Source organism: Methylobacterium bullatum (genome assembly GCF_014845095.1).
GTDB classification, from domain to species: Bacteria; Pseudomonadota; Alphaproteobacteria; order Rhizobiales; family Beijerinckiaceae; genus Methylobacterium; species Methylobacterium bullatum.
Map to the genome: position 1 here is coordinate 1 of NZ_NKUG01000077.1, position 55,888 is coordinate 55,888.

Annotated in this window: 53 protein-coding genes; 24 read left to right on the forward strand and 29 right to left on the reverse strand. The window is 68.2% G+C overall.

The features are described from left to right. On the forward strand, positions 1-1,992 hold a 1,992-nt coding region (gene pbpC / locus MBTS_RS11880), incomplete at its 5' end, for a penicillin-binding protein 1C (protein WP_192215749.1). Positions 1,993-2,010: 18 nt separating this feature from the next. Here the strand turns inward: pbpC and MBTS_RS11885 are convergent. Next, positions 2,011-2,721: a L,D-transpeptidase family protein gene (locus tag MBTS_RS11885; protein ID WP_192215750.1), complete on the reverse strand. Its 711-nt coding sequence runs from the start codon at positions 2,719-2,721 to the stop codon at positions 2,011-2,013. 284 nt (positions 2,722-3,005) lie between these two features. Between MBTS_RS11885 and MBTS_RS11890 the strand changes: the two genes are divergently transcribed. Beyond that, a complete protein-coding gene (locus tag MBTS_RS11890) occupies positions 3,006-3,722 on the forward strand; it encodes a hypothetical protein (RefSeq protein ID WP_187273524.1) in 717 nt (238 codons plus the stop codon). Positions 3,723-3,729: 7 nt separating this feature from the next. On the opposite strand, the gene MBTS_RS11895 is transcribed toward MBTS_RS11890, so the two are convergent. The 6 genes from MBTS_RS11895 to MBTS_RS11920 form a co-directional block, all read right to left on the reverse strand. Beyond that, the gene (locus MBTS_RS11895) at positions 3,730-4,704 is read right to left on the reverse strand and encodes a sulfonate ABC transporter substrate-binding protein (RefSeq protein ID WP_192215751.1); all 975 of its coding nucleotides are present in this window, start codon (positions 4,702-4,704) and stop codon (positions 3,730-3,732) included. 252 nt (positions 4,705-4,956) lie between these two features. Continuing rightward, the gene (ssuD, locus tag MBTS_RS11900) at positions 4,957-6,120 is read right to left on the reverse strand and encodes an FMNH2-dependent alkanesulfonate monooxygenase (protein ID WP_056143646.1); all 1,164 of its coding nucleotides are present in this window, start codon (positions 6,118-6,120) and stop codon (positions 4,957-4,959) included. Between the two features lie 46 nt (positions 6,121-6,166). Then, complete coding sequence (locus MBTS_RS11905) at positions 6,167-7,012, reverse strand: ATP-binding cassette domain-containing protein (protein ID WP_192215752.1); 846 nt, start codon at positions 7,010-7,012, stop codon at positions 6,167-6,169. 51 nt (positions 7,013-7,063) lie between these two features. Next, positions 7,064-7,852 (reverse strand): aliphatic sulfonate ABC transporter permease SsuC, encoded by a 789-nt coding sequence (ssuC, locus tag MBTS_RS11910; protein WP_018046040.1) that lies wholly within the window; start codon positions 7,850-7,852, stop codon positions 7,064-7,066. 96 nt (positions 7,853-7,948) lie between these two features. Beyond that, the gene (msuE, locus tag MBTS_RS11915; protein ID WP_192215753.1) at positions 7,949-8,572 is read right to left on the reverse strand and encodes an FMN reductase; all 624 of its coding nucleotides are present in this window, start codon (positions 8,570-8,572) and stop codon (positions 7,949-7,951) included. 319 nt (positions 8,573-8,891) lie between these two features. Then, positions 8,892-9,965: an HD-GYP domain-containing protein gene (locus MBTS_RS11920; RefSeq protein WP_308445004.1), complete on the reverse strand. Its 1,074-nt coding sequence runs from the start codon at positions 9,963-9,965 to the stop codon at positions 8,892-8,894. Positions 9,966-10,311: 346 nt separating this feature from the next. Between MBTS_RS11920 and MBTS_RS11925 the strand changes: the two genes are divergently transcribed. From MBTS_RS11925 to MBTS_RS11950, 6 genes are all read left to right on the forward strand, one after another. Beyond that, positions 10,312-10,863, forward strand: coding sequence for a SiaB family protein kinase (locus MBTS_RS11925; protein ID WP_018046037.1), 552 nt, complete (start codon positions 10,312-10,314; stop codon positions 10,861-10,863). Between the two features lie 13 nt (positions 10,864-10,876). After that, the gene (locus tag MBTS_RS11930) at positions 10,877-11,272 is read left to right on the forward strand and encodes a DUF1987 domain-containing protein (protein WP_056143656.1); all 396 of its coding nucleotides are present in this window, start codon (positions 10,877-10,879) and stop codon (positions 11,270-11,272) included. A 5-nt stretch (positions 11,273-11,277) separates the two neighbouring features. Then, positions 11,278-12,135: a GGDEF domain-containing protein gene (locus MBTS_RS11935; RefSeq protein WP_192215754.1), complete on the forward strand. Its 858-nt coding sequence runs from the start codon at positions 11,278-11,280 to the stop codon at positions 12,133-12,135. Continuing rightward, entirely contained in the window at positions 12,132-13,823 is a 1,692-nt protein-coding gene (locus MBTS_RS11940; protein ID WP_192215755.1) for a SpoIIE family protein phosphatase, read from the forward strand. Before MBTS_RS11935 ends, MBTS_RS11940 begins: the two co-directional genes overlap by 4 nt. A gap of 213 nt (positions 13,824-14,036) precedes the next feature. Further along, positions 14,037-14,300: a hypothetical protein gene (locus tag MBTS_RS11945; RefSeq protein WP_043765043.1), complete on the forward strand. Its 264-nt coding sequence runs from the start codon at positions 14,037-14,039 to the stop codon at positions 14,298-14,300. Positions 14,301-14,325: 25 nt separating this feature from the next. Then, a complete protein-coding gene (locus MBTS_RS11950; protein WP_147830528.1) occupies positions 14,326-15,264 on the forward strand; it encodes an ABC transporter ATP-binding protein in 939 nt (312 codons plus the stop codon). 45 nt (positions 15,265-15,309) lie between these two features. On the opposite strand, the gene MBTS_RS11955 is transcribed toward MBTS_RS11950, so the two are convergent. From MBTS_RS11955 to MBTS_RS12015, 13 genes are all read right to left on the reverse strand, one after another. Then, positions 15,310-18,765 carry an SbcC/MukB-like Walker B domain-containing protein gene (locus tag MBTS_RS11955; RefSeq protein WP_192215756.1) on the reverse strand — a complete coding sequence of 1,152 codons (3,456 nt, stop codon included), beginning with the start codon at positions 18,763-18,765 and terminating at the stop codon, positions 15,310-15,312. Positions 18,766-18,976: 211 nt separating this feature from the next. Continuing rightward, a complete protein-coding gene (locus MBTS_RS11960) occupies positions 18,977-19,612 on the reverse strand; it encodes a DUF4194 domain-containing protein (RefSeq protein ID WP_147830532.1) in 636 nt (211 codons plus the stop codon). A gap of 91 nt (positions 19,613-19,703) precedes the next feature. Beyond that, on the reverse strand, positions 19,704-19,970 hold the full coding sequence (locus MBTS_RS11965) for a hypothetical protein (protein ID WP_018046029.1): 267 nt from the start codon (positions 19,968-19,970) through the stop codon (positions 19,704-19,706). A gap of 151 nt (positions 19,971-20,121) precedes the next feature. Then, entirely contained in the window at positions 20,122-21,534 is a 1,413-nt protein-coding gene (locus tag MBTS_RS11970; protein ID WP_147830534.1) for a Wadjet anti-phage system protein JetA family protein, read from the reverse strand. A gap of 137 nt (positions 21,535-21,671) precedes the next feature. Then, entirely contained in the window at positions 21,672-21,965 is a 294-nt protein-coding gene (locus MBTS_RS11975; protein WP_056161150.1) for a hypothetical protein, read from the reverse strand. 38 nt (positions 21,966-22,003) lie between these two features. Further along, a complete protein-coding gene (ptsN, locus tag MBTS_RS11980; RefSeq protein WP_027171308.1) occupies positions 22,004-22,471 on the reverse strand; it encodes a PTS IIA-like nitrogen regulatory protein PtsN in 468 nt (155 codons plus the stop codon). 123 nt (positions 22,472-22,594) lie between these two features. Next, positions 22,595-23,206: a ribosome hibernation-promoting factor, HPF/YfiA family gene (hpf, locus tag MBTS_RS11985; protein ID WP_026176326.1), complete on the reverse strand. Its 612-nt coding sequence runs from the start codon at positions 23,204-23,206 to the stop codon at positions 22,595-22,597. 156 nt (positions 23,207-23,362) lie between these two features. After that, the gene (gene rpoN / locus MBTS_RS11990; protein ID WP_026176325.1) at positions 23,363-24,910 is read right to left on the reverse strand and encodes an RNA polymerase factor sigma-54; all 1,548 of its coding nucleotides are present in this window, start codon (positions 24,908-24,910) and stop codon (positions 23,363-23,365) included. Between the two features lie 505 nt (positions 24,911-25,415). Next, a complete protein-coding gene (gene lptB, locus MBTS_RS11995; RefSeq protein ID WP_373321342.1) occupies positions 25,416-26,213 on the reverse strand; it encodes an LPS export ABC transporter ATP-binding protein in 798 nt (265 codons plus the stop codon). Positions 26,214-26,305: 92 nt separating this feature from the next. Beyond that, a complete protein-coding gene (locus MBTS_RS12000) occupies positions 26,306-27,046 on the reverse strand; it encodes an LptA/OstA family protein (protein ID WP_192215757.1) in 741 nt (246 codons plus the stop codon). Next, positions 27,043-27,807 (reverse strand): hypothetical protein, encoded by a 765-nt coding sequence (locus tag MBTS_RS12005; protein WP_018046021.1) that lies wholly within the window; start codon positions 27,805-27,807, stop codon positions 27,043-27,045. The genes MBTS_RS12000 and MBTS_RS12005 overlap by 4 nt, the downstream gene beginning before the upstream one ends. A 282-nt stretch (positions 27,808-28,089) precedes the next feature. Beyond that, a complete protein-coding gene (locus MBTS_RS12010; protein ID WP_056143683.1) occupies positions 28,090-28,716 on the reverse strand; it encodes a ribonuclease D in 627 nt (208 codons plus the stop codon). Between the two features lie 107 nt (positions 28,717-28,823). Further along, entirely contained in the window at positions 28,824-29,204 is a 381-nt protein-coding gene (locus MBTS_RS12015) for a ComEA family DNA-binding protein (protein ID WP_056143689.1), read from the reverse strand. Positions 29,205-29,530: 326 nt separating this feature from the next. Between MBTS_RS12015 and rpmF the strand changes: the two genes are divergently transcribed. Beyond that, entirely contained in the window at positions 29,531-29,719 is a 189-nt protein-coding gene (gene rpmF, locus MBTS_RS12020; protein ID WP_018046018.1) for a 50S ribosomal protein L32, read from the forward strand. 97 nt (positions 29,720-29,816) lie between these two features. Here the strand turns inward: rpmF and MBTS_RS12025 are convergent, their stop codons facing one another. Further along, entirely contained in the window at positions 29,817-30,092 is a 276-nt protein-coding gene (locus tag MBTS_RS12025) for a hypothetical protein (protein WP_056143693.1), read from the reverse strand. A 114-nt stretch (positions 30,093-30,206) separates the two neighbouring features. Further along, positions 30,207-30,821 (reverse strand): polyhydroxyalkanoate synthesis repressor PhaR, encoded by a 615-nt coding sequence (gene phaR, locus MBTS_RS12030; RefSeq protein WP_056143801.1) that lies wholly within the window; start codon positions 30,819-30,821, stop codon positions 30,207-30,209. A gap of 326 nt (positions 30,822-31,147) precedes the next feature. On the opposite strand from phaR, the gene MBTS_RS12035 reads away from it, so the two are divergent. Next, positions 31,148-32,329, forward strand: a complete 1,182-nt coding sequence (locus MBTS_RS12035) for an acetyl-CoA C-acetyltransferase (RefSeq protein ID WP_056143698.1) — start codon at positions 31,148-31,150, stop codon at positions 32,327-32,329. Between the two features lie 226 nt (positions 32,330-32,555). After that, positions 32,556-33,284, forward strand: coding sequence for an acetoacetyl-CoA reductase (phbB, locus tag MBTS_RS12040; RefSeq protein ID WP_026176322.1), 729 nt, complete (start codon positions 32,556-32,558; stop codon positions 33,282-33,284). A gap of 96 nt (positions 33,285-33,380) precedes the next feature. Here the strand turns inward: phbB and MBTS_RS12045 are convergent, their stop codons facing one another. Further along, the gene (locus MBTS_RS12045; RefSeq protein WP_056249164.1) at positions 33,381-34,289 is read right to left on the reverse strand and encodes a peptidylprolyl isomerase; all 909 of its coding nucleotides are present in this window, start codon (positions 34,287-34,289) and stop codon (positions 33,381-33,383) included. Positions 34,290-34,521: 232 nt separating this feature from the next. Here MBTS_RS12045 and MBTS_RS12050 point away from each other — a divergent pair, with 232 nt between their 5' ends. The 5 genes from MBTS_RS12050 to MBTS_RS12070 all read left to right on the forward strand — a co-directional run bounded on the left by MBTS_RS12050 (position 34,522) and on the right by MBTS_RS12070 (position 40,739). Then, on the forward strand, positions 34,522-34,866 hold the full coding sequence (locus tag MBTS_RS12050; RefSeq protein ID WP_147830536.1) for a hypothetical protein: 345 nt from the start codon (positions 34,522-34,524) through the stop codon (positions 34,864-34,866). 118 nt (positions 34,867-34,984) lie between these two features. After that, positions 34,985-35,746, forward strand: a complete 762-nt coding sequence (locus MBTS_RS12055; protein WP_147830538.1) for an aspartate dehydrogenase — start codon at positions 34,985-34,987, stop codon at positions 35,744-35,746. A 158-nt stretch (positions 35,747-35,904) separates the two neighbouring features. Further along, positions 35,905-38,802, forward strand: a complete 2,898-nt coding sequence (secA, locus tag MBTS_RS12060; RefSeq protein ID WP_056143710.1) for a preprotein translocase subunit SecA — start codon at positions 35,905-35,907, stop codon at positions 38,800-38,802. Between the two features lie 58 nt (positions 38,803-38,860). Further along, positions 38,861-39,700, forward strand: a complete 840-nt coding sequence (locus MBTS_RS12065) for an aldo/keto reductase (RefSeq protein WP_147830540.1) — start codon at positions 38,861-38,863, stop codon at positions 39,698-39,700. Between the two features lie 160 nt (positions 39,701-39,860). Beyond that, positions 39,861-40,739 carry a cell wall hydrolase gene (locus MBTS_RS12070; protein WP_147830542.1) on the forward strand — a complete coding sequence of 293 codons (879 nt, stop codon included), beginning with the start codon at positions 39,861-39,863 and terminating at the stop codon, positions 40,737-40,739. 10 nt (positions 40,740-40,749) lie between these two features. On the opposite strand, the gene MBTS_RS12075 is transcribed toward MBTS_RS12070, so the two are convergent. Both MBTS_RS12075 and ispG read right to left on the reverse strand, forming a co-directional pair. Then, positions 40,750-42,702 carry a potassium transporter Kup gene (locus MBTS_RS12075; protein ID WP_056143720.1) on the reverse strand — a complete coding sequence of 651 codons (1,953 nt, stop codon included), beginning with the start codon at positions 42,700-42,702 and terminating at the stop codon, positions 40,750-40,752. A gap of 328 nt (positions 42,703-43,030) precedes the next feature. Then, positions 43,031-44,344: a flavodoxin-dependent (E)-4-hydroxy-3-methylbut-2-enyl-diphosphate synthase gene (gene ispG, locus MBTS_RS12080; protein WP_187273356.1), complete on the reverse strand. Its 1,314-nt coding sequence runs from the start codon at positions 44,342-44,344 to the stop codon at positions 43,031-43,033. Between the two features lie 430 nt (positions 44,345-44,774). Between ispG and MBTS_RS12085 the strand changes: the two genes are divergently transcribed. The 3 genes from MBTS_RS12085 (at position 44,775) to MBTS_RS12095 (ending at position 47,437) form a co-directional block, all read left to right on the forward strand. After that, positions 44,775-45,884, forward strand: a complete 1,110-nt coding sequence (locus MBTS_RS12085; protein WP_238254225.1) for a patatin-like phospholipase family protein — start codon at positions 44,775-44,777, stop codon at positions 45,882-45,884. Positions 45,885-45,932: 48 nt separating this feature from the next. Next, a complete protein-coding gene (locus MBTS_RS12090) occupies positions 45,933-46,574 on the forward strand; it encodes a sigma-70 family RNA polymerase sigma factor (protein WP_056160596.1) in 642 nt (213 codons plus the stop codon). 92 nt (positions 46,575-46,666) lie between these two features. Then, positions 46,667-47,437 carry an anti-sigma factor family protein gene (locus tag MBTS_RS12095; protein ID WP_043765038.1) on the forward strand — a complete coding sequence of 257 codons (771 nt, stop codon included), beginning with the start codon at positions 46,667-46,669 and terminating at the stop codon, positions 47,435-47,437. A 39-nt stretch (positions 47,438-47,476) separates the two neighbouring features. On the opposite strand, the gene MBTS_RS12100 is transcribed toward MBTS_RS12095, so the two are convergent. Beyond that, positions 47,477-48,490, reverse strand: coding sequence for a bifunctional riboflavin kinase/FAD synthetase (locus tag MBTS_RS12100; protein WP_147830543.1), 1,014 nt, complete (start codon positions 48,488-48,490; stop codon positions 47,477-47,479). Between the two features lie 277 nt (positions 48,491-48,767). Here MBTS_RS12100 and MBTS_RS12105 point away from each other — a divergent pair, with 277 nt between their 5' ends. Both MBTS_RS12105 and MBTS_RS12110 read left to right on the forward strand, forming a co-directional pair. Beyond that, entirely contained in the window at positions 48,768-49,151 is a 384-nt protein-coding gene (locus tag MBTS_RS12105) for a response regulator (protein ID WP_018046001.1), read from the forward strand. A gap of 55 nt (positions 49,152-49,206) precedes the next feature. Continuing rightward, positions 49,207-49,746, forward strand: coding sequence for a protein phosphatase CheZ (locus MBTS_RS12110; RefSeq protein ID WP_018046000.1), 540 nt, complete (start codon positions 49,207-49,209; stop codon positions 49,744-49,746). A gap of 58 nt (positions 49,747-49,804) precedes the next feature. Here the strand turns inward: MBTS_RS12110 and MBTS_RS12115 are convergent, their stop codons facing one another. Beyond that, on the reverse strand, positions 49,805-50,719 hold the full coding sequence (locus MBTS_RS12115) for a TIGR01459 family HAD-type hydrolase (RefSeq protein WP_147830545.1): 915 nt from the start codon (positions 50,717-50,719) through the stop codon (positions 49,805-49,807). 117 nt (positions 50,720-50,836) lie between these two features. Beyond that, complete coding sequence (locus tag MBTS_RS12120; protein WP_192215758.1) at positions 50,837-52,339, reverse strand: EAL domain-containing protein; 1,503 nt, start codon at positions 52,337-52,339, stop codon at positions 50,837-50,839. Positions 52,340-52,622: 283 nt separating this feature from the next. Here MBTS_RS12120 and MBTS_RS12125 point away from each other — a divergent pair, with 283 nt between their 5' ends. The 3 genes from MBTS_RS12125 (at position 52,623) to MBTS_RS12135 (ending at position 55,550) form a co-directional block, all read left to right on the forward strand. Beyond that, the gene (locus MBTS_RS12125) at positions 52,623-52,844 is read left to right on the forward strand and encodes a heavy-metal-associated domain-containing protein (protein ID WP_018045997.1); all 222 of its coding nucleotides are present in this window, start codon (positions 52,623-52,625) and stop codon (positions 52,842-52,844) included. A 233-nt stretch (positions 52,845-53,077) separates the two neighbouring features. After that, positions 53,078-54,751: a formate--tetrahydrofolate ligase gene (locus MBTS_RS12130; RefSeq protein WP_018045996.1), complete on the forward strand. Its 1,674-nt coding sequence runs from the start codon at positions 53,078-53,080 to the stop codon at positions 54,749-54,751. Between the two features lie 112 nt (positions 54,752-54,863). Beyond that, a complete protein-coding gene (locus tag MBTS_RS12135) occupies positions 54,864-55,550 on the forward strand; it encodes a spermine/spermidine synthase domain-containing protein (RefSeq protein WP_056143741.1) in 687 nt (228 codons plus the stop codon). A 15-nt stretch (positions 55,551-55,565) separates the two neighbouring features. Here MBTS_RS12135 and MBTS_RS12140 read toward each other — a convergent pair whose 3' ends face one another. Beyond that, a complete protein-coding gene (locus tag MBTS_RS12140) occupies positions 55,566-55,835 on the reverse strand; it encodes a hypothetical protein (protein ID WP_147832730.1) in 270 nt (89 codons plus the stop codon). Positions 55,836-55,888 lie beyond the last annotated feature (53 nt).

Below are 55,888 nucleotides of genomic sequence, written 5' to 3' on the forward strand. Positions count from 1 at the left end.
CTCCCGCCCCTCGACCTGACCCAGGCGAGCCTCCGCTCCACCGTCATCCTCGATCGGGACCGCCATCTCCTGCGCCCCTTCGCCACCGCCGATGGGCGCTGGCGGCTGCCGGTGACGGGGGCGGATGTCGATCCGCGCATGCTCGCCATGCTGAAGGCCTACGAGGACCGGCGCTTTGCCGACCATCCCGGCATCGACCCCGCCGCGACCCTGCGTGCCGCGTGGCAATGGCTCCGGCACGGCAGAATCGTCTCCGGGGGCTCCACCCTGTCGATGCAGGTGGCTCGCCTCGTGGAGCCGCGGCCCGAACGCTCGCTCAGCGCCAAGCTCCGGCAGATGGTGCGGGCGGTCCAGCTGGAACGCCGGTTGGGGAAGGACGGCGTTCTCGACCTCTACCTCGCGCTCGCGCCCTATGGCGGCCCGGTGGAGGGCTTGCGGGCGGCGAGCTTCGCCTATTTCGGGCGCGAGCCCGCCCGGCTCTCCTTCGCCGAATCCGCCCTCCTCGTCGGCCTGCCCCAGGCGCCCGAGGTGCGCCGGCCGGATCGTTACCCCGCCCGCGCGCGTCAGGCGCGCGACAGGGTCCTCGACATCGCCGCCGCGCGCGGGGTCATCACGTCCGCCGAGGCGAAAACCGCCAAGGCCGAACCGGTGCCGGACCAGCGAAAGCCCTTCCCGATGCTGGCGGCCCATGCGGCGGAAGCGGCTCTGGCGGCCGATCCCGACGCGCGGGTCCAGCGCCTCTCGCTCGACGGGCGATTGCAGGCGAGCCTCGAACGGCTGGCCGCCGAGCGCGCCGCCGCCATGGGGCCGGGCATCTCTGCGGCGATCCTCGCCATCGACAACCGCACCGGCGCGGTGATCGCGCAGGTGGGGAGCGCCGGCTATCTCGATGCCAGCCGCTCCGGCGCCATCGACATGACGGGGGCGATCCGTTCGCCCGGCTCGGCCCTCAAGCCGTTCATCTACGCGCTGGCCTTCGAGAACGGCATCGCCCATCCCGAGACCCTCCTCGACGACCGGCCGGTGCGCTTCGCCGGCTCCTACGCGCCGGAGAATTTCGATCTCAGCTACCAGGGCACCGTCACGGCGCGGCGCGCGCTCCAGCTTTCTCTGAACGTGCCGGCGGTGGACCTGCTGGAGGCGGTGGGCGCCGCCCGCTTCATCGCCCGCCTGCGCGGCGCGGGCGCGCGGATCGACCTGCCGCGCGACACGGCACCCGGCCTGCCGGTGGCTCTGGGCGGCCTCGGCATCACCCTCACCGACCTCGCCCGGCTGTTCTCCGGCCTCGCCCGGGGTGGCTCGGTGCCCGACCTGATCCGCCGCCTCGACGGGCCGGCCGCATCGCCCCCGCCGGAGTTGCGCGTCACCGAGCCGGTGTCCGCCTGGTACGTCGCCGATACCCTGCGCGGGGCGCCCCCGCCGGAGAACGCGCTGCCGAACCGGATCGCGTTCAAGACCGGCACCTCCTACGGTTATCGCGATGCCCTGGCGGTGGGGTTCGACCGGCGCGTCACCATCGCGGTCTGGGTCGGGCGGCCGGACGGCAACGCCGTGCCGGGTCTCGTCGGCCGCGTGGTCGCGGCGCCGATCCTGTTCGACGCGTTCTCGCGCTTCGGCGGCGAGCCCGATTCCGTGCCGATGCCCCGCGACGCCCTGGTGACCACCACCGCCGGCCTGCCGCCGCCCCTGCGCCACATCCGCAAGGACGTGCCCAAGACCCTCTCGGCGGCTCTGGGCTCGGCCCTCAAGATCGCCTACCCGCCGGATGGGGCGCGGATCGATCTCGGCCTCGCCGAGCCAGGCCCCGCGCCGAGCCTCGCCCTCAAGGCGCTGGGCGGGGTGCCGCCCCTCACCTGGATGGTCAATAGCCTGCCGGTGGCCGAGAGCGCCCGGCGCCAGTCGGAATGGGCACCGGACGGCGCGGGCTTCGCCAGGATTTCGGTGATGGACGCGTCGGGGGCCAGCGACAGCGTGGTGGTGAGGCTGGAGTGAGGGGCCGGCCCCTTTTCCCTAACCGGGCAGGACGACAACCTTCGTCTTCACCGGCGTCCGCGAATACAGGTGGATCATGTCCTGGCTGAGCAGGCCGACACATCCGCTCGTAATGCCCGAGCCGATCGAGTCGGGCTCGCTCGAGGCGTAGATCGTGTAGAGCGTGTAGGCGCCGTTCTGGTAGAGGTGGAGCGTGCGGGCGCCGAGAGGGTTGTCGAGGCCGCCCGGCATGCCGCGGGCGTATTTGGCCACCTCGGGCTGGCGCTGGATCATCTCCTTGGGCGGTGTCCAGGTCGCCCATTCGGACTTGCGGCCGACATAGGCGTCACCGCTCCACAGGAACCCGGCACGGCCGACATTGGCGCCGTAGCGGGTGGCGGCCCCATCCTCCTCGATGCGGTAGACATAGAAGTTGCCGGGGTCGACGATGATCGTGCCGGGCGCTTCCTTGGTTTCGTAGCGCACCGTCCGGCGATAGTATTTCGGGTCGACCTTCCTGATGTCGGTGGCCGGGATCGGGAATTTCTCGTCCGGCATCGGACCGTAGATCTTCGCCGCCTCGGCGAGGATCAGGCCGTCGGTCGTCGCGCAACCGGCGAGCCCCAGCGCGCCGAACCCGGCGGCCGAGCCGGCCAGGAACGAACGGCGGCTGAGACGCCCCGTCCTGCCACCGAGCCGGGCACTCTCGTCCATCCCGCCGGCAGCGGCCTTCCCAGCGTCCATCGTCATGATTCCGGACTTTCCTGTCCTGTGGCCCGACGGCACAACGCTCCGGCGAACGAGCTGCCTGCCAAGCTGAGTTAACCGACCCCCGACTTGACTGGCAAGCTCGGCACTTCCTCTCTATCCATCCTCTCGAAGCAAGGGGTGGCTCCTGCAACGGCGGCGATCCTCGCGTGCGGCACGTCACGCCCAAGGCGCGCGAATTCGTATGTCCTCCGGCTCGGCCAAGCTTCCGAGCGGCCGAGTGATTCGACGGACGAAGGGGCGGCGGACATGAATGAGGATCGGACATGAGCGGCAGCATGGTCCCGGCGACCGATCCCCTCGCCGTCGCGGAAGCGGCCCTGGCCGACGTCGCTTCATCCCTCGAACCGGCGAGCGCACAACGCCTGCCGCTGGCCCTCAAGCTCGCCTATACGGCCTTCATGGCGGTGCTCGTGCCCGTCTACTGGAGCTGGTACGGGCCGACCAACTTCCTCTATTTCTGCGACGTCGCCCTGCTGCTCACCCTGGTGGGCATCTGGCGGGAGAGCCCGCTCCTCGTCTCCATGCCGACGGTGGGCATCCTGGCGCCGCAGATCCTGTGGGTGGCGGATTTCGTCGCCGAACTCGTGGGCGTGCCGCTCACCGGCATGACCGCCTACATGTTCAAGGCCGAGAACCCGCTGTTCCTGCGCGGGCTCTCGCTGTTCCACGGCTGGCTGCCGTTCCTGCTCGTCTACCTGGTCTGGCGCCTCGGCTACGACCGGCGCGCCTGGGCGGCGTGGTCCGGCCTCGCCATCGCCGTGTTGCTGGTGTGCTTCTTCCTGATGCCCGGGCCGCGCCCCGATGCCGGGCTCACGCCCGTGAACATCAACTACGTCTGGGGCATGAGCGACGCCGTCGCACAGACGATGATGCCGGCCTGGGCCTGGTTCACGAGCCTTCTCGTCGTCATCCCCCTCGTCCTGTGCGGGACGACCCATCTCGTCCTGCGCTGGCTCATGCCGGCGCCGGCCAGGCGGTAGAGCCCCATTAGCTCCCGGATTTCCGCACGGCGTCGGAGACGGTGATGGGCTTGGGCAGCAGACCGAGGCGGTGGAACGTATCGGCCACCTTCTGCTGATCGGCGATCACGGCCGCGTCCAGCGGAGTCACGCCGTAGGTCAGGCGCTTGAGGGCCACGGTGAGGACCGGCGCCGGGATGCCGATGGCGGGGGCCAGTTCGGCGGCCACCGCGTCGGTGTTGTCCTTGGCCCAGGCGTCGATCTCGCCGATCGCGGCGAGGGTGGTATCGAGCGCCTCCTTGTTCGCGTCGGAGAACCGGCGCGTCGACAGGTAGAACTGCCGGTTCGGCACGATGTCGGTGCCGTTGACGAGGGTCCGCGCGCCGGTGGTCCGCTCGCCCGAGGCGAGGAAGGGGTCCCAGATCACCCAGGCATCGACGGCGCCGCGCGAGAAGGCCGCGACCGCGTCGCCGGGCGCGAGGAAGACCGGCGTCACCGCCTCGTAGGGCACGCCGGCCTTGGCCAGGGCCTCGACCAGGAAGTAATGGACGTTCGAGCCCTTGTTCAAGGCGATCTTCTTGCCGCGCAGATCGGCGACGGTCTTGATCGGGCTGTCCTTGGCGACGAGGATCGCCTCGCCCAACGGAGCCGCCGGCTCGTGGGCGACGTAGAGGAAATCCGGGTTGTTGGCCTGCCCGAAGATCGGCGGCGCCTCCCCGGCCGAGCCGAGATCGATGGCCCCGGCATTCAACGCCTCCAGCAGCGGTGGCCCCGAGGGAAACTCGGCCCAACTCACCCGGTAGCCGAGCGGCGCCAGCTTCTTCTCCAGCAGGCCCTTGCCCTTGAGCAGGACCAGCGTGCCGTATTTCTGGTAGCCGATGCGGATGACCTTGTCCTCGGCGCGCGCCAGCAGCGTACCGAGGATCAGGAACGCGAGGGCGGTGAGGAAGGCGAGGGTCGTCTGCCGAGGCGGGGAGAGGGTGCGCGCGGTGGAACGGGGCATGGAATGTCCTCGTACAGCGTTTGGAACAGGTGTCCGGTGAGAGCGCCGCCTCTCCCCGCGGGCGGGGAGAACACCGGATGCACCTTGTCGTGCATCCGGTGAGTGCAGGCGAAGCCGGAACGAGGGTGAGGGGGACTCACCGGAAAAACCTCCTTCGGCGTCAGCCCCTTACCGTCGGCTGCCGCCTCGCCGCGAAGTCGACGGAGTCGTCGCGGCCCTGTCCCCGCGAGCGGGGAGAGGCGATGCTCTCCCTCAATGCGCCGCGATGCGGCGGCTGGGGACGATGTCGTTGGCGATGACTTCGCCGAACGGGCCGTTGTTGCGGGCGTTGCTCGGGGGAACGCCGGTGGTGGCGCGAAGCGGCAGCTTCGGGAAGACGAGTTCGGCGAAGCGGTAGGCTTCTTCCAGATGCGGGTAGCCGGAGAGGATGAAGCGATCGATCCCGAGATCGATGTATTCCTTCATCCGGTCCGCCACCTGATCGGCCGAGCCGACGAGCGCCGTGCCGGCGCCGCCGCGCACGAGGCCGACGCCGGCCCAGAGGTTGGGCGAGACTTCGAGCTTCGAGCGGTCGCCGCCATGCAGCGCCATCATCCGGCTCTGGCCCACGGAATCCTGGCGCTTGAGAGTGGCCTGCGCCCGCGCGATGGTCTCGTCGTCGAGGCGCGAGATCAGGCTCTCGGCCGCCGCCCAGGCCTCGCCCTCGGTCTCGCGGACGATGACGTGGAGGCGGATGCCGTAGGAGAAGGTCTTGCCCTTGCGGTCGGCGGCTTCCTTCGCCTTAGCGATCTTCTCGGCGACGCCCGCCGGAGGCTCGCCCCAGGTCAGGTAGACTTCGCAATGCTCGGCCGCGACTTCGATGCCGGCCGGCGAGGAGCCGCCGAAATACAGCGGCGGATAGGGCTTCTGGACCGGCGGGAAGATGAGCCGGCCATCCTCCACCTTGAGATGCTTGCCTTCGTAATTTACCGTCTCGCCGGACATCAGCCCGCGCCAGACATGCAGGAACTCGTCGGTGACGACGTAGCGCTCGTCATGATCGAGGAAGACGCCGTCGCCGCGCAGCTCCACCGGATCGCCGCCGGTGACGACGTTGATGAGGAGGCGCCCGTCCGAAATCCGGTCCAGGGTCGCGGCCATGCGCGCGGCCATGGACGGCTCCTGCAGGCCGGGACGCACCGCCACGAGGAAGCGCAGGCGCTTCGTCAGGGCGGCGAGAGCCGAGGCGATGACCCAGGAATCCTCGCAGGAACGGCCGGTGGGCAGCAGCACGCCGTAATAGCCGAGTTCATCGGCGGCCTGCGCGATCTGGCGGAGATAGGCCAGCGACACGTCGCGGGCGCCTTCCTGCGCGCCGAGGTAGCGGCCGTCGCCATGGGTGGGAAGGAACCAGAGGACGTCGGTCTCTGCGGTCATGGGATGCTCCTGATGTTGTGCCGGTGGAATCGCGCTCGTCCGGGGATCAGACCGGGGCACGGTCCTTCAGCAGATGGTCGAGGATACGGCCTTCCAGCCGCGCGAGTTCGGGGTCGCCGCGCCGGCGCGGGCGGGGCACGTCCACGGTCAGGTCGAGGGCGACGCGGCCCTCCTCCACCACGAGGATGCGGTCGGCCATGGCCGCCGCCTCGGCGACGTCGTGGGTGACGAGGATGGCGGTGAAGCCCTGGTTGCGCCAGATCCGCTCGATCATGTCCTGCATGTCGATGCGCGTCAGGGCGTCCAGCGCGCCGAGGGGCTCGTCCAGGGCGAGCAGGCCCGGCCGGCTGACGAGGGCGCGCGCCAGGGCGACGCGCTGGCGCTGGCCGCCGGATAGGGTCGCCGGCCAGTTGCCGGCCTTGTCGGTGAGGCCGACCTCGGCCAGCACGGCCGCCGCCCGCTCGCGCCGTTCCTGGCGCCGCCCGGCCCCGCCGAGCCCTACGGCGACGTTGTCGACGACCCTGGCCCAGGGCAGCAGGCGCGGCTCCTGGAACATGATGCGCTTCGTGGCCGAGCGCGCACCGGGGTTCTCCAGGTCGATACGCCCGGCGCTCGGCTGTTCGAGCCCGAGGATCAGGCGCAGCAAGGTGCTCTTGCCGCAGCCCGAGCGGCCGACGATGGCCACGAACTGGCCCGCCGGGATGTGCAGGTCGAGCCCCTCGATCACCTGATGGCCGTCGAAGGATTTCGACAGGCCGCGCAGGGTGACGGCGACCCCCGTGCCCGTGACGGGCGCGGGGCGCGTGGCCTGGCGGGCCTGGGGCGCGACGGGAACCTCGCGGGGCGGCGCGAGGGCGGCGTCGGGCGCGCGCAGCAGGGTGGAGGCGGTCATGGACGTCGTCCGTGGGGTTGATCGAAGAACGGGGGCATGTCGCGATGCCCCTCAGATGTTCCGGTAGGCCGGGTTCCAGGCGAGGAACGAACGCTCCAGCAGCCGGGTCAGGGTGTCGGCGATCTTGCCGAGGAGGGCGTAGATGACGATGGCCAGCACCACCACGTCCACCAGCATGAACTCGCGCGCCTGCATCGCCATGTAGCCGAGGCCGGACGAGGCCGAGATCGTCTCGGCGACGATGAGCGTGAGCCACATAATGCCGAGCGCGTAGCGCAGGCCGACGAAGATCGATGGCAGCGCCCCGGGCAGCACCACCCGCAGGAACAGGGTGGTGGGCGACATGCCGTAGACCCGGCCCATCTCCACCAGTTGCGGATCCACCGAGCGGATGCCGTGCAGGGTATTGGCGTAGATCGGGAAGAACACGCCGATGGCCACGAGGAAGAGCTTGGCCTCCTCGTCGATGCCGAACCACAGGATCACCAGGGGGATCAGCGACAGGTGCGGGATGTTGCGCACCATCTGCAAGGTCGTGTCGGTGAGCTTCTCTGAAAGCTGCGACAGGCCGTTGGCGAGGCCGAGGGCGAAGCCGATGCTGCCGCCGATGAGGAAGCCGACGGCCGCCCGCAGGAAGCTGATCCAGAGGTTGGTCCAGAGTTCACCGGTCTTGCTCGCCTGCCAGCCCGCGGCGATCACGTCCGAGGGGGCGGGCATGAAACGGGTGGAGACGAGGCCGGTGGAGGCCGCGGCCTGCCAGCCGGCGATGATCGCCACCGGCACGAGCCAGGGCGTCAGGCGGCCGAGGATGTCGGAACCGAGGGTTGTCTGCCGTGACATGTGTCCAGCCCTTGCTGACTGAGGCTCTGTAGGAGGCGCCGATCTCGGCGCCGTCGGGTGCATCGCCCGGCCGGCGCCCCCGGTCGTCCGAGCGGGCTATCGGTTCGGAGCGGCGAAGGCGGTGGCCGGCGCGGCCTCGAACGAAGCCGAGGGCTTCGCCCGTGCGCCGAGCAGCGCGGCGAGCTGGGCCGCAGCATCGGAAACGCGGCCCCGCACGCCCTCGTCGACGAGGACGCCGTCGGAGAAGTCCGCGTCGCTGCCATAGACCGAGGTCGGGACGGTCTGCGCGCTGAAGAAGCCGAAGAGGGGCCGCAGGGAATGCTCGACGACGAGGGCGTGCCGCGCGCCCCCGCCGGTGGCCGAGAGCACGACGGGCTTGCCCGCCAGGGCCGCCGGATCGACGAAGTCGAACAGGTGCTTGAACAGGCCGGTATAGGCGCCCTTGTAGACCGGCGTTCCGACGATGAGCGCGTCCGCGTTCTCGATCGCCTCCAGGATGCGCCGAGCGGGCAGCGAGAGCTGGTCGCGCGACCAGGCCGCGCCGAGGCCGGTCCCGGCATCGACCACGTCGAACAGGCGGATGTCGGCGCGCAGCCGCGCGCCGGTCGCCTCGGCCACGGCTTCGACCAGCGCCCGCGTCTTCGAGGGACGCTGCAGGTTGGCGCTGAAGCCGACGATGCGCGGAAGCGGGCCTGAGAAAGAGCTGCCTTGAAGGGACATCGAGCGCCTACCGATCGGGTACGGGAATGCGCCGGGGACTTTGATCCGAACGCGCCGTCCAGTCATGGCGGGCCGTCCGGTCATGGAATGCCCCTCGGCATCGTTACCGAAATGTGATGGCAGCGGCGATCCGGGTCAACGAAACGTGCTTTTAAAAGAACGAGGCATGGGAGATCGGTCTTCGGCAAGATGTCCCCGTAGGAGATGAAACTTTCGACTTGGCAATTTCATGCAGAATCACGGCCCATCGACGGGTCCGCCCTGGAAGAACGCTCCACCTGAACCGGACAGGGTTCGGCAAACCGAACGCCGCGAGGCGCTAGACCAATGCGTCGCCATGGCTCGATTGCAGGACGATGGGCTGGAAGGCCCGCAGGAGCGGCATGTCGAGCTTGCCCGTCATGCCGAGCATGATCGCATGGGCCTCGGCATGCGGGAGCGGATTGCGATAGGCCCGCCGCTCGGTGAGGGCCGAGTGGATGTCGCAGATCGTCACGAGGCGGACGAGATCCGGAATCGCATCGCCGGTGAGGCCGGCCGGGTAGCCGCTGCCGTCGAGCATCTCGTGATGATGCCGGACCACGTCGAGCATGGCGGCATCGAACCCCTCCTGCCTGGCGAGCATGTCGGCACCGGCGGCGGCATGGGTGCGCATGGTCGCCATCTCGGCCGAGGTCAGCGCACCGGGCTTGTTGAGGATGGCCAGAGGAATCTTCGATTTGCCGATATCGTGCAGCAACGCGGCTTTCGCGAGGCGCTTCCGGTCGGCCCGGGGAATTTTGAGGTGGAAGCCGAAGGCCGCGGCAAAGCCGGCGACGCTGAGGGAGTGCTGGTAGAGGAGTTCGTCGTAGCGTCCGATCACCTCGAGCCACGCGCGGATGCCACCCTCGGAAACGGCCTCCAGAATGACGTCGGTTCCCGCATCGGCCTCCTCCGAGGAGATCGGCCGATCGGCTTGCGCCGCATGGAACAGGTCCGCCACCACGGAGCAGGCGCGGTGCGCCCTGCCTTCCAATGCGGCGGTCTCGCCGGCGTGACGCGTGCGCAGCTTCTCGCCGGCATCGATGAGGCTGAACAGGAGGGAGAGAATGGTCGGGCGCGGGGTATCGGCCGCCGTGACGCGCAGGGCCGGATTCGCCCTGTCCGGGATGTGGGCGGGCGCATTCGTGAGAACGAGGCAGGGCACGCGCATCGCCAGGAGACGGACCACCCAGGCCGCCGCTACGCCGTCACGGGGATCCAGATCGATGACGGCGACGACGGGCAGGATGGCGGGAGCCGACTGGTCCCCGAGAACGCTGCGGCAGGGCATGATGGTGGTGATGGCGCGCGCCAGCAGTCTCACCCGGTCCGGTCGATCCGATACGATGAGGACGGACTTGTCTTGTGTCACGATCCGATCCGCTTCAGACCGGCAAGGTCTGGGTTCGTGCCCAAACACAGGCGCGCTCGCGAGTTTTACAGAAACAAATCCCTATAAATTGTTTCTTTTCGCAGAACGAACCCGATGCCGTCCGATCTATCATCGACACCTTGGACCGAGATAGTTCTCCTGTCGGAACCATGGCGCGGGGTCGTCCAATCCTGTCGTCCTGGTTAACCGGATGGAATGGAATTTGCTCGCACTCCGCCAGATTGCGAGGCGGTAACTCTCTGTAGAGGCCTTTGGGTTAGTGCTGTCGGGCAGTGAAGGTGGGCGCTCACCGTGCGGCACCTTCCGCCATCGGGAGGAGGATGCTGTGCTCGCGCGGGACTTCAAATCCTTCTTCGAGACATCGAAGCGTAACGGTATCATCCTGTCGTTCGGCGGCGACATCTCGGAGAACGTGCTGTTTTCCCTCGGCGAAGTCCTGAAGCTTCGGATGATCCAGGGTGAGACGGACGCGACCATCGCCAAGCGGGTGTTCTCGATCTTCGTCGAGCAGGCCCAGAACATCATTCGTTACTCGGCCGACAAGCTCCCCGGGGACAAGGCGTCCTGCGGCATGATCAGTGCGGGGATGATCGTGGTCGGCGTCGAGAACGCGCGCTTCTTCGTCGTGTGCGGCAACGAGGTTCCCAAGGCCGATGCCGCCGTTCTGCATGAGCGATTGGACCACATTGCCGGCATGTCCAGCGAAGAACTCAAGCGTTTCTACCGCGAGAAACTGCGCCAGCCCCCCGACGAGGGCAGCCTCGGAGGGAGCATCGGCCTGATCGAGATCGCTCGCCGGTCGAGTGCTCCCGTCGAGTTCGATTTTCACGATCTCGGCGACGAGCGCAGTCTGTTCTGCCTCAAAGCCTATATCTGACGGCGCCCCGGCGATGGACCGCATTCAAATTCCGGCGACCGCCCGATCCCCCGAGGTGGATTTCGACTTCGGAGCCGGCCGTTTCAGGCTGAGCGGCGAATCGTATCCGGAGGATGCCGCGGCCTTCTTCGGCCCCCTGCTCCAGTCCCTGCGGTCCTACCTCGCCCTGTCGGGTCCGGAACCGATCGTGTTCGAGGTCGCCCTCGTCTATTTCAACAGTTCCAGCGCCAAGGGACTGATGAACCTGTTCATGCCCCTCGAGGCCGCAGCCGGCGAAGGCCGTGGCGTCACCATCCGCTGGCTCTACGCCGAGGGCGACGAGACCATCGCCGAGGCCGGGGAGGATTTCGCCTCCGACTTTTCCCATGCACGTTTCGATCTCGTCGAGACCTCGCAGGCGGGGAACTGACACGGATGAAGGCCAAGCCCGGGGTCGTTCCGCCAACCGACCATCCCCCCGTCGTCGGCGACGCGTTCAGTCTGTACGATACCGAGGAAGCGGTCCTGGGGAAGACCGATGGGATGCTGGCGGGGCTCGCGCAGGTCGCGGGCGGCGTCCAGCAACTCGCCGAAGCCTACCGGCGCAGTTATCGCGAGCAGCGCCGCCTCGTGAGGATGAGCGACCGGATGCAGCTCGACCTGCAGAAGGCGAATCACCGCCTCGCCGAGCAGCAACGCGACCTACAGGCCCTCAACGAGGCGCTGTCCGGCGAGATCGAGCATCGGACCCGGCTCGAAGCGAAGCTGAGGCATCTGGCCGATACCGACGACCTCACCGGCGCGGTGAGCCGTCGCCGTTTCATGGAGATCAGCCAGCGTGAATGGCTGCGATACGAGCGCGACCGGATTCCCGCCTGCCTCCTCATGGCGGATCTCGACCGGTTCAAGCGCCTCAACGACGAGTTCGGCCACGCCGCCGGAGACGCTGCCCTCGCCAGCTTCGTCGAGACCTGCCGGAGGCGCCTGCGCAAGGTGGACGTGATCGGCCGCATGGGCGGCGAGGAATTCGCGATTCTGCTCACCGAGATCGGGGCCGATGCCGGGCTCACGGTGGCCGAAGACATCTGCCGCCTCGTCGGGGAAACCGGCGTGGCGTGGCCCGGAGGACCGCTGGCGCTCTCCGTCAGCATCGGCATCGCCGCCATCGAGGGAACCGAGACCTTCGAGCAGACTCTGGGCCGGGCCGATGCTGCGCTCTATGCGGCCAAACATGCCGGACGGGGCTGTGTCCGCCCGTCCCGCGGCCCGTCCGCGGACGGACCGCCGCCATGACGTTCGATCCTGCGGCCGAGGGGGCAACGCCCGCCGTCGCCTCCCCCACCCGCAAGCGCTCCTTGAGGGGAGGCGGTCCCCTGCGCGGCGACGACTTCCTGGAACTGGCCGGTTTCACCGACGTATCGACATCCGCGCCCGGTACGATGCGGCCGGGCGCCCTGCGCGGTTCGGCCCGCGGGCGCGACCTCGACAGTCTGGCGCACACCCTGTTCCTGCGGATCTACCCGGTGATCGCCATCGTGGTGCTGGCGACGCAGGTCGGCATCGCCTGGGTGAACTACAACGACAGTCTCAGGCTCTATACCGAACGGGCGAACCTTCTCGTCGCCCTCACCGCCCAGGCCATCGCCCGACCCGATTGGAGCGAGCGGCCGGACGTCTACACGACCCAGGTCCAGGCCCTGACCCTCGATCCGGCGTTCCGCTTCGTCCGTGCCTGGAACGCGGAGGGCGGCCTGGTGATGTCCATCGGCGAGATGCCGGGGGGACGCGGCATCGAGCTCATCCGGGCCTCCACCGCCATCACCCTGGCGGGCCAGGCGAAGCCCGTGGGAAGCCTGACGCTGGGACTTTCCACCGAAGCCCTGCGCGCCAATGCGGAGAAGCAGGCGCTCCTGGCGGTCGGGGCAAGCCTGGTGCTGATGCTCGCCTTCGTGCTGACCCTGCATGCCAACGTGCGCAAGCACGTCCTCGCCCCCCTGAAGCGCCTGCTGCTCGCCATGCGCGAGGTCGAGCACAAGCGCTGGTCGACGGTGGCGTTCGACGGCGCCATACGGGCCAGCAACGAGATCGACGTGATCTCCTCGGCCTTCAACCGCATGGTGGAGGGCCTGCGCGCCGGCGACGAGGCGAAGCAGCTCCTCTCCGACCTCGAACTCGCCCATGCCAAGCTCGCCGACGCCAACCACCAGGTCATGGAGAGCATCGGCTACGCCCGTCGCATCCAGACCTCCGTCCTGCCCGACCGGATGGCGCTGGCCGGTGCGGGCCTCGATGTCGCCGTGCTGTGGGAGCCGCTGCATCAGGTCGGCGGCGACTATTTCTGGCTGGAACGCCTCGGTGACGTCAGCATCATCGTCGTGGCCGATTGCACCGGCCACGGCGTACCGGGCGCGTTCATCACGCTCATCGTCGCCACCGCCCTCGACCGCGTGCTGCACGAGCGCGGCCTTCGCTCGCCGGCCGAGATCCTGACGGTCCTCGACGAGATGGTCCGCGCCCAGCTGCGCCAGGACGGGCGCGGTTCGGATTCCGATGACGGGCTCGATTGCGGCCTGTGCATCTGGGACCCGGAGGCACGGCGCCTGACCTTCGCCGGCGCCGGCCTGTCGCTCACCACCGTCACGGATGCGGGGGTGACCCGGATCAGGGGGGCCAAGCGGGGACTCGGTTATCCGCGCCAGGGGAGCGAGAGCTTCAGCACCGGGAACGTCATCCTGGATGTGGCGCCGGGCGACACCTTCTACCTGATGACCGACGGCATCACCGACCAGATGGGTATTCACGGTACGCAGCGGCGATTGCTCGGGTATCGCGGTGTCGCGGATATCCTCCTGCGCACCCGCGGGGAGGAACTCGGCCGGCAGATCGGGACACTGGAAACCGAGCTCGCCGCCTATCGCGGCTCCGAGACACCCCGGGACGACATGACCCTGGTCGCGTTCCGCCCTAAACGACAGACGTGACCCACCACTCCGTGACCGAAACGATCGTCGCCCGGTGCGCTGGCACACGCTAAGCCCCACGACAATTCGGCACTATCCACGCCTGCCATTCGAGAGATCGCATCGCAACGCCTCAACCTTGCCGTCATGATGGACGAAGAGAGCTGGTATTCGGGGCGCGGTCTTCGTTTGCCTCTGCTGCGTTTCTACACATTCGAAAAGTCGAGATCGATCATGACACGCTTCCTTGCCGCGTCCGTCTGTCTGGGCCTGCTTGTCGCCATGCCCGTCCAGGCGCAGCCCTCCACCACGGCGCAGCAGCCGGCCCCCAAGCGCATGACCACCGCCATGGGTGTGACGAAGCCGCCGACCTCCACCTTCAACCGGGCCTCGACCGAAGGCGACATGCTCAAGGCGCAGAAGGTCTCCGCCGCCCGCGACAAGGCCTGGGACCGGAAGATGCGGACAACGATGGGTTCGATCTGCCTCGGCTGCTGAGATCCGAGCCCGCGAGGCTCGGTCGATGATCCGGTTCGAGGGCGTCTACCGTCGCTTTGCCGGCGCGGATCGACCGGCCGTCGATGGGATCGACCTCGACATCGCGGAAGGCACGACCTGCGTCCTCATCGGCCCTTCCGGCTGTGGCAAATCCACCACCCTGCGCATGGTCAACCGGCTCGTGGAACCGGATGCCGGGCGCATTCTCCTCGACGGACGCGACGTGGCGGGGGTCGATCCGGTGCGGCTGCGCCGCGGCATCGGCTATGTCCTGCAGGGCATCGGCCTGTTCCCCCACCGGACCGTCGCCGAGAACGTCGCCACCGTGCCAAAGCTGTCGGGCTGGTCCCGCGCCCGGATCGCGGATCGCGTGGACGAGATGCTCGCCCTCGTCGGCCTCGATCCGCGGGACTACCGCGACCGGAGGCCGGACGAACTCTCCGGCGGTCAGCGCCAGCGTGTCGGCGTCGCCCGCGCTCTGGCGGCGGACCCAGCCGTCCTCCTCATGGACGAACCCTTCGGAGCCGTGGATCCGGTAGCGCGTAGCCGGCTACAAAGCGAGATCGGCGAGATACTTCGCCGGCTCAATAAGACCGTCATCATCGTCACCCACGATATCGACGAGGCGATGCGGATGGGGGATCACGTCGTGCTGATGCGCGAGGGCCGGATCGTCCAGGCCGACACGCCAGACCGCCTCCTGGTCGCTCCCGCCGACGCCTTCGTGGAGAGCTTCGTCGGCGAGGACCGTGCTCTGCGGCGTCTCGCGCTGACGCAAGCGGGTGTCGTCGCGGTTCCCGGTGAGGCCGCGGATGCGCCGTCCGTCACGGCCGAGACATCGCTGAAGGACGCCCTGGCGCTGCTTCTCTCCACTGGCGCCGATCACCTAGCGGTGACGGGGAACGGTGCCCCCGCCATTCTGACTCTCACCGCGATCCGGGAAGCCGCATCGCGGCGGACCTGATCGCGCGTTCGTCAAGGCCGAGCGCATTGAGGGAGGATACCCCCCTCACTCCGCCGCGTCGGAGACCCGGAACGTCTCGATTCCCTGCCGCTCCGGGTTGATGGCCGCCAGCGCGCGCTTGGCCGTCTCCAGCGGATGCTCGGCTTCGATCCGCACCGAGGTCAGGTCCGGGCTCTTATAGACGGTGACGATGGTGTCCATCACCTCGGTGAGCGTGGTGCGCTTGTCTTCCGGGGCGGCGATGAGGAGTTGCAGCCCCCAGGCCTGATAGAGGTCCACCAGGGCCTGCGAGTTGCGCACGTCGAGTTTGGAGAAGGCCTCGTCGAGGAGGCAGAGGCCCAGACCGGGATTCTCGTCGCCGGGCCGGTCGCCGGGGTAATAGGCCGAGGCGAGCGAGGCGGCGATGGCCACGTAGAACGGCGCCTGCGCCTCGCCGCCCGAGCCGCGCAGGGCCCGGTTCGACATGGTGGTGCGGTTGCCCGCCTTGTCGCGCATGCCGATCTCGTAGACGAAATAGTTGCGGTAATCGGCGAGCCGCGCCGCGCTCTCGTCCCCGGCGATCAGGGCGGTGATCTCCTCGATGGCGGCGGCGAGCGGCCCCGAAGGCGCTTCCTCGCCTTCCCCCGGCAGAATCGCCTGCGCCGCGTCGGCCGAGCGAGCCACCTCTGTGGCGAGGGCATGCACGGCGGCGTAGCGGCGGTCGACGGTCGCCTCGAACGCGTAGGTCTGGCCGGTGAAGGTCTGGGTGGAGAGGCGTTCGTTCAGGGCGTCGAGGCGGGTGCGGACCCGCTCGAACTTGTCGGCGAGGCGCGTCAGCAGGTCCTCAGTCATGAGGCGGCGCATCTCGCCCTCTGCCCGCACCGCCTGGTCGCGATAGCGCCGCAACTCGTGGCCCGCCACCTCGTCATGGGCGCGGGCGACCCAAGAGAAACCGAAGGAGGCCGGGGCGTCGCCGTTGCCGAGCGGGTTCTCGATCCGCCATTGCACGCAATATTCGGCGAGATCGCGCTCGGCGGCACGGCCTTGCGTGCGCGCCGTCTCCATCGCCTCGCGGGCGGCGCCGCGCGCCGCATTGGCCAAAGCCGCCAGTTCCTTGGATTCGAGACCTGCGGCGTCGGCCCGGGCCTTCGCCACCGCCAGCGGATCGAACCCGGCCGGCCGGACGAGTCGGATGCGGACGGAATCACCGGCGATCCAGCGCGCATGGGCGCTGCGCCTCGCCTGGAGCGCGCCCCGTATCGCCTCCCGCGCGGTGGCGACCTTCGCCTTCAGCCCCGCTTCCTCGCCGAGCAGCGCGTCGCGCTTGGGCTCCAGAACCTGAACCAGTTCCGTGAGATAGGCCGAGCGCTCCTTGGCGAGTTCCTTGATCTCGGCCTCCAGCGCGCCGGTATCCGCCTTCTCCACGGCCTCACGCTCGGTGGTGAGGCTGCGCCGGCGCCCTTCCATGGCGTCGGCCTCCTGGCGCAGGGAGACGATGTCGAGATTCGCTTCCGCGAGGCGGACCCGCAGCATGGCGGCGATGCGGGCGGCCTCGCGCAGCACGCCCGCCTCACCGCGCAGGCGCCGCGCCTCGGCCACCGCGCGCTCCAGGTTCTGCCGTCCCTCCGCCGTGGGGCCGCGGCTGCCCCGCGTCATCATCAATTGGACCGGCCGCACCACGGAATAGGCCATGCCCGAGGTGGAGCGGCCGCTCGGCGCCACGGCGCGGCTCATATGGGCGAGGGCCGCGTCGTTCGGGGCGAGATCGTAGCCCCCGAGACGCGCGGCGAGGAAGGCCTGGGCGTGAGGATCGCGGGTCTCGATCAGCGAGATCGGCCCCTCGTCGTCGCGCCCGCCCCGGCGCCGCGCGGTGTCGGTGGTCTTGACCAGCAGGCAGCGGTAGAACTGGCTCTTGCGGGCTTCGAGATGGGCGAAGGCTTCGTTGAGCCTGTCCGGCTCCACCACCAGGGCCTCGCGGGCGCCGCCGAGCAGGCCCTCCAGGGCCGGCCCCCATTTCGGATCGGTGATCTCGGCGAGCTCGCAGATCGGCGTGGCCTCGATCCCCAGCCGGGCCAGCTCGTCGCGAAAGCCCGCCGTGTCGGAGGAGAGGCGGGCGCCGCCCGTCCGCCCGGTGCCGATCTCGGCCGAGAGGGCCTGCGCCTCCTTCTCCTGGGCCCGGGCGCGCAGGGCCATATCCTCGGCGGCGGTGTCGAGGGGGGTGGCGATGTCGGGCAGGGCCGCGAGCATCTCGATCAACCCGCCGAGGGGGCCGTCGAGGCGCAGGGATTCCTCCGGGGGCGCCTCACGGCGCAGGCCGGAGCGCGAGCACGCGGCCACGATCCGGGCGGCGTCGGGATCGATCCGCTGAATCTCGGAGAACAGGGTGTTGAGCTTGCCCGCCTCCTGCACCATCCCAACGAGGTCGGCGACGCGGGCGGAGAGGTCGCGCTTGTCGCGCGCCAGCATGGCGAGGCCGGCATTGGAGGCGGCGAGCCGCCCCTCCCCCTGGCTCCCGGCGAGCATCGCCTTCTTGCCGGCGATTTCCCCGTCGATCTCGCGCACGAACCCCTGGCTGGTGGCCACACTCTCGCGGGCGATGCGCAGGCGCTCGGCTACCTCGCCGAGCCTGGAGCGGGCGGTCGCGTAATCGAGGATGCGCCGGCGCAGATCGGCGCCAGCGGCGCGCAGATCGTCGAGGGTGGCCGAGAGGCTGGCCTCGGCCCAGGTCTCGTAGCGCTTCAGGATGCGCCCGAGATGCGTGAGCCGGCGCTCCAACTCCTCGATCGTCTCCAGCAGGCGGCGCCAGTTCTCCACCGACTGGCGGATGCGGGCGACGTCCAGGGGCTCCGGTTCGAGCACGAAGGAGCGCACGAAGGCGGAGGAATCGAAGATCGGCTTGAACGCCACGGCGTTGGAGAAGGTGCGCAGGAAATGCCGTGGCTCCGGACTCGACGCCCCCTCGCGCATCAGCGCCAGCAATTCGGCGGTGAAGCGCTCGCCCGACGAGCGGAATTCCTCGAACCGGTCGGCCTGGATGCGCAGGTTCTTGGCGATCTCCGGCCAGGGCGCGACGAAGCTGCCCTCCGCGGTCTCGCGGACGTAATCGGCGATCTCGAAGCGATGGCCGACCGCGATGAAGCGCGACAGCGTGGTCTCGCGGCTGTCCTCGGCACGGGCCGCCAAAGCGAGGCCCACCGAGACGACGCGGCCGGTGGTCTCGTTCTCGAAGACCAGAACGATCAGGGTCTCGCAGGCCTCGCGGGTCGGGCGTCCGCCCTCGGCCGGGTCGCTGATCCAGCCGAGGCAGTAATCGCGGACCGTGCGGGCGCTGCGCCCCGAGGCGGAGGCGTTGAGGGCGAGGCGGCTGGCATTGTTGCCGGCCAGCACCGTTCCAACGGCATCGAAGATCGTCGATTTGCCGGCGCCCGTCGGCCCCACCAGGGCAGCCGCCCCCCGGATGCGGATCTGCTCGCGCCGGATCAGGTACCAGTTGGAGAGGACGATGTCGGTGAGGCGGTACACCGGTCGGGCGGCTCCCTGCGGGGCGTGTCGGTCGCCCGGCATGGACGCCGTCGGCTCGCGATGCAAGTCGGGTCGCAGCGTCACCTCCTATAGGGGCGGGACGGTCCGTCCCCGCGCACCGGAATGTTTTCATGTGAAATCTTTTATTAAGCAGCCCCGATCCCGACCGAAGGCCGACATCGGCGCGTTCGCCGGCCCCGGTGACCCGCTTTCAGCCGTCGTCGTCGAGGCGCGCCGCGGCCCAGGCGCGGACCTGTTCCATCCAGGCATCGGGCGAGAGCACGGCGATGCCCGGTAGAAGCATCAGCGGCGTGATCTTCTCGGCCTTGTCGCGCTCCCCCAGGCGCAGGGCGCCCTTGCGGGCGAAGAGGCGGAGGATTTCGGTGAGGCGCGCCTCCTCCGGCGCCTCGCTCCGGGCGGCGGTGCGGATCGATTCGGCGATGTCGTCGGTGGTGCATTCGACCACGCCGTCGGTGGTGACGCGGTGCGCGCGCAGCCCCTCCTCGTAGGCGAGACGCAGGGCGAGAAGGACGAGGGTCTCGTCCTTGCGCAGGCGTTCGGCCTGGCCGTCGTGGCGCACACCGTCCGGGGGCACGCGCAGGAACACCATCTGGTCGCGGGGCGAAACCTCGACCCCGTATCCGAGGCAGGCGAAGTAGCTCTTGAAGAAGGGCGCGTAGTGCCGGGCAAGCTCGTAGGAGCGCCCGATGCCGGGGGTGTCGGAATAGATGCATTGGCTCTTGAGCAGCACCTGGAGCGCCCGCGTCAGATCCTCCCCGGAGGGCGCGCGCGTCCCCGGAGGCGGAGGCTCGTCGCCGTCGACGATGGCGCGGAAGGCCTCGATCATCCCGACAATCCATGAAGCGTTGAGGCGGAACACCCGTCCCGCCGTGGCGCCTCGTTACCCGGATCGCGGTCCTTTCACAAAGGCCCGGCGTTCATGCCGCCTGCTGGGTCGCCTTGAACAGCGAGAGGCATTGGGTGTCGCGGTGCATGCTCAGGATCGAGGCGCGGTCGATGGACGGATTCTCGGCGAGCACGCGCTGGACCTCCGCCACGACCCGGTCGTAGCGGGAGGGGTCGAAGTTCCGTTCCAGCGGACTGACGGCGATATAGGTCTCGACCACGAGCACGCGCTCGGATCTCTCCTTGCCCACCTCGACCGCGATCCAGGCGGACTTGATCAAGCATTTCCCGGATGTCATCGGCGTATCTCCCGGTATTCCCGCATCTTCGGCGGGCCTTCGGCAAGCATGATCCCCCTTCCAACGTCTGCCAAGTCCGGAAACATCAATGTGATCAGGCGGCGGTCCAAGATCGTCACCGATTGTGACCCGATGCGGAGTTCGTCCCCGCTCAGGCGCCGCGTGGGCGAACCGATGCCGGGCGGAACGCCGGGTTTCGGCGCTCCACCAGGAAGTCCGGGCAGTCGAGCCAGCCGTTGGAGACGCGGCCCGCGACCCGCGAGAGGCGGTAGCGCGTGGTCAGGATGCCGTCGAACAGCACGTCGATCTCGCGCAGGCGCTGGAACACCACGAACTCGTCCACATCCGCCACCACGATCTCGGAACCCCGGACGGCGGGGCTCGCCCCGAGCTTGCGCTCGACGAAGGCGATGACGCGCTCCGGCGTCACCATCACCCGCTGGCGGAAGGCGTCCTTGGCCAGGATGAAGGCCTCGATGGCAGGGTCGAGATGGATCTCCGGCAGCGGCTCGGACAGGATCGCCGCGCGCCGCATGCGGGGGGTGTAGAGATGCGGCTCGCCGATGGGCGGACGCAGGAGCGAGACCTCGGCGAAGGGACCGGTCTCCGACCATTCGGCGGCGCCCACCGCCCGCAACGCCGCGGCGGTACGCTCGATCCGGTCGGAATCGCGATGGTCGGTGTAGCGCAGGGCCGCCGCGATCCGGCGCTCAAGGCGTGCCACGATGTCGGCCACGGCGTCGAGATGCCGGTCGAGCCCCTCGAAGATCGAGAGGATTTCGGCGAGATCCGCCCGTACCGCCCGCTCGGCCAGGGACAGGTCCTGTGCCCTCCCTTCGCGCAGCCCCGCTTCGGCGAGAGCCCGCAGGGTGAGGTCGTCGCGCAGGGCGCGGCCCGCCTCGCGGACGATGCCGGAGCGGAAGCGGAACGGGTTCAGGCGCGTGTGCAGGGTGCGGTAGTCGCTGACGAGATGGCGCGCGACGAACTCCTCGAAATAGAGGCGGAACGCGACGCCCTGGTCTTCCTCGCGCAGGATCCGCTCCTCGATCTTGCGCATCGAGCCGGCGAGGCTGCGCAGATGTCCGAGGAAGGCGCGCGAGGCCTTGGCCGCATTGACCAGGGCCTCCGAACGTTCGGCCGGGTTGGCCACCGCGCTCTCCAGGCTACCCAGTACCTCCAGTACCGCGCCGCCATAGGAGCGGGTCTCGCCTCGGTCGAGACGGGCGAGTTCCTCGATGACGAGGCGGGCATCCGGATCGAAATCGACCACCGGCACGTAGCGCTCGCGCCGTTCCACCAGCCAGCCGGCGTCGAGAAGCCGCCGGTAGACCGCCGAGCGTCGCTCCACCGGATCGACCGGCGTGGCCTCGTCGTCGGCGATCTCGCCCTGGGACCAGTCGGCGGAGAAATCACCGATGGAGGCGAGCAGCTCGCTCTTGCGCAGGGGTTCGGTGGTCTCGGCGAACACCCTGGCATGCAGATGCAGCAGCAGCGCCGCGTTGAAGGCCCGGCTCGGCGAGGCGAGCGGCTTGAACAGATCGTCGGGGAGGCGGGTGAACAGCATGGCGGCGCTGGTGAGGACAGCCAGTGCAACAGGCCGGAGTCAATCGACCGGCCGTAACGGCCTGTGTGCCGAGCGCACCCTACCCTTGCAGCATCGGCCCGTCTGAAAACCAGGTTCCGGCCATTCGGGCCGACGTACTACAGCCCGCGGCAGCGCGTCCGGATGATGCCGGAGAAATCCTTCTCCGAGGTCTGCACCTCGGCGAGCTTGGCGGCGCGCTCGGCCCCCGACAGGCAGCGACCGTAGACGCTGGCGACCCGGCGCATGGTCTCCACGTGGCGGCGCCAGACCCGGCAGCGGTTGGCATCGTCGCCATCCGCCTGCTCGAGCTGGTCGATGGCCTGACGCTGCATCGAGTTGGCCACGAGCACGTCGCGGGCGCAGGTCACGTCGGCCCGCGCCGGCGTGAGCGACAGGACGAGCCCCGCCATCGCGGCCGCCGCCCACTTCGCCTTCACGTCCATCGGGATCATGCCGCCTCGGATTTCGTAGGCTGCGTCAGGAGCGCGTAGAGTGCGCTGGCGTCCCTCGCGGCCCGGATCCGGTCGAGAACGCCCGGTTCGCGCAGGAGCCGCGCCACCTGGGCCAGCGCCTTGAGATGCTCCGCGCCCGCGCCCTCCGGGGCGAGGAGGAGAAAGGCGATGTCGATCGGCTGACCGTCGAGGGATTCGAAATCCACCGGCTTCTCCAGCCGTGCCACGAGGCCGAACAGCCGGTCGAGGCCCGGAAGCTTGCCATGGGGAATGGCGACGCCGTCGCCGATGCCCGTGGAGCCGAGGCGCTCGCGCTGCAGGAGAGTCTCGAACACCTCACGCTCGTCCAGAGCGGGAAGCTGGCGCACCGCATGGGTGCTCAATTCCTGGAGGATCTGCTTCTTCGCGCGAGCGCGCAGAGAGGTCACCACGGAATCCGGACTCAGGAATTCCAGAATCGGCATAAAGGACCATCGCCCCATCGGCGGCGACCCACCGGCCCCCGCTCGTCTACATTAGCGCTGCGGATGCGTGGTCCCCACGCATCCCGAGGCGGCCGATGGTCGGCACGCGGCCGGCAGAGCGCGTTAAGCTGCCGCCTCCGGCGGATCCACCCAACCGATCGCTCCGTCACTGCGGCGGTATACGACGTTGATGCGGCCGGTACCAGCGTGAACGAACACGATGACCGGTGCCCCCGTGAGATCGAGGGCGGTGACCGCCTCGCTCACCGAGTGGCGCTTGAGCGCCCTGGTGCTCTCGGCGACCACGGGCGGATGCGCCTCCTCGTCCTCGGCGAGATCGTCGTCGATCACATCCTCTTCCGCGTCGCTCGGCGCGGCGAAGACGGCGTAGGCCGCCTGGACGGTGGCGCCCTCATGCAGGGCGGCGCCATGATCCTTGAGCCGGTGCTTGTAGCGCCTCAGGCGCTTCTCGAGCTTGTCCGCCGTCTGCTCGAAGCTCGAATGCGCGTCGTGCGAAGCGGCGGACGCTTCGAGCGTCAGGCCCGAGACGAGGTGAAGCACACAATCGGTACGGTAGGCCGTCCCATCCCGTCGAAGCGTCACATGGCCGGAACAGGTGCCGTTCATGTGGCTGTCGAGATATTTCGACAAGGTGGCGGCCATTCGCTCTTCGACACGCCCGCGAAGGGCTTCGCCGAGGTCCAGGCCGTGGCCTGTGACGCGCAATGACCCCATGTATCCTCCGGTTTTGTTGCGTTCGGGAGGCAAGTAAAGGAGCCCCGGGAGGAGAAGTCAACGGAATGGCGAACCGGCATTGCACGGGAGGTGACAGGCGGGAGAGCCTGAAGCTTGCCCCGGCGGGCAGACGTCATCCGCAGAACGCGGCAGCCCTCAGCGGGCGTAGGCGAAATGCTCGCGGCGGCGCTCGATGGACGAGGGGATGCGCAGGGATTCCCGATATTTCGCCACGGTGCGGCGGGCGATGTCGATGCCCTCGTCGCGGAGCTTCTGCACCAGGGCGTCGTCCGAGAGCACGTCGCCGGTCGCCTCGCCGTCCACGAGCTGCTTGATGCGGTGGCGCACCGCCTCGGAGGAATGCGAAGCCGTGCCCGCCGCCCCCGGAATGGCGGCGGTGAAGAAGTATTTCATCTCCAGGGTGCCCCGGCTGGTGCCGATGGATTTGTTGGAGGTGACCCGCGACACGGTGGATTCGTGCATGCCGATGGCCTCGGCGACCGTCTTGAGGTTGAGGGGGCGCAGATGCGCCACGCCGTTCACGAAGAAGGCGTCCTGCTGGCGGACGATCTCCGAGGCGACCTTGAGGATGGTGCGCGCCCGCTGCTCCAGGCTGCGGGTGAGCCAGTTGGCGGTCTGCAGGCATTCGGACAGGAACGCCTTGTCGCCCTCGGCCGCCGCCCCGCGCGAGACGCGGGCATAGTAGCTCTGGTTCACCAGAACGCGCGGCAGCGCCTCGGCATTGAGCTCCACCAGCCAGGAGCCGTCGGAGGCCGCCCGGACGAACACGTCGGGGATCAGCACCTCCACGGCGCGCGAGCCGAAGGCCCGCCCGGGCTTCGGGTCGAGGCGGCGCAGTTCGGCCAGCATGTCGACGAGATCCTCGTCGTCGACGCCGCAGAGCCGGCGCAGGCTCGGGAAGTCGCGCTTGGCCACGAGGTCGAGGCGGGAGACCAGGGCCTGCATCGCCGGATCGAACCGGTCACGCTCGCGCAGCTGCAGGCTCAGACATTCGGCGAGATCGCGGGCGGCGATACCCGGCGGGTCGAAGGTCTGGATCAGCTTGAGCACCCGCGCCACGGAATCGAGGCTGGCGCCGAGGCGCTCGGCCACCTCGTCGATGGACTCGCGCATGTAGCCGGCATCGTCCACCGCATCGATGAGGAAGCCGGCGATCAGCCTGTCGCCGGCATCGCGGGTGGCGAGGTCGAGTTGCGCGCTGAGATGCTCGCGCAGGGAGACTTCCGAGGTCAGGGTCGCCTCGAAATCCGGCGCCTCGCCGTCGAAGCTGCCGCCGGTATTGCCGTAGGGCGCCGGAGTCAGGGTGAGCATGTCGCCCGAGGCAGCCTCGCGGGCATGGCTCGGATTCTCATCGGAGAAGACGTTGTCGAGACGGGTGTCGAGGACGCTTTCCATCTCGGCGCTGCTGGCCGTGAGTTCGGTCGACATCCAGTTGTCGGGCTCGGCCGAGTCGAACTCGCCATCCCCGTCGCCCGCGGCCTCCGGGGCCACCTCGCCGTTCGCGCGTTCACCGTCCGGCTCGCCCTCGACGCGCTCCAGGAGCGGATTGCGCTCCAGTTCGGCATCCACATAGGTGGCGAGATCGATCTGGGAGAGCTGAAGGAGCTTGATCGCCTGGAGAAGCTGTGGCGTCATCACCAGGGCTTGGCCCTGACGCATTTCCAGTCGCTGCAGCAAGCTCATGGTGTTGCCCCGACGCCTTCAGGTGAGCCCAGCCGAAGGCGCGCACAGAACCCTACGCCGCTCGGCATGAATGTTGCTTCTTTTTATCTTCGCCTAGGTCTATCGCCATCTTGCGTCGCCGTCAAAGCGCGATGCGCGCGATTTCCACCGCGATGCTGCGGCGCACCATCGGGCTCGGCGCAGCCGGGGTTGGACGGATGCAGCTCATGCTCGCGCAACTGTCTCGTACCAAAGAGAAATTAAATTCCTCCTCCGCTGGCATGCGCGGACGACCAGCCTAAAGACATGCACAAAACGCATGCATCTTTTGGTCGCCATGTAATGTGGCGAGAAATTGGGCAGCAGAGGATGTGGGCAGCACGGGCGGGCGCGTGATTCGCGGATGCGGATCGGGCCGGTGGCCTAAACAGGTTTCGCAGAAGTGGCCTCCGGTTCTGCGATAAAAACCTGCGAGACATCAAAGAGCTAAGCAGCGTGAAGCGTTGGCGCGCCAACGCGAACCTGCTTAGAGCCGAAACCCCTCGCCGAGATAGAGGCGCCGTGCATCCTCGTTGGCGACGATCTCCTCCGGCGTGCCCTCGGTGAGGATACGGCCGGAATGGGCGATATAGGCGCGGTCGATGAGGCCGAGGGTCTCCCGGACGTTGTGATCGGTGATGAGCACGCCGATGCCGCGCTGCTTCAGGTGCTTCACCAGATCTTGGATGTCGCCCACCGCGATGGGGTCGATGCCGGCGAAGGGTTCGTCGAGGAGCATGAAGCTCGGCGATGTCGCCAGGGCACGGGCGATCTCGCAGCGACGCCGCTCGCCGCCCGACAGCGCGATCGAAGGCGCCTTGCGCAGACGCGCGATGTCGAATTCCTCAAGCAGCGAATCGAGCTTGCGCTCGCGCTCCTTGCGGCTGGGCTCCACCACTTCGAGCACGGCGCGGATGTTGTCCTCCACGGACAGGCCGCGGAAGATCGAGGCTTCCTGCGGCAGGTAGCCGATGCCGAGGCGCGCACGCTGATACATCGGCAGGTGGGTGATCGGCAGTCCATCGAGACTGATCGAGCCGCGATCCGCCGAGACGAGGCCGGTGATCATGTAGAAGATCGTGGTCTTGCCCGCGCCGTTGGGGCCGAGCAGGCCCACGGCCTCGCCGTTGCGCACGGTCAATCCGGCCTCGTGCACCACCGTGCGCGCGCCGTAGCTCTTGCGCAGCCCTTCCACGTGGAGAATGCCCGGACCGCCGCCACTCTCGGACAGGCCAGCCTCACCGCCCGCCGCCCGCCCCTTGCCGCGGCGAAAGAGGCGCGACAGGAGGGAGGGCGCGCGCACGGCTCCTGCAGGAGCCGCATCGGCGATCCGGGAGCTGATCGGGTCTGGCGCAGGGGCCACCGGCAGGGCGGAGGTCAATTGGCCTGCGCTCTCGGCTTTGCGGCCGGCTTCTCCGCGCCGGCCTCGGAAGGTTTCGGCGCGGGCTTGCCCGCGGCACTCGCCGGCTGGGCGCACCCCTTGGCCCCACCCTTGGCGGCCTCTTCCTTCTGCGGCACGAACATCGCCGAGACGCGGCCGCCGGCCACCGGGTCCATGTTCGCCCGGCCGGTATTCATGTCGTAGACGAGGCGACTGCCCCGGGTGACGTTCTGGCACTGGCTCAACACGACGTTGCCGGTGAGCACGATGCGCTTGGCCTCCTGGTCGAACACGGCGTTGTCGCCGGTGGCGACCTGGTCGTTCTGCACCACGGTGACGGGGCCGGCGCATTCCACCTTCTGGATGCCGTTCTCCGCCATGCCGGCCGGCGATTTGGCACCATCGGCGGCAGGCGCGGGCGCCCCCGGCTTGGCATCCTTGCCGCGCTTGTAATGCACCGTCATCCTCGAGCAGCGGATGGTGCTGTCGCCCTGCACAGCCACGACGTTGCCGGCGAAGATCGCCTTGTTCTCGCGGTCGAACACGTCGAGCCGGTCCGCGTCGATCTTGACCGGTTCCTTGCCCCCGCTGGCGCCGAAAGTGCTCCCCGGCGCGGTCGGCTTGGTCGCCTTCGCGGCGGGCGCCGGAGACGTGCCGGACGGAATCTGCGCCATCGCGCTCCCTGCCGCGAGGAGGCTGCAGAGGGCGAGGGTGGAGATCAGCGCGGAACGGCTCATCGGCGTGCCTCCCCATCCTGCGGCTCGGCGGCGGAGGTGAGGATGCGCGGCGATTTCACATCGGGCTTGATCTCGGATCCGGCGTTCTCGGCTTTGTCCGATCCGTGGAACACCGCATGGACATTGCCGACGAAGGAGATGACGCGACCGTTATCGACCATGTCGAGACCGTCGGAGGCCACCGTCCCTGTGGGAAGCGTCACGGCGACGGCCTGGTCGGACTTCACCGTCCCGGCCTTGAAGTCGATGGCGGCGGTCAGGAGGCGGATGTCCTCGCCCTTGTCGGTCCACAACTTGATGTCGCGTTCGAGGGACAGGGTCTCGCGTGCCGAATCGAACAGACCCGAGGCGGCCTCCATATGGGCGAGCCCGCCCGAATCGTCGGTGACGAGATGGCCCTTCATGGCCTGGAGTTCGATCAGCGTGGGCTTGCGCACGTCCTGGAAGGCGGCCGTGGCGATGACCTCGTAGCCCCGGTTGTCCTTCCGGAAACCGGAGAGGCGCGGGTTCTCCATCTTCACCTTGGTCCCCGACAGGGTGACCGGCCCCATGGTGACGGCCGGCAGGGCGCTGCCGAACGGGTTGAACAGCGTCACCACGGCGAGGGCGACGACCGCGGCTCCGGCCGAGAGGGGAATGAGACGACGCAGGTAGCGCACCTGCGTGCTGTGGTTGCGAGCCCGCGCATGGGCACGGTGACGGCGCGCATCCGCGCCCGATCCCGTCGTCCCTGTCGCGTCGATGGCGTCGACCCCGTGCATGGTGATGATCCGAGCCGCTCCGCCTGACCGATCCGATGGGACACCGGCAGGTTGCGCCCCGCAACATGCCACGTCTCGCCCATGATGTACTGAACCGTGGGAACCCGCTTACCCCATGGTCCAGCGCCGGATGCGCGCGGCCGATGGCGAAGTTGTGGCCGTACCGGAACCTTATGACCGGAGCATTGAGGAATCATCAACCGGACGGGATCGCAGCGACACGATCGATGTGCGCCGCCGCACCGTCCCCCGCGTGCCCGCCTGCGGCATGCGCGTGCCCGATCAGGTGTGGGCGAAGATGTCGGTCTCGGCCCAGCCTTCGAGATCGAGGAGGGAGCGGGTGGGCAGGAACTCGAAACAGCGCCGCGCGAGATCCGTGCGTCCCTCACGGTCGAGCATCGCATCGAGGCGGGCGCGCGCCGCATGCAGATGCAGCACGTCGGAGGCGGCATAGTCCACCTGCGCCTGGCTCAGCGATTCGGCGCCCCAATCGGAGGATTGCTGCTGCTTCGACAGGTCGACGCCCACGAGTTCGCGGACCACGTCCTTGAGGCCGTGCCGGTCGGTATAGGTGCGGGCGAGCTTGGAGGCGACCTTGGTGCAATAGACCGGCCCCGGCATCACGCCGAAGGCCTTGTACAGCACGGCGAGGTCGAAACGGGCGAAATGGAAGATCTTGGTCACCGACAGATCGGCCAGCACACCCTTGAGCATGTCGGGCGGACTCGATCCGGGGACGATCTGCACCACGTCGGCACTGCCGTCGCCGCGCGAGATCTGGACGACGCAGAGACGGTCCCGATGCGGATTGAGACCCAGCGTCTCGGTGTCGATGGCGATGGCGGTGCCCGGCACGTAATCGGCCGGGAGATCACCGCGATGGACGCGGATGATGGGCTGGGGAGGCATCTGGCTTGTGTCTTCCGGCGGGAACCGAGGTCTCCGGCCGCGTAACACCGTGCCCCCCGGCGAACAACCCGGCACCGGACCGGCGCCGGGTTGCCCGAGCGGAAGGGTTACTTCTGCTTGGCGATGACTTTGTCCTTGATCCCGTCATAGACGCCCTGGGTGAGGATCTTCTTCGACACGAGCTGATCCTTGCCGTGATAGGGGCGGCCCTTGACGATCGCGGCCGAGCGCGCCGCACCGATGCCGGGCAGAGCCTCGAGTTCGGCGGGCGAGGCGCTGTTCAGATCGATGAGATCGGTCTTGGCCGCCGGCGCGACGGGAGCGGCGGGCTTGTCCGCCGTCGGCTTGGCCGGGGCGGCCGGAGCCGTGGGCGCCTTCGGTGCGACGGTGGGAGGAGTGGAGGTCGAGGGGCTCGGCGCCTGGGCGAGGGCGGGAGCCGCCGCGAGGCAGCCCAGCACGGCCAGGGTGCGGAGCAGAGATGTAGTCATGCGAGATGAAGTCACGGCAATCTCCCGAGATGCGGCGGCGCAGTCTTCGTTGAGGCGTCTCCGTATTCGCAGGTAGGACACGACGGTTGAACCGGCGCTTAACGAGACTTCACGGCCTCGCGAGCCCCGCCGCGAACCGGGGCCGGCTGCCCCTTCGCGGATCGATCCGCCATTTTCGGAAGTCCGGCCTCGGGCGGCTCTAGCCAGGCGGCCGATCTGCCGCTATACAGCCGCCATCGAATCTCCGTTTGAACACGGTGCCGAGGTTGCCTCTTCCCTCGCGGGGCGGCGCCCGTGCACCCTTTTTGTCGTAGCAGGACTACCCCATGGCCGTTCCGAAGCGAAAGACCTCCCCCTCGCGGCGCGGCATGCGCCGGTCCGCCGACGCCCTCAAGGCCCCGACCTATGTCGCCGACAAGGATTCGGGCGAGCTGCGTCGTCCCCACCACATCGATCTGAAGACCGGCATGTATCGCGGTCGCCAGGTCCTCAAGGTGAAGTCGGCCGAGGCCTGATCCTACGCTTCGTCGACGGTCCCGCCAGGGACCGGAACGAGACGATGTCTGCGAGAACCGCCTTCGGGCGGTTTTTTGCGTTATCCGCCTCGACGGATCAGGCGCGGCGCCTGTTCGTCCCGATCCGCGTGGTCTCGGCGTAACGAGCCGTGGCCGAGCGCATGCGCTCTGTCCGAGAGGCGCGCATCGTCGGCTCGCAACTGACGAGAAGTTGGGTCAGGAACTCTGCGTTCGGCCTGCCATAGGCGTCACTCGCCTTGCGGGCCACCGTTTCACCGCCATCGACGACCACGAGCGTCCGCGCCGTGTCGCGGTCCCCCTCGGGGACGCCGCGTCCCGTTATGGTACGCTTTCCCGTGCCGGTTTGTGCCACCCGCTGCCCTTCCGCCTGTTACTGGCGGAAAAGCGCAATGGGTGGGCCGATGTTAACGGTTCGTCAGCACTCTCTCAGGACGCGGTCGGAGGACCCGTCGCCGATGTCGCCGGCCTACTTCTTGGCGAGGTCTTCCAGGCGATTGCGCATTTCCGCCATCTGCCGCTTCAACTCGTCGAGGTCGCTATCGGGCGCGGCCACCGGGGTCGCAGGCTGGGACGGCGTCGGCCCGGGCGCGGAGGACTTCATGCCGGAGAGCGGCCCGGTGCCGAAGGTCGTGAACATCTTCATGGCATCGCCGAAGAAGCTCATGTTGGCCCGCACCTGCTCCTCCATGGCACTCTGGAACACCTTGGGAGCGAAGCTCTGGTTCATCTTCTCGCGCAGGCCGTCCTGGTCTCGGGCGAAATTGGCCATGGAGAATTCGAGAAAGCTCGGCACCATCGTCCGCATGCTGTCGCCGTAGAAGCGGATGAGCTGGCGCAGGAAGGCCACCGGCAGCAGATTGTCGTCGCCGGCCTTGTTCTCCTGCTCGAAGATGATCTGCGTGAGCACGGAGCGGGTGATGTCGTCGCCCGAGCGGGCGTCGTAGACGAGGAAATCCTCGCCGTTCTGGACCATCGTCGAGAGGTCCTCGAGCGTGACGTAGGTCGAGGTTCCGGTATGATACAGTCGCCGGTTCGCGTATTTCTTGATGACGGTCTGCTGAGACTTACCGTTGTCCGCCATCCTCGTGGCCTTTCCCGACACGTTCATTCCAGCGCCCAATCCCTTCGAGGCCCGATGCGCCGTCCGGGTATCATTCGTATTTGCGCGTGAGCAGACCTTAAGGCTTTCGCCCGCTGACGAAAACAGCAATTTGACCCCGATCCCCGCAGAATAGTGCCACACGCCGCGCGGCGCCTCCGGTGACAAACGCCGGCCGGTCACTCGCCGACCTTCCGCACGCGCTTGACTTCACCCTGCCCAGCGCTTTCATCGCCTGAGTTGGCCTCAAGCGCGCATGCCCATCAGAGGGCTTCAACGTCGCGCCGGCCCTCAAGAGGAGAACGTCAATGGCAGCGGAAGACATCGTCATCGTCGGAGCGGCGCGGACCGCAGTGGGTTCGTTCGGAGGTGCCTTCAACACCGTCCCGGCCCATGAACTCGGCGCCGTCGCCATCAAGGCCGCCCTGGAGCGTGCCGGCGTCTCTCCCGACGACGTGGACGAAGTGATCTTCGGTCAGGTCCTCACCGCCGGCGCCGGCCAGAACCCGGCCCGCCAGGCCGCCATCAAGGCCGGTATCCCGGAGAAGGCCACCGCCTGGGGCGTCAATCAGGTCTGCGGCTCGGGCCTGCGCACGGTCGCTCTCGGCATGCAGCAGATCGCCAATGGCGACGCCACGGTCATCGTGGCCGGCGGCCAGGAATCGATGTCGCTCTCCCCCCACGCGCAGTACCTGCGCGGCGGCCAGAAGATGGGTGACGTGAAGCTCGTCGACACCATGATCAAGGACGGCCTCTGGGACGCCTTCAACGGCTACCACATGGGCACGACCGCCGAGAACGTGGCCCAGGCCTTCCAGCTCACCCGCGAGCAGCAGGACGAGTTCGCGACGAAGTCGCAGAACAAGGCCGAGGCCGCCCGCAAGGAAGGCCGCTTCAAGGACGAGATCGTCCCCGTCACCGTTCCGGGCCGCAAGGGCGACACCATCGTCGACACCGACGAGTACATCCGTGACGGCGCCACCATCGAGGCGATGGCCAAGCTCAAGCCCGCCTTCTCGAAGGACGGCACCGTGACGGCCGCCAACGCGTCCGGCCTCAACGACGGCGCTGCCGCCATCGTGCTCATGTCGGCCTCGGAAGCCGAGCGCCGGGGCATCACGCCGCTGGCCCGGATCGTGTCCTGGGCCACCGCCGGCGTCGATCCGAAGGTGATGGGCACGGGCCCGATCCCGGCCTCGCGCAAGGCGCTGGACAAGGCCGGCTGGAAGCCCTCCGACCTCGACCTGATCGAGGCCAACGAGGCCTTCGCCGCCCAGGCGCTGGCCGTGAACAAGGACATGGGTTGGGACACCGACAAGGTGAACGTCAATGGCGGCGCCATCGCCATCGGCCACCCGATCGGCGCGTCCGGCGCCCGCGTCCTCGTCACACTGCTGCACGAGCTCAAGCGTCGTGACGGCAAGAAGGGCCTCGCCACCCTCTGCATCGGCGGCGGCATGGGCGTCGCCATGTGCATCGAGCGCGTCTGAAGCCCCATCGGGCTCGATTGAATACAGTATAATTTCTGCGCTCGTGACAGATCTTCAAGGATGCCCGCAAACATTGGGGACATCGTCTTGGAGAATTCTTGAGGACGCAGCAAATTTAAATGGCATGGGCGGGCGGAGCCGATTGAGCTAAGCCCGCCCGCGCCGAGAATCTGCAAGAAATTGCATGACGCACGCCATCGAACATCAAAGAAAATTGGAGGAAGCCATGGCTCAGGAACGCATTGCCCTCGTCACGGGTGGAACGCGCGGCATCGGTGCCGCGATCTCGACGGGTCTCAAGGCCAAGGGCTACAAGGTCGCCGCCAATTACGGCGGTAACGACGAGGCGGCCAACGCCTTCAAGGCCGAGACCGGCATCCCGGTCTTCAAGTTCGACGTCGGCGATGCCGCCGCCTGCGAGGCCGGCATCAAGGCCGTCGAGGCCGAACTCGGCCCGATCGACATCCTGGTGAACAATGCCGGCATCACCCGCGACGGCGCGTTCCACAAGATGACCTTCGAGAAGTGGCAAGCGGTCATCAAGACCAACCTCGACTCGATGTTCACGGTCACCCGCCCGGTGATCGAGGGAATGCGCGCCCGCAACTTCGGCCGCATCATCCTGATCTCGTCGATCAACGGCCAGAAGGGCCAGGCCGGCCAGACCAACTACTCGGCCGCCAAGGCCGGCGTGATCGGTTTCGCCAAGGCGCTGGCCCAGGAGAGCGCCTCGAAGGGCATCACCGTCAACGTGATCGCGCCGGGCTACATCGCCACCGACATGGTGATGGCGGTGCCGGAGGACATCCGCAACAAGATCATCTCGACGATTCCCGTGGGACGCCTCGGCGAGGCCGCCGAGATCGCCCGCGCGGTGGAATACCTCGCGGCGGAAGATTCGGGCTTCATCACCGGTTCGACCCTGACGATCAACGGCGCCCAGTACATCGCCTGACGCCGCCTCGCGTCATCGACGGGAAGAAGGCCTGCCCCGGCGACGGGGCAGGCCTTCTTCGTTTTCGCAGAGCGTCCTGATTCAGTGAGCCGAACGTCAGGGAGCCTTGGGCGCCGCGGCGGGCGTGGCCGCATCGGTGCGCTCGATCTTGGCGCTCTCACGCAGCTTCAGGATGAGATCCTGTTGCGACTTGCGGGTGAGGTACTGGTCCACCTGCTCCTTCATCTCGGCGAAGGTCGGCACCGGCTTGGTGCGCCGCTCCTCGACCTTGATCACGTGCCAGCCGAACTGCGTCTTGATCGGGTCGGAGACCTGGCCGACCGGGAGCTTGAACGCGGCCTCCGCAAAGGGGGCGACCATCCTCTCCTTGGTGAACCAGCCGAGATCGCCGCCCTCGGTCTTCGAGCCGGGATCCTTCGAGACCTCCGCAGCGATCTTGGAGAAGTCCTCGCCGCCCTTGATCCGGGCCGAAATCTTCTTGGCCTCCTCCTCGTTGTCCACGAGGATGTGGCGGGCATGGGCCTCCTCCTCCGGCTTCATCGTGGTGAGGGTCTGGTCGTAGAGGGCTTTGGCGGCCTCCGGCGTCACCGCCTTCTTCGCCTCGCGCTCCAGATACTCGTCGAGGAGGAGCTTGCTCTTGAAGTAAGCGAGCTTGCGCTGGAACTCGGGCGAGTCGCCGACCTTGGCCGCCTCTGCCGCCTGCGCGCCGACCTTGAGGTCGACCATGTAGTCGATGAGCAGGTTCTTCTTCTGGGCCTCGTCGACGCCGGGCAGCGAGAGCGCCGGGTCCTCGGCGGCGATGGCGAGGTCGCCCGCGGTGACCGGCGAGCCGTTCACTTTGGCCACAACCGTCTCGGGCGGCAGCGCCGCGGCGGCCGGGGCGGGAGCCGCAGCCGGGGCAGGCGTCTGCGCCAGGGCCCGCAGCGGCAAGGCCACGGAGGCGAAGGGCAGCGCAACGGCCAGCGCCAGGGCGCCCGAGCGCCGGAGAAGGAGAGGCGACGTCATCAATGGGTATTCCTCGAACAGGTGGATGCCGCGTCCACGAAGCTCTGTCCGGCCAGGTTGGAGACGTGGCAACAGCGAGCGGCGGGACGCCGTAGGCATCTGTGGGCGAGAAGTGGCGCGGGCAAGGGCGGAAGACAAGCGCATATGGGGTTTCGGGCGAATCCGTCCGATCACGATAAAGCGGTCTTAAGCCCGCATGCGCCATCCTTTCCGGGTTTCGTGGGAGAGCGGCATGCGGACCAGCGTCATCATCACCGCCGCTTGCCTCATTCTGTCCGCCTCGATCACGACGGCGCAGGCCCGCTTCAAGGGCGGACGCTCCATCTCCGTCTCCCGCCCGGCTCCCTCCGTCACTCCCGCCCGATCGGCCGCCCTGGGTGCCGGAATCGGCGCGTCACGGCCCGTCCGCGCCATTGCGGGTGCGCCAGAGAATGATGCCACAGCGGGACACTCCGTGACCTTGCGCCCGGTCCTCCCGGTCCCCGCGCCGGCGGCGAAGGAGATCCGCACGGCCGCGTCATGGTGCGCCGACAAGCGCATCGTCGGCACCGGCGCCGGTTTCTGCGAGATCAACTGACGCCTGTATGTCCAGCGGCCGGCAGGAAGCTTGACAGCCCGCGACCGAAGATTTCTTGAGATCGCGCAGCAGGGCGTCGGGCCGCGTCAGCCTTCGCCAGTCGTGGGGATACCGGTCCTTGTCTCTCCTCTCTCATCTTTCCGCGGCGCGGCCGGATCGCCGTCGGCCGCTTCGTATCGCCCTGGTGGGCTGGGGAGCCATCGCGCGCCGCGTGACACACCTTCTCGACGCTCGGGGCAGGGACGTCGTCCTGGCCGGGGTCGAGCCCGACATGGTGATCGAAGCGGCCGGACGGGCGGCGGTCGAGCCCTGGGGCCTCGTGGCGCTCCGGTACGCCGAGAGCTTCGCCGTCTCGTCGACCAGCGCCTTCTGCGAGGCCGGTCTTCTCGACAGGCTCGTCGCCGCCGCGGAGGCGCATGGAAGCCAGATCCTCGTACCCACCGGCGCACTCGCCGCGGTCGACGCCCTCGCGGCGGCCTCGATCCTGCCGTTGGACTCGGTGACGCATCGCATCGTCAAGCCGCCCGTGGCCTGGATCGGTACCCCGGCGGAAGAATGGATCGATCTCGATGGCCTGACGGAGGCCACGACCTTCTTCGAAGGGACGGCACGGGAGGCAGCCCGGCTGTTCCCGGCCAACGCCAATGTCGCGGTCATCACGGCGCTCGCCGGCATCGGCCTCGACAGGACGCGGATCGCCCTGGTGGCGGATCCCCGCGCCACCGGCAATGGACATCGCCTCCAGGCGACGGGCGCTTTCGGGACCCTCGACATGAGCATCGAGAATCAGGCCCTGCCGGCCAATCCGAAATCCTCGGAGCTCACGGCCCTGGCTCTGGTCCGCATCATCGAGAACCAAAGAGCCGCTTTGGCGCTTTAGCAGTTCGACTGCCGTTCAAAGGCGACGACGGCGGACGCGGCCCCCTTGGCTTTCGGAGTTGAAGGCAGTCCGCCCTTTCGGATGCGTCCTACAATATTTACCTCTATAAGCCCGGCCAACTCACGCCTTCTGATATTTCGATCGACCGCAGGTTCACGATGCTCGGCGCCCTCGCTAAGAAGATATTCGGCTCGTCCAACGATCGCCGCGTCAAGGGCTATCGCCCCCGCGTCGCCGAGATCAACGCCCTGGAGCCGGAGATCTCCGCCCTGTCGGACGAGGCCCTGCGAGCCCGGACGGACATGCTGAAGGCCGAGCTCGCTGCCGGGAAGACCCTCGACGATATCCTCGTTCCCGCCTTCGCCACGGTGCGCGAGGGGGCCAAGCGCGCCCTCGGCCAGCGCCATTTCGACGTGCAGCTCATCGGCGGCATGGTCCTTCACGAGAGCGGCATCGCCGAGATGCGCACCGGCGAAGGCAAGACCCTGGTGGCGACGCTGCCGGTCTACCTGAACGCCCTGTCGGGCCTCGGCGTGCACGTGGTCACGGTGAACGACTACCTCGCTTCCCGCGATGCGGAGTGGATGGGCCGGGTCTATCGCTTCCTCGGCCTCACCGTCGGCACCATCGTCCACGGGCTCGACGATGAGCAGCGTCGGGACGCCTATGCCTGCGACATCACCTACGGCACCAACAACGAGTTCGGCTTCGACTACCTGCGCGACAACATGAAGTACGAGCTCTCGCAGCTGTCGCAGCGCGGGCACAATTTCGCGATCGTCGACGAGGTCGATTCGATCCTGATCGACGAGGCGCGCACGCCGCTCATCATCTCCGGTCCCGTGGACGACCGCTCGGAGCTCTACGTCTCCGTCGACGCGCTGATGCCCCATCTCGAGAAGGAGCATTACGACCTCGACGAGAAGCAGCGCTCGGTCTCGCTCACCGAGAGCGGCAACGAGTTCATCGAGGATCTGCTCCGCGGCGCCGACCTGCTGAAGGAGGGCGACCTCTACGACGCCCACAATGTCAGCCTCGTCCACCACGTGAACCAGGCGCTTCGCGCCCACACCCTGTTCACCCTGGACAAGGACTACATCGTCAAGAACGACGAGGTGGTGATCATCGACGAGTTCACCGGCCGCATGATGCAGGGCCGGCGCTACTCGGAGGGCCTGCATCAGGCGCTCGAAGCCAAGGAGCGGGTGACGATCCAGCCCGAGAACCAGACGCTCGCCTCGATCACCTTCCAGAACTACTTCCGGCTCTACTCCAAGCTCGCCGGCATGACCGGCACCGCCTCCACCGAGGCCGATGAATTCGCCGAGATCTACAAGCTCGAAGTCGTCGACATCCCGACCAACAAGGAGGTCGAGCGCGTCGACGAGGACGACGAGGTCTACCGGACGGTGGGCGAGAAGTACGACGGCATCATCGCCGAGATCGAGAAGGCGCATGCGCGCCATCAGCCGATCCTGGTCGGCACCGGCTCCATCGAGAAGTCGCAGCACCTGGCCGAGATGCTGACCAAGGCCGGCTTCCGCCAGCTCGACTATTCCGACCTCAATGCGCTCACCGACGTCTATGCCGCCGCCCGCGAGGGACGCGTGACGAAGACCTTCGCGGTGCTGAACGCCCGCTTCCACGAGCAGGAGGCCTATATCGTCGCCGAAGCTGGCGTGCCGGGCGCCATCACCATCGCCACCAACATGGCCGGGCGCGGCACCGACATCAAACTCGGCGGCAACCTCGAGATGCGCCTGGAGAAGGAGCTCGCCGGCCTGCCCGAAGGCGCCGAGCGGGATGCGAAGGCGGCGGCGATCAAGGCCGAGATCGAGGAGAACCGCGCCAAGGTGCTGGCCTCGGGCGAGCCGGCCGACCCGGAGGCCGGGCGCAAGAAGGCCCTGCCCGGCGGCCTCTACATCATCGGCACCGAGCGTCACGAATCGCGGCGCATCGATAACCAGCTGCGCGGCCGCTCCGGCCGACAGGGCGATCCCGGCCGCTCGAAATTCTACCTGTCCCTTCAGGACGACCTGATGCGGATCTTCGGCTCCGACCGCATGGATGGGATGCTCACCCGCCTCGGCCTGGAGAAGGGCGAGGCGATCATCCATCCCTGGATCAACAAGGCGATCGAGAAGGCGCAGCAGAAGGTCGAGGCGCGCAACTTCGACATGCGCAAAAACGTGCTCAAGTACGACAACGTCATGAACGACCAGCGGAAGGTCGTGTTCGAGCAGCGCCGCGACTTCATGGGCCAGGACAGCGTGCGCGACACCGTGGACGAGATGCGCCACGGCGTCGTCGACGATCTCGTCGCCGTCCACGTGCCCGAGAACGCCTATGCCGAACAATGGGACATCGAAGGCCTGCGCCTGCGCGTCACCGAGGTGTTGAACCTCGACGTGCCGGTGGAAGATTGGGCCAGGGAAGAGGGCATCGCCGACGAGGAGATGCGCGACCGCCTGCGCACCGCCTCCGACGAGGCCTATGCCGCCCGCACCGAGAAGAACACGCCGGAGGTGATGACGTATGTGGAGAAGCAGGTCCTGCTGCAGACCCTCGACCATCTCTGGCGCGAGCATCTCGTCACCCTCGACCACCTGCGCCAGGTGATCGGCTGGCGCGGCTTCGCCCAGCGCGACCCGCTCAACGAGTACAAGTCGGAGGCGTTCGAGCTCTTCAACGGCCTCGTCGGCGCCTTACGCGAGCAGGTGACCCAGCAGCTCGCCCGTATCGAGATCACGTACCAGGAGCAGGATTCACAAGGCGCGAACCCGTTCGCGAGCCCGGAACTGCCGTCCATGTTCGCCCAGCACCTCGATCCCGTCACCGGCGAGAACGAGATGGACTTCTCCGATCGCGGCACGGGCAGCGCCGGGGGCGGCGGACCGGCCTACGGCTACGCCGCGCAGGCGATGTCCACGGATGCGGCGGTCATCGAGCGCGACCCGAACGACGCTACCACCTGGGGCCGCGTCGGGCGCAACGAGCCTTGCCCCTGCGGCTCGGGCAAGAAGTACAAGCACTGCCACGGCACCCTGACGACCTGAAACGCAGCCATCCGGCCGGACCTGCATCCGGCCGTGGGCCATTCGAGGGGAGATCCGAATGCGGCAGACGACCTTCGGGCCGACTGGGCGGCCCGTCTCCGTCATCGGCCAGGGCACGTGGTATCTGGACGAGGCACACCGCCCGGACGCCGTCGCCGCCCTGCAGCGGGGCCTCGATCGCGGGATGAGCCATATCGACACCGCCGAGATGTATGGCGAGGCCGAACTCGTGGTGGCGGAGGCGATCGCGGGGCGACGCGACGAGGTATTCCTCGTCTCGAAGGTGCTGCCGAACCATGCCTCGGCACGCTCCGTCATCACCGCCTGCGAGCGTTCGCTGGCGCGCCTGAAGACGGACCGGCTCGACAGCTATCTCCTGCACTGGCGGGGCGGGATTCCGCTCGAGGAAACCATCGGTGCCTTCGAGGGCCTGGTCCGGCAGGGCAAGCTCCTCTCCTGGGGCGTCAGTAATTTCGACGTCCCCGATCTCGAAGACGCTCTCGCCGTAGCCGGCGAGGGCCGCATCGCCTGCAATCAGGTGCTGTATCATCTCGGGGAAAGGGCGATCGAACACGCCGTCCTTCCCTGGTGCGCGGCGCATGGCGTCGCATTGGTCGCCTACAGCCCCTTCGGCCATGACGACTTCCCCGAGCCGGACTCGGCCGGCGGACGCGTGCTCGGAGAGATTGCCGCCGAGACGGGAGCGACGCAGCGGCAGGTCGCCCTCGCGGCGCTGACGCGGTCGCCCTCCGTCCTCGCGATCCCGAAAGCCGCGCGAATCGCGCATGTGGAGGAGAACGCCGCCGCCGGCGAGCTGACGCTGACCGATGGTCAATGGCAGCGCCTCGACGATGCCTTTCCGCACGGGACCAAACCCGCGCACCTACCGATGCTCTGAGGCACGGATCGGGTTCGCCCTGGCCGGAGAGAGAAAAGCCGGGCGTGACCCTCAAGCCACAGCATCGGGAAGATGAGCGAACCTCCCGGACCGTATCCGAAAAGAAACCACATTTCCCGCCGAGCTAGACCGTCCAGGAAACGGACGGGAGCGAGACGGCATGGGGTATCCCCGATCGGCGACGACGGGACTCTACGGGGTCCTGCTGATGACGACGATGGGCCTCGGTGCCTGCAATTCCCCCACCACGACCGGCTCCCTCGGCGGCCCGGGCCTTGCGGCCAAACCCATGGCGGTGAGCGACCAAGAGCGCGACTGTCTCGGCCGCGCCATGTATTTCGAATCGAACCGCAGCGATTCCGAAGGCCTGCTCGCCGTCGGCACGGTGGTGATGAACCGCCTCGAAGCCGCCGCCTTCCCGAACGGCGGTATCTGCGCCGTCGTCGGCCAGCCCCGACAGTTCGCCACCGGCGTGCTCACCAAGCCCATGGCGGAGAAGGACCTGACCAAGGTCGCGGACGCGGCCGACGCGGTCCTGGCCGGCCAGCGCCACCCGAAGGTCGGCCGCGCCATGTACTTCCACACGGCGGGCCGCACGTTCCACTACAACAACATGCATTACGTGGCGGTGGCCGGCGGCAACGCCTTCTACGAGAAGCGCAAGCCCGGCGCCGTGGAGCAGGCCCGGCCGCCGGCCGCCCTGGCCTATGCAGCGGCCCCGACGCCGACCGCCTCGGAGGCGGCTCCGGCCGCACCGGTCCAGGCCATCGCGAATCCTGCTCCCGCCGGTGTTCCGGCGACACCTGTGGCAGCCGCCGTACCGGAAGTGACCGGCCGCCAGCCCGTCGCCGCCTCCCACGCCGCCGTGAGCCAGGGCGCGCATTCCAAAACCTCACCGAAGCCGGCAGCGGAAACCCAGGTCGCTCATGGCAACGGCCCGGCTGCCAAAGGCCGGGCTACGAAGAGCCCGGCGACGCTGGCGGCCCTTGCCCCCGAGGCGCCACCGCCGCCGCCCGTCATCAACCTGCCGAGGCCGTGACCCGGCCAGTTCAGACGGTGACCTGAGTCCCCACTTCCACGACACGGCCGGTGGGGATCTGGAAGAAGTCGGTGGCGTCGTTGGCGTTCTTGGCGAGCGTGATGAAGATCCGGTCTTGCCAGAGCGGCATACCGGAATGCGCGGCGGGGCGGATCGAACGGCGCGACAGGAAGAACGACGTCGCCATGATGTCGAACTTGAAGCCCTGCTTCTTCAGGAGCGTCAGCGTCCGCGGGATGTTGGGCTGCTCCATGTAGCCGAACTTCATCACGATCTTCGAGAAGTGCGGGCCGATCGGCTCCATGCGGATACGGTCCGCCTCGCTTGCACGGGGGGTGTCCACGGTCTCGACCGTGAGAATCACGTTCTTCTCGTGCAGCACCTTGTTGTGCTTGAGGTTGTGCAGCAGGGCCGCCGGGGCGATGGACGGGTCGCTGGTGAGGAACACCGCCGTGCCGCGCACGTGATGGGGTGGGCTCTTCTCCAGCATGCCCACGAGTTCGAGTAGCGGCACGTCTGTCTTGCGGGTCTTGTTGAACAGGATGTTCACGCCCCGCACCCAGGTCCACATCACGATGATGAGCATCCCGGCCAGCACGAGGGGCACGTAGCCGCCCTCGAACACCTTGAGCAGATTCGAGAGCAGGAACAGGAACTCGATGACGATGAACGGCATGATCGCGGCGGCGGCGGCGATCGGCGACCATTTCCACGACTTCCAGAGCACGATGAAGCCCATGCTCGCGGTCAGCAGCATCGTTCCCGTCACGGCGATGCCGTAGGCGGAGGCCAGGGCCGAGGACGACCGGAACAGGATCGCCAGGACCACGACCCCGATCAGCAACAGGATGTTCACCTGCGGCAGGAAGATCTGGCCGGAATGCGATTCCGAGGTGTGGCGGATCTCGAGGCGCGGAAGCAGGCCGAGCTGGATAGCCTGGCGCGACAGGGAGAACGCCCCGGTGATGACGGCCTGGCTCGCGGTGACGGTGGCGATGGTCGCCAGGATCACCATGGGCAGAAGGCCCCATTCGGGGACGAGCTGGTAGAACGGATCCGTCGTGTCGGGCACGTTGAGGACCAGCGCCGTCTGGCCGAGATAGTTCAGGGTCAGGCACGGGGCCACGAGGCCGAGCCACGCCACCTGGATCGGCCGGCGTCCGAAATGCCCGAGATCGGCGAACAGCGCCTCGGCGCCGGTCACCGCGAGGAAGACCGCGCCCAGCGCCACCAGGGCCCCGGTGCCGTGGCCGAGGAGGTAGTGCACCGCGTACCAGGGATTGAACGCCTGGAAGACCTCCGGCCGCGAGACGATGTGCGGCAGGGCCGCGAGCCCCAGCGCCAGGAACCAGACCACCATGATCGGGCCGAAGAAGGCCGCCACCTTGCTGGTGCCCCGGCTCTGGACCATGAACAGGGCGAAGATGATCGCCACCGTGATCGGCAGCACGTAATGCTCGAAGGCCGGGGTTACGAGCTTCAGGCCCTCCACGGCCGAGAGTACGGAGATGGCCGGCGTGATGACGGCGTCGCCGTAGAACAGAGAGGCGCCGAGCAGCCCGAGCATGAACACGATGCGCGACCCGCCCAGCGCCTTGCGGGCCAGGGCCATCAGCGAGAGGATTCCGCCCTCGCCGTTGTTGTCCATGCGCAGCAGGATGACGACGTATTTGATCGTGACGATCAGCAGGAGTGCCCAGAGGATCAGCGACGTCGTGCCGAGGACTTCCTCGGTCAGCAGGATGCCGTCCGCCCGCGCCGGGCCGAGCGCCTCACGGAAGGCGTAGAGCGGGCTGGTGCCGATGTCTCCGTAGACGACGCCGACGGAGCCGACGACCAGCGTCCAGAAGTTCGTCTTCCCATGCCCGTGATTGCCCGACCCATGCTCGCCCGACCCCGTCTCGGGATGGGCCGCGGGGCCTGGCTGAGCGCCGGGGACGCTCGGGATGGAGGTTTGCGTCATGCGCTGCGATCAGGCTTCTGCGACGGGGAAAGGAATCGAATGGGGAGGCTCGGATTTTTTGGAGCGTGACGTAGCGACGGAGACGGGCGAGCCGTGAGCGCTCCTCTGTCCCGCCTCACACGGACACGTCGCGGCCGAACCGGCGGCCGGCCCCTGAGGTACCGGTGCACGACGGCTCCCAGCGCGAAGCATGCCAAAGTCGTATCATGCGGGTGTGACGCCGAGAACGACGATCCCGTGATGTCCGGGAAGGCTTCCCCGGGAAGGCGAGCGAAGTCGCCCCGCGTGCCGGAGCAGCGCGGGGCGACGGGCGTCACGACGGACGGGCTCACTCGGCGGCGGTGCGGGCGCCCTGGCCGAAACGGCGCTCGATATAGTCGATCACCACCGTCTCGAAATCCTTGGCCAGCGTGGCGCCGCGCAGGGTCATTGCCTTCTTGCCGTCGATGAAGACCGGTGCGGTGGGGGTCTCGCCGGTGCCGGGCAGCGAGATGCCGATATCGGCATGCTTCGATTCGCCGGGTCCGTTGACGATGCAGCCCATCACCGCAACGTTCAGGCCCTCGACTCCCGGATAGGTCTTCTTCCATTCCGGCATCGAGGTGACGATCCAGTTCTGGATGTCGCGGGCGAGTTCCTGGAACGTGGTCGAGGTGGTGCGGCCGCAGCCGGGACAGGCGGCCACCATCGGCACGAAGGTACGGAAGCCCATGGTCTGCAGGAGTTCCTGCGAGGCCTTGACCTCCACGGTGCGGTCGCCGCCGGGCATCGGGGTCAGCGAATAGCGGATCGTGTCGCCGATGCCTTCCTGGAGCAGCACGCCGATGGCTGCCGAGGCCGCGACCAGACCCTTCGAGCCCATGCCGGCCTCGGTGAGGCCGAGGTGGATCGCGTAGTCCGAGCGCCTGGCGACCTCGCGGTAGACCGCGATCAGATCCTGCACCGCCGAGACCTTGGCCGAGAGGATGATCCGGTTCTTGGGAAGGCCGAGTTCCTCGGCGCGCTGGGCCGAGGACAGGGCCGAGCGCACCATGGCCTCGCGCATCACGGCGCGGGCATCGATGGGACGCGCGGACCGGGCGTTCTCGTCCATCAGGTGGGTGAGCAGGGCCTCGTCCAGCGAGCCCCAATTGGCGCCGATGCGGATGGTCTTGCCGTAGCGGATCGCCTGCTCGACGATGGTCGAGAACTGCGTGTCCTTCTTCTCCTTGAAGCCGACATTGCCCGGATTGATCCGGTACTTGGCCAGGGCCTCGGCGCAGGCCGGGTGATCGGAGAGAAGCTTGTGGCCGATATAATGGAAGTCGCCCACCAGGGGCACATGGACGCCGATGCGGGCCAGACGGTCGCGGATCTTCGGGACCGCGGCGGCCGCCTCGTCGCGGTCGACGGTGATGCGCACGAGTTCGGAGCCGGCCCGCGACAGGGCGGCGACCTGCGCCACGGTGGCATCGATGTCGGCCGTGTCGGTGTTGGTCATCGACTGGACGACGACCGGGGCGCCTCCGCCGACGGTGACGGCCCCCTCGCCCTCACCCACCGTGACCCCCACCGTGCGGTGACGCGGCGTCGGACCGGCGATCTCCGGGCCGGTAATCGAAATGCCGGGGCCGAACGGATCGGCGGAAGTGGCTTCCATCATGGCGTCCATCGCTGACCTTGCTTATGGCCTGGCCTGCCCTGCCCTGAAGCGAGCGCCCGGCCATGGTCGTCTGGTATCGAATCCTGCCGATCCTTTGCGAAGATCGGGTGAAGGGTCCGGTTATCTAGACCCCTGCCGGTTAGCTGAGATGGCGCGCCGCATGCGTCAAGCCCGCTTACCGCATGGTGAAACCAGGGGGCAGGACGGACCACGCGCAACACGTTGGCTCAGCGTCGGCTGACATGTCTTATCCCATGGGCGATGTCGAGGGAATTGGCGCAGTGCGACATGTCCGCCACAGGAACGGCCCAAGCGGAACCGATCCATGCAGCCACCGTTTTGCTGCCCTGCGACCTTTGATGCTGCAATGCAGTATGCCCATGCGCACTTTATCGATGCGTCTGTGCAATTCTGCCACGTGGAGCTGACGATGCTCGATTCCCAACAGCCTGCCCCGGTCGATTCGCCCTCTACCGATAGGGAAGTGGCGCCGCCGCGCCCCGCCTCGCGCCCGCCCGTCAGCCTGGCCGGTCCGAATGCCGAGAAGACCGTCGCGCTGGCCCTGCAGGGCGGCGGCGCCCACGGCGCCTTCACCTGGGGCGTGCTCGATGCCCTGATCGAGGATGGCCGCCTCGCCTTCGAGGCCGTCACCGGTGCCAGTGCCGGGGCGATGAACGCGGTCGTGATGGTCGATGGCTGGATCGCCGGAGGGCCGGAGGGCGCCCGCGCCGCCCTCGACCGGTTCTGGCGCGAGGCGAGCCTCGACGGTGACCTGTGGCCGGCCCAGCGCGGCGTGTTCGACCGGCTCTTCGACTTCTGGAACGAGAACCCGGTTCTGGACTTCTGGACGCGGGCGCTCAGGACCAGCCCCTACGTCTCCAACCCGCTCAACGTGAACCCGCTGCGCAAGGCCCTGGCCAAGCACGTGGATTTCGAACGTCTCCGGACGGCGGAGACCGCCGGGATCTATGTTTCGGCCACCAATGTCTGGACCGGCAAGCTCGCCGTCTTCGAGCGGGATTCCCTCAGCATCGACCATCTGATGGCCTCGGCCTGCCTGCCGACGGTGTTCCAGGCGGTGGAGATCGACGGCGTGCCCTATTGGGACGGTGGCTATCTCGGCAACCCGCCGATCTACCCGCTCTTCCACGGTGCCCGGACCCGCGACGTGGTGCTGGTTCAGATCAATCCGGTGGAACGCCGCGAGACCCCTCGCTCGCGCGAGGAGATCCAGGACCGGCTCAACGAGATCACCTTCAACGCCAACCTGATGCGGGAACTGCGCGCCATCGATTTCGTCGACGGGCTGATCGAGGACGGCGTGCTCGGCCGCAACGACTACCATCGCATGCTGGTCCATCGCATCGATGGGACTGGGGCCCTCGACGATTACAAGGCCTCCTCGCGGATGGATGCCCGGATGCGCGTGTTCGAAGGGCTGCGCGACAAGGGCCGCGCGGCGGCGCAGGCTTGGCTCGCCGAGCATTACGAGGGCATCGGACGAACCTGCACGCTCAATCTCAAGGCGACCTATCAATAGGGTTCCGGCCGGCCGGATTAGTCGGCCGGGCTCGCGCGTTAACTGAGCATGACGGCCGAACCCACCCAGACCGCCTCCGCTTCCTCCATCGTCGACCTGCTGGTCCCGCTGCGACGCTATGCGCGTTCGCTGACGCGCGACGCACTGAAGGCCGACGACCTCGTCCACGATACCCTCGTCCGCGCGCTGGAATCCGGTCTCTCCGTGAGGCCGAACACCAACCTGCGGACCTGGATGATGACGGTGCTGCACAACGTCTTCATCGACGACCAGCGCCGCAAGCGGGTGGAAGCCCGCCATGCCGAAGCCCTCGTCCAGATGGGCGACGAGAGCGTGCCGCCCGCGCAGGAGGGACAGGTGCGTCTCGCCCAGATCCGTCAGGCCTTCCTGACCCTGCCGGAGGAGCAGCGCGCCGCGCTCCACCTCGTGACCCTCGAAGGCATGGCCTATGCGGATGCCGCGGCCGTGCTCGGAATTCCCATCGGCACGCTGATGTCCCGCCTCGGTCGCGGTCGCGCCGCCCTGCGCGCCTTCGAGGAAGGCCAGACCGGCCGCGGCCGCTCCGAATCCTCGCCGGGTTCGGGGACGGCCAGACCCGAACGACCGCATCTGCGCCTCGTCAGCGACTGGAACGGCCAGGATTCCCGGCAGGACGTCCGGCTCGCGTCGAAAGCCATTGGCGGCTCGTAACCGCACAGAATTCGAGGGTACTCGGCTCCTCCGAGTACCAGGACTGTATGGAAGCATCGCCGTTTCCGATCGTTGAACTGGATACGACCGTCATGATCGACCCGATCACCGACAGTGACCTCGCCGCCTTCGTCGACGGCCAACTCGACGTCATGCGCCGGCTCGAGGTGGAAGCTCATCTCGCCCGCACGCCGGAGGCGGCGGCGCGGGTGATGGCCGAGATGCATGACAGGGACGCCCTGCGCCAGGCCTTCGCGCAACTGCCGGGACCGGGACCGGAGCGCAACCGCGCGGCGGCCCGCCGCCTCGACCGGTCCATGGCCTGGCGGCGCGTGGGCGAGCGGCTCAAGCGGGCGGCGGTGATCGTGCTTCTCGTGGGTGCCGGCTGGATCGCGCATTCGGACACCGGCGTGTTCGGCGTGCCCGACACCTTCGCCGCCCCGGTGGATCCGGCCCTGGTCGCCGATGCGCGCCAGGCGAGAGAGGTAGCCCAGATCCGCGCCCGCCTCGGCTCGCCCGCCTCGCCGAGCTACGACAAGGCCGGCATCTCCGGTGCCACCGGCATCGTCCTGCCGGACCTGCCGGGGGATTGGTCCGTGCGCGACGTCCAGATCGTGCCCGCGCGTCACGGGGCCGGGGTCGAGGTCATGATCGACGCCCCCGATCTCGGCGAGATCTCCCTGTTCGCGGCACGGGGCACCAACGAGGCGGCCTTCACCGGAGAGGTGACGAGCCCGGGCGACGGCGAGACCGTCTACTGGACGGCGGGTCGCTCGGTCTATGCGCTCAGCGGCAACGGCCACCAGGATGCGCTGCAAGAGGCGGCGCGGCGCCTCGCCTCGATCGATCCCGCCAAGCGCTGATCCGCCGGATGGCGCGGCCCGGCCGTCGCGCGTCGGATCTCAGCCGATCATCGACGGAACTCGGTCGTTCGCGATGAGCGTGCGCGCCTCGGCCGCATCCACATCCATCCTGGCGATCAACGCCTCGGCGCCGGAGAAACGTTCCTCGCCGCGGATGTAGCCGAGGAACTCCACGGCGATGGTCCGGCCGTAGAGATCGCCCGAGAAACCGAACAGGTTGACCTCGAGCAAGGGCGCGCCGTCGTCGAAGGTCGGACGACGGCCATAGCTCGCCACGCCGTCCCGCACCGTTCCATCGGGCAACCCGATGCGGACGGCATAGATGCCGTGAGAGAGGGCACAATCGGGCAAAGCCACATTCGCCGTGGGATAGCCCAGCGTCCGACCGCGCTTGTCGCCGTGCCGGACTTCTCCGCAGACAAACCAGCGGTAGCCGAGAAGCCGGTTCGCGCGAACGACGTCGCCCTGTCGCAGTGCTTCCCGGATCGCGCTCGACGAGACGGGAGCCTCGCCCTCCCCGATCGAGACCGGGGGGATGATCCGGCATGCCAGGGAGGCTTCGGCGCAGAGCCGGGCCAGCACCTCCGGCGTTCCCTCGCGTCCCCGCCCGAAATGGAAGTCGTGGCCGATCACGACGCCGGTGAGGCCGAGATCGCGCACGAGCAGGCCGTGGACGAACTCGGCGGCAGTGGTCCCCGCCATGAGAGCGTCGAAACGGCGCACGATCAGGCCGTCGAGGCCGAGGCGGGCGAAGACGATTTCCTTGGCAGCCGATCCCGTCAACCGGAACATCGGCAGGTCGGGGGCGAAATAGGCGCGCGGATGCGGTTCGAAGGTCAGCATCACCGCCGGCACGCCGCGCCGGTCGGCCTCCTCGCGGACGGCTTCCACGAGAGCGCCGTGGCCCCGGTGAACGCCATCGAAATTGCCGATCGCCGCGATGGCGCCGGCAAGGGCCGCCGGCACCGCTTCGTCCTCGCGGCAGATCGTGAAGGGCCGCCCCGACGGGGAGGCGGCTCCGGGGCGCACGGAAGGATCGTCGGCTGGCGCCATCGGGTTCAAATGGTCTCGAAGAAGCTGCGGCCGAAGCGGCGACCGTGGGGGATTCCGCGCGGGAACCTGTCGAAAAGCCGGAGGGGGGTCAAGGGAAGCGGCCGCCCGATCGACGGAGGATGCGCGATCCCTTGCGCAGTTAACCGCTTCGCAATGCTGGGCGAGGTACTTTCACGAACGAGAGGCGGCGCGAGGCGGCGCTTCCCCCAATTTTTTGCCACTTTCTCCGGTTCGCGGCATGCCGCACCGGCCCTGCACCGACGGAGCACCCCGACCCATGGCCCTCGATCTCGGCATGCCGATCCTCGTCGTGGACGATTATCAGACGATGGTCCGCATCATCCGCAACCTGCTCAAGCAGCTCGGCTTCGAAGAGGTCGACGATGCCTCTGACGGAACCGCCGCCCTCGCCCGGCTGAAGAACCGCAAATACGGCCTCGTGATTTCCGATTGGAACATGGAGCCCATGACCGGTTACGAGTTGCTGCGCCACGTGCGTGCCGACGAGGCCCTGCGCACCACGCCGTTCATCATGGTCACCGCCGAATCGAAGACCGAGAACGTGATCGCGGCCAAGAAGGCCGGCGTGAACAACTACATCGTCAAGCCCTTCAATGCGGCGACGCTGAAAAGCAAGATCGAGGCTGTTTGCGGCGCTTGAGCCGCAGACCCGATCTCTTTCTTCGGCGACTCACAGCATCGTGGAGCAACAAGCGATGGCCATGGCGGAAAAGTCACGGAAGGCCAGCCCTGACCCGGCATCGACGCGACCGTCGCTGATCCGGGAGCTGGTCGAGATCGCCGACTACATCGCGCATGTCCGCAGGGAGATCGCGGCCCTGCGGGCAAACGAGCTCACCCGTGACCGTCTGCCGATGGCGCATGAGGAGCTCGGCAGCGTCGTCGAGGCGACGGCGGGGGCGACGAACTCCATCATGAATGCGGCCGAGGAAATCCTCAGCCTGCCCAACGACAAGAACTACCGCGCCGCCGTCGAGGCACGGATGAACGACATCTTCGAGGCGTGCACGTTCCAGGACATCACGGGCCAGCGGATCGCCAAGGTGAGCGAATCCCTGCGCCAGCTCGAAAGCCGCCTCACGCGTTTTGCCGCCGCGGTGAAGGCGAAGGATGAGGGTGGCGTCGACCCGGCCGAGGTGGAGCGCCGGGTGCGAGCCGAGCTCCTCCTCCTCAACGGACCACAGATCAAAGGGCCCGCCACCGCCCAGGACGAGATCGACGCCCTGTTCTCCTGATCGGCGGGTCTCGCCGCTTGGGGCCGATGAGATCCGGGGCCGATGAGATCCGGGAACGCTACCAGATCAGCCGCTCGATGACGGCATCCGGGCGAACATCCTGCCGAGCAAGCCATTCGGACACCTCGCCGAGCGTGTCGTGCTCGGCGAGAACGCCGAGTTCCTCTGCGTGGATGCCTCGCGCCACCAGAAGGTTCGGGATGCCGTAGGCCGCCGCCCCTGCGATGTCAGTGCGCAGGGCGTCGCCGACGGCGAGGACGCGGGCGACGTCCGGCGCGGAGCCACCGTCGAGCTCCGCCGCCATGGCGAGCGCCGCCTCGTAGACGGGGCGGTACGGCTTGCCGGCATAGGTCACCGCGCCGCCGATCTCCGCATAGGCCTGCGCGATCAGACCGGCGCAGGGGATGAGCTTCTTCTCGCGCTCGACCACCAGATCGGGATTGGCGCAGATCATCGGCACGTCCCGCGCCCGGAACCCGGCCAGCGTCTCACGGTAATCCTCCGCCGTCTCGGTCGTGTCGTCGAACAGGCCGGTGCAGACCACGCGATCCGCCTCCCCGGCCGCCACGAGGTGGATGTCGAGGCCATCGAAGATCGTGGCATCGCGTTCCGGCCCGAGATGGTGGATGCGCTCGCCCGGATGCTCGGCGATCAGCCGCCGCGTCAAGTCGCCGGAGGTGAGGATGGCATCGTAGGCCTCCCGCGGCACGCCGTAGCCGTCGAGGATGGTCCGGACGCCGGCCCAGGGGCGGGGCGCGTTAGAGACGAGGATGACGCGCCGCCGGCGACCGTCCTCGGGCAGGGTGCGGAATCGGATCAGCGCCTCGCCCGCCCCCGCATGGGCCCGCGTCCCGTCATGCAGGACACCCCAGACGTCGCACAGGATGAGGTCGTAGCGCTCGGCGACGGCGGAAAGCCCGCCCAGAATCGGAACCGCAGCCGAGGATGCGGCGCGCGCGATCGTTTCGCTCATGAATCTGGCCTGACTGGCAAGGTATCGGGGGCATCGAGAATGGCTGACCGGTTAGGCCGCCCACGCCCTGAAATCAACGCAGCGCTATCGACGCGCCGGGGTCCGGGCGAGTCTGCCTCAGCCGGCGCGGCGCAGGAAATCGCGGAACGGCCGACGCTGCGGCGGCGGTTCCGGATCGTCGCCGCCGGGTTCTCGGGACGGAGGCGGCGCCGGGGATGGCGCGGCCTGTGGCGGAGCGGCGGCGAGAACTTCGGCCCGCACGGCCCGCGCCGGAGCGAAGACGGTGCCTTGCGCCAGCGGCACGTCGAGATCGATGAGATCCGGCACGTCGCTCTCGCGTTCCACCGACTCCGCGACGAGCCGGATGCCGGCCCGGGACAGGGAGGCGACGAGATCGTCGAGGGCGATATCGGGCATGGCCTGGCGGGAATCGGGACGCAGCAGGAGATCGGCGGGGACCTTGACCTGGCTGACGCCCCGGTCGGCCAGGGCCAGCGGATCGAGGCGCAGGTCCACGGGACGGTCCAGGGCGAAGCCGACACGACCGCGCAGTTCCGCCAGCGCGCCCGCCTGCTCGGCGTCTAGGCTGCGCCAGCTCGACTGGGGCAGCGCGATCACGAGGCGTCCCGACAGGCCGGGCTCGCCGACGAGCAGCCGAGGCAGCGTGCGCAGGAAGCCGGGCTCGAACAGGGAATGCGGCGACAGGGCGTAGGTCACCGCGGCCTGACTGCCGCGCCCGCTGAGATGGCGTGCCACGGTGGCGACCAGGGGAAGCATGCGTCGATCGAGCTCGGTCGTCCGCCCATGGCGTTCGAGGACCGGCAGGAACAGTTCCGGCTTGAGGATGTCGGCGCCGAGGCGCAGGCGCGCCAGTGCCTCGTAGGACACGACCTTGCGCTGGGGCAGGGAGACGATGGGCTGGAGATGGACCTCGAGCCCGTCGCCGTCGAAGGCCGCGACCATGACCGCATCGTGGCTCCGGTCCGGCCGCGCCCGGTCCGTGACGGGCTCGGACCGCTCGAGCGGCGGCCAGGCTCGGGGCACCCAGGGGGTCCCGCCCATCTCGTTGCGGAATGCCGGGGAAGGCGGCGGGACGACGGGGGCATCGAGGACGGCCTGACGGGAGGCCGGCCGGACGACCGGGGTCGGGGCGGGAGCCGCCGGCGGCGGCGCCTTGAGGCGGGCGATCTCACCATCCTGCGTGGCGACCACGGCGGCGAGTTCGCGGACGATGCCGCTGAGCAGGCCGATTTCCGCCGTGACTTCCTCGACGGCGGCCTCCACCGCGGTATTCCCAGCCTGCTTGCCCTGTGCCGGTGCCGGTTCGGCCTCGTCGGCGCGGGCGCGCTCGATCCGCATCTGCTGGTCGGCGATGAGGCGGGCCACGGTCTCCAGGCGCACGAGGCGTTGCGAGAGAATGTCGAATTCCCCCGAGAGCTTCTCGCAGCGCTGGTCGAGCTGACGCGCCCGGCGCGCGGCCAGGATGGCGACGAAGCCGCCCATGGCCGCCAATCCGAAGGCGCCGCCGATAGGGGAGATCACTGCGAGCGGCGCCAGGACCACGAACCCGATGAGACTCAGGAGCCACGGGACCGTGCGTCGGCCGACGATCCGGGCCATCGGAATACTCTTACCCTCACGACGATCGAGCGGAGATGCAGGGTCCCGGCCACGGATTCCGCAAGTCGGGACAGGCTCCGGTTGTCGCCGAGACGACGAGGTCCCACAAGATGGGCGCAGGCTGAGTGAACCGGTTTTTTGCCATGTGTTGCATGAGCTTCCAAGCTTGGCTTCAGCCAGTCTGGCATCGGCGCGGAGGCCGCCGGGGCCATTGCCCCTCGCGGCGGGAGGAGATTTGGCTCTACATGGGTGCGGGACATGACCCAGCGACGGGAGCGGGTGGATGGACGCGAGACGGGTGGACCTGCTGATGCAGGTGGACGGCATGACCTGCGACGGGTGCGCCGAGGCCGTGCGCAAGGCGATCCTCCGGATCGATCCGGAGGCGCATATCGCCGTCGACCGCGATCATGGGCGGGTGGCGATCACCACCGATGCCCAGTCCCTGACGATCGCCGAGGCCCTGGACCAGGCCGGCTACACGGCAACGGCGATGTCGGGCTGACGCCGGCCCCATCCACCGTTGCGGGCGATCCATGCGCGATTCCGTGCTTTCAAATGAAATTTTGCAGACGCGTTGAAAAATTCCGACGCGCTTTTGCTTGCTCCATCGCTCACAGTGATGACAACGGTGAAGCATGGTGCCCGCGGCGCCGATGCCCGACGCCCCGAACACACGACGTTCCACAATAAACGCCCGCGCGACACGCCATCGCGACGACAGACCGGGAGAGACTTATGCCCTCAGACATCGAGATCGCCCGCGCGGCAACCCTGAAGCCGATCACGCAGGTGGCCGAGACGATCGGCATTCCGGACGAGGCGCTGCATCATTACGGCCGGCACATCGCCAAGATCGACCACGCCTTCATCAAGTCGCTGGAATCGAAGCCCGAGGGCAAGCTCGTCCTCGTCACCGCCATCAGCCCGACCCCGGCCGGCGAGGGCAAGACCACCACGACGGTGGGTCTCGGCGACGCGCTGAACCGCATCGGCAAGAAGACGGTGATGTGTCTGCGCGAGCCCTCGCTCGGCCCGTGCTTCGGGATGAAGGGGGGTGCCGCCGGCGGCGGCAAGGCCCAGGTCGTGCCGATGGAGCAGATCAACCTGCACTTCACCGGCGATTTCCACGCCATCACTTCGGCGCACAGCCTCGCCGCCGCCCTCATCGACAACCACGTCTACTGGGCCAACGAGCTCAACATCGACGTGCGCCGCATCCATTGGCGCCGGGTCGTCGACATGAACGACCGCGCCCTGCGGTCGATCACCCAGTCGCTGGGTGGCGTCGCCAACGGCTTCCCGCGCGAGGACGGGTTCGACATCACCGTGGCCTCGGAAGTCATGGCGGTGTTCTGCCTCGCCCGTGACCTCGACGACCTCGAGGCCCGCCTCGGCCGCATCGTCATCGCCGAGACCCGCGACCGCAAGCCGGTGACGCTCGCCGACGTGAAGGCCACGGGTGCGATGACCGTGCTCCTCAAGGACGCGCTGCAGCCGAACCTCGTCCAGACCCTGGAGGGCAACCCCGCCCTGATCCATGGCGGCCCCTTCGCCAATATCGCCCATGGCTGCAACTCGGTGATCGCCACCCGCGCCGGCCTCAAGCTCGGCGACTACGTGGTCACCGAAGCCGGCTTCGGCGCGGATCTCGGCGCCGAGAAGTTCATCGACATCAAGTGCCGGCAGGCGGGGCTGAAGCCCTCGGCGGTGGTCATCGTCGCCACGGTGCGCGCCCTCAAGATGCATGGCGGCGTCTCCAAGAAGGAACTCGGCTCCGAGAACCTCGACGCCCTGGAGAAGGGCTTCGCCAACCTCGCCCGCCACGTGGAGAACGTGCGCGGCTTCGGCCTGCCCGTGGTCATCGGCGTCAACCACTTCTATGCCGACACCGATGCCGAGCACGCCAAGCTGAAGGAGCTGTGCCGCGACAAGCTCCAGGTCGAGGCCATCACCTGCAAGCATTGGGCGGAAGGCGGAGCCGGCGCCGAGGAGCTGGCGCAGGCCGTGGTCAAGCTGGCCGAGGGCGAGCAGAAGCCGCTGACCTTCGCCTACGAGACCGAGACCAAGCTCACCGACAAGGTCAAGACCATCGCCACCAAGCTCTACGGCGCGGGCGACATCCAGGTGGAATCCAAGGCCGCCACCAAGCTCGCCCAGTTCGAGAAGGACGGCTACGGCAACCTGCCGGTCTGCATGGCCAAGACACAGTACTCGTTCTCCACCGACCCGAACCTGATGGGCGCGCCCTCGGGCCACACCATCTCGGTGCGCGACGTGCGGCTCTCGGCCGGCGCCGGCTTCGTCGTGGTGATCTGCGGTGAGATCATGACCATGCCCGGCCTGCCCAAGGTCCCCGCCTCGGAGGGCATCCATCTCGATGCCGACGGGCAGATCGAAGGCCTGTTCTAGCCGGACGCCAGCGGCCCCTCCCCTGTCGGGGAGGGGTGCCTGCCCGGCCTCGCGTGATCCCTCGCCCCGGTTGTGATAGCCGGGTCGGCATGCAGTCCCGCCGGCCCCGCTCATGATTCCCTGGCTCGTCCTCGACACCGCACCGATCCCCGGGGATGCGGGCCAGTTGCGGCTGCTTCAGCGCGGCACCGAATTCTCGATCCAGCTCGGACATAACGAGCTGATGAACAGCCGCCTCAGCGGCTCGGAGAAGGCGCTGGCGACCCTCGCGGCGGAGCGGGTCGGAGGCCGCGCGGGGGCGCGTTTCCTCATCGGCGGTCTCGGCATGGGCTTCACCCTGCGGGCGGCACTCGATGCCCTGCGGCCCGACGCCGAACTCGTCGTGGCGGAACTGGTGCCGAACGTGGTGGATTGGGTGCGCGGGCCGCTCCGGGATCTGTCGGCCGATGCGCTGTCGGACCAGCGGGTGACGTTGCGGATCGGCGACGTGGTCGCCGCGATCCGCGCGGACAGTTCGGCGTACGACGCCATCCTGCTCGACGTCGACAACGGCCCCGACGGCCTCACCCGGCCCGAAAACGACAGGCTCTACAACGAGATGGGTCTGGCTGCCGCCATGGCGGCTTTGCGGGTGGGTGGGGTGCTGGCGGTGTGGTCCGCCCATCCCGACAGGCACTTCACCCAGCGCCTGCGCCGGGGCGGGTTTTCCGTGGAGGAGGTGCCGGTGCGGGCCAATGTCACGAGCGGCGCCCGCCACACGATCTGGCTCGCTTCGAAGTCCGGCCGCGCCCGGCGCTGAAGCCAGAGGAGCGTGTCAGGCCGAGTGTCGACCGCGCTCCAGGCGTCGGTTGAGGCGGGTTACGCCATAGATTTCAGCGAGTTGGCGTCGGGCCGCCTTCACCGGCGCGTCGTCGCGCTCGGTGCGGGCCGCCGCGATGACGCGCAGCGTATGCGCCACGCAAAGCTCCAGACGGACCGTGGCTGCACCGTCCGGCGGTCGCCGATCCTGGACCGGATTCTCGGCAATGGTCATGCGGCAAGCCCCCTCGATCATGACGAACGGGACCGGGTCTAACTGCGCCATGCGGCGGCCATTGGGTGGAGACTGGGCCACACGGTGACAGCTTGGCCATGGCG

Coding starts and splice junctions, on each gene's coding strand:
- MBTS_RS11885 (WP_192215750.1), bottom strand. CDS start 2,721: ATGACGATGGACGCTGGGAAGGCCGCTGCCGGCGGGATGGACGAGAGT.
- MBTS_RS11890 (WP_187273524.1), top strand. CDS start 3,006: ATGAGCGGCAGCATGGTCCCGGCGACCGATCCCCTCGCCGTCGCGGAA.
- MBTS_RS11895 (WP_192215751.1), bottom strand. CDS start 4,704: ATGCCCCGTTCCACCGCGCGCACCCTCTCCCCGCCTCGGCAGACGACC.
- ssuD (WP_056143646.1), bottom strand. CDS start 6,120: ATGACCGCAGAGACCGACGTCCTCTGGTTCCTTCCCACCCATGGCGAC.
- MBTS_RS11905 (WP_192215752.1), bottom strand. CDS start 7,012: ATGACCGCCTCCACCCTGCTGCGCGCGCCCGACGCCGCCCTCGCGCCG.
- ssuC (WP_018046040.1), bottom strand. CDS start 7,852: ATGTCACGGCAGACAACCCTCGGTTCCGACATCCTCGGCCGCCTGACG.
- msuE (WP_192215753.1), bottom strand. CDS start 8,572: ATGTCCCTTCAAGGCAGCTCTTTCTCAGGCCCGCTTCCGCGCATCGTC.
- MBTS_RS11930 (WP_056143656.1), top strand. CDS start 10,877: ATGGACCGCATTCAAATTCCGGCGACCGCCCGATCCCCCGAGGTGGAT.
- MBTS_RS11935 (WP_192215754.1), top strand. CDS start 11,278: ATGAAGGCCAAGCCCGGGGTCGTTCCGCCAACCGACCATCCCCCCGTC.
- MBTS_RS11940 (WP_192215755.1), top strand. CDS start 12,132: ATGACGTTCGATCCTGCGGCCGAGGGGGCAACGCCCGCCGTCGCCTCC.
- MBTS_RS11945 (WP_043765043.1), top strand. CDS start 14,037: ATGACACGCTTCCTTGCCGCGTCCGTCTGTCTGGGCCTGCTTGTCGCC.
- MBTS_RS11950 (WP_147830528.1), top strand. CDS start 14,326: ATGATCCGGTTCGAGGGCGTCTACCGTCGCTTTGCCGGCGCGGATCGA.
- MBTS_RS11960 (WP_147830532.1), bottom strand. CDS start 19,612: ATGATCGAGGCCTTCCGCGCCATCGTCGACGGCGACGAGCCTCCGCCT.
- MBTS_RS11965 (WP_018046029.1), bottom strand. CDS start 19,970: ATGACATCCGGGAAATGCTTGATCAAGTCCGCCTGGATCGCGGTCGAG.
- MBTS_RS11970 (WP_147830534.1), bottom strand. CDS start 21,534: ATGCTGTTCACCCGCCTCCCCGACGATCTGTTCAAGCCGCTCGCCTCG.
- MBTS_RS11975 (WP_056161150.1), bottom strand. CDS start 21,965: ATGGCGGGGCTCGTCCTGTCGCTCACGCCGGCGCGGGCCGACGTGACC.
- ptsN (WP_027171308.1), bottom strand. CDS start 22,471: ATGCCGATTCTGGAATTCCTGAGTCCGGATTCCGTGGTGACCTCTCTG.
- hpf (WP_026176326.1), bottom strand. CDS start 23,206: ATGGGGTCATTGCGCGTCACAGGCCACGGCCTGGACCTCGGCGAAGCC.
- rpoN (WP_026176325.1), bottom strand. CDS start 24,910: ATGAGCTTGCTGCAGCGACTGGAAATGCGTCAGGGCCAAGCCCTGGTG.
- MBTS_RS12000 (WP_192215757.1), bottom strand. CDS start 27,046: ATGAGCCGTTCCGCGCTGATCTCCACCCTCGCCCTCTGCAGCCTCCTC.
- MBTS_RS12005 (WP_018046021.1), bottom strand. CDS start 27,807: ATGCACGGGGTCGACGCCATCGACGCGACAGGGACGACGGGATCGGGC.
- MBTS_RS12010 (WP_056143683.1), bottom strand. CDS start 28,716: ATGCCTCCCCAGCCCATCATCCGCGTCCATCGCGGTGATCTCCCGGCC.
- MBTS_RS12015 (WP_056143689.1), bottom strand. CDS start 29,204: ATGACTACATCTCTGCTCCGCACCCTGGCCGTGCTGGGCTGCCTCGCG.
- rpmF (WP_018046018.1), top strand. CDS start 29,531: ATGGCCGTTCCGAAGCGAAAGACCTCCCCCTCGCGGCGCGGCATGCGC.
- phaR (WP_056143801.1), bottom strand. CDS start 30,821: ATGGCGGACAACGGTAAGTCTCAGCAGACCGTCATCAAGAAATACGCG.
- MBTS_RS12035 (WP_056143698.1), top strand. CDS start 31,148: ATGGCAGCGGAAGACATCGTCATCGTCGGAGCGGCGCGGACCGCAGTG.
- phbB (WP_026176322.1), top strand. CDS start 32,556: ATGGCTCAGGAACGCATTGCCCTCGTCACGGGTGGAACGCGCGGCATC.
- MBTS_RS12045 (WP_056249164.1), bottom strand. CDS start 34,289: ATGACGTCGCCTCTCCTTCTCCGGCGCTCGGGCGCCCTGGCGCTGGCC.
- MBTS_RS12050 (WP_147830536.1), top strand. CDS start 34,522: ATGCGGACCAGCGTCATCATCACCGCCGCTTGCCTCATTCTGTCCGCC.
- secA (WP_056143710.1), top strand. CDS start 35,905: ATGCTCGGCGCCCTCGCTAAGAAGATATTCGGCTCGTCCAACGATCGC.
- MBTS_RS12065 (WP_147830540.1), top strand. CDS start 38,861: ATGCGGCAGACGACCTTCGGGCCGACTGGGCGGCCCGTCTCCGTCATC.
- MBTS_RS12070 (WP_147830542.1), top strand. CDS start 39,861: ATGGGGTATCCCCGATCGGCGACGACGGGACTCTACGGGGTCCTGCTG.
- MBTS_RS12075 (WP_056143720.1), bottom strand. CDS start 42,702: ATGACGCAAACCTCCATCCCGAGCGTCCCCGGCGCTCAGCCAGGCCCC.
- ispG (WP_187273356.1), bottom strand. CDS start 44,344: ATGATGGAAGCCACTTCCGCCGATCCGTTCGGCCCCGGCATTTCGATT.
- MBTS_RS12085 (WP_238254225.1), top strand. CDS start 44,775: ATGCTCGATTCCCAACAGCCTGCCCCGGTCGATTCGCCCTCTACCGAT.
- MBTS_RS12090 (WP_056160596.1), top strand. CDS start 45,933: ATGACGGCCGAACCCACCCAGACCGCCTCCGCTTCCTCCATCGTCGAC.
- MBTS_RS12095 (WP_043765038.1), top strand. CDS start 46,667: ATGATCGACCCGATCACCGACAGTGACCTCGCCGCCTTCGTCGACGGC.
- MBTS_RS12100 (WP_147830543.1), bottom strand. CDS start 48,490: ATGGCGCCAGCCGACGATCCTTCCGTGCGCCCCGGAGCCGCCTCCCCG.
- MBTS_RS12105 (WP_018046001.1), top strand. CDS start 48,768: ATGGCCCTCGATCTCGGCATGCCGATCCTCGTCGTGGACGATTATCAG.
- MBTS_RS12110 (WP_018046000.1), top strand. CDS start 49,207: ATGGCCATGGCGGAAAAGTCACGGAAGGCCAGCCCTGACCCGGCATCG.
- MBTS_RS12115 (WP_147830545.1), bottom strand. CDS start 50,719: ATGAGCGAAACGATCGCGCGCGCCGCATCCTCGGCTGCGGTTCCGATT.
- MBTS_RS12120 (WP_192215758.1), bottom strand. CDS start 52,339: ATGGCCCGGATCGTCGGCCGACGCACGGTCCCGTGGCTCCTGAGTCTC.
- MBTS_RS12125 (WP_018045997.1), top strand. CDS start 52,623: ATGGACGCGAGACGGGTGGACCTGCTGATGCAGGTGGACGGCATGACC.
- MBTS_RS12130 (WP_018045996.1), top strand. CDS start 53,078: ATGCCCTCAGACATCGAGATCGCCCGCGCGGCAACCCTGAAGCCGATC.
- MBTS_RS12135 (WP_056143741.1), top strand. CDS start 54,864: ATGATTCCCTGGCTCGTCCTCGACACCGCACCGATCCCCGGGGATGCG.
- MBTS_RS12140 (WP_147832730.1), bottom strand. CDS start 55,835: ATGGCGCAGTTAGACCCGGTCCCGTTCGTCATGATCGAGGGGGCTTGC.